The following is a 56,538-nucleotide window of genomic DNA, read 5'->3' as shown; positions in this document are numbered from 1 at the left end:
TTCGCGGCCGGCGTCGAGGCCAAGACCGCGGCCCAGGGCCTGCTCGACCAGAACGCCGACGTGCTGATGCCGGTCGGCGGCCCGATCTACCAGAGCGCCGCTGAGGCGATCCGCGACAAGGGCGGCGACATCGCGATGATCGGCGTCGACGCCGACGTCTACCTGTCCGACCCCTCGGTCAAGGACCTGCTGCTCACCTCGGTGCAGAAGGGCATCGACAAGGGCGTGGAGGACGTGGTCAAGGCCGCGGCCGACAAGAAGTTCGACAACACCCCCTACGTCGGCACGCTGAAGAACGGCGGCGTCGGCCTGGCCCCCTTCCACGACTTCTCGTCGAAGGTCGACTCGGGTCTGCAGGGTGAGCTCGACTCCATCAAGGAGAAGATCATCTCCGGTGACATCAAGGTCACCTCGAAGGCCTCGCCGAAGTAATCCGGCGAGAACTGACCCGGATCGGGGAGGTCGGACATGTCCGGCCTCCCCGATCCTGTTTCCCCGTGTCCGCCCGGCGACATAGATTGACGACATGAAGCTCGAACTCCAGGGCATCACCAAGCGCTTCGGCTCCCTGGTCGCGAACGACCACATCGACCTCGTGGTCGAGCCCGGTGAGATCCACTGCCTCCTCGGCGAGAACGGCGCCGGCAAGTCGACGCTGATGAACGTGCTCTACGGCCTCTACCAGGCCGACGAGGGCAGCATCCTGCTCGACGACGCCGTGCAGCACTTCTCCGGGCCCGGCGATGCGATGGCCGCCGGCATCGGCATGGTGCACCAGCACTTCATGCTCATCCCCGTCTTCACCGTCGCCGAGAACGTCATGCTCGGCCACGAGCAGACCAGGGCGGGCGGACTGCTCGACCTGGCCGCGGCCCGCGCGAAGGTGCGCGAGATCTCGGCCCGCTTCGGCTTCGACGTCGACCCCGACGCGCGCATCGAGGACCTGCCGGTCGGCGTGCAGCAGCGCGTCGAGATCATCAAAGCCCTGTCGCGCGACGCGAAGGTGCTCGTGTTCGACGAGCCCACCGCCGTGCTCACCCCGCAGGAGACCGACGAGCTGATGGCGATCATGCGCCAGCTCAAGCAGTCGGGCACCGCGATCGTCTTCATCACCCACAAGCTGCGCGAGGTGCGCGAGGTCGCCGACCGCATCACCGTCGTGCGGCTCGGCAAAGTCGTCGGCGAGGCGTCGCCCACCGCATCCAACTCCGAGCTCGCCGCGATGATGGTCGGCCGCTCGGTGTCGCTCACCGTCGAGAAGACCCCGGCGGACCCCGGCGAGGCCGCGCTCGTCGTGCGCGATCTCTCGGTCATCGACCCGCAGAACCAGTACGTCGTCTCGCACGTCGACTTCGAGGTGCGCCGCGGCGAGATCCTCGCGATCGCCGGCGTGCAGGGCAACGGCCAGACCGAGCTCACCGAGGCGCTGCTCGGACTCCAGCCGCGCACCGAGGGATCCGTCACCCTCGACGGCGTCGAGATCGCCGGACTCGCCCCGCGCCGCATCCTGGATGCCGGCGTCGGCTTCGTGCCCGAAGACCGCGGCGAAGACGGACTGGTCGGCGAGTTCACGATCAGCGAGAACCTCATGCTCGACCGCTCGAACGGCGCGCCCTTCGTGCGCGGCGGCGCCGTGCAGAAGGCCGTGCTCGATGCCTTCGCCGAGGAGAAGGTGCGCGAGTTCGACATCCGCGCCCAGGGCATCGGCACCGCCGTCGGCCGTCTCTCCGGCGGCAACCAGCAGAAGGTCGTGCTCGCCCGCGAGCTCAGCCGCGAGCTGCGGCTGTTCGTCGCCGCGCAGCCCACCCGCGGCGTCGACGTCGGCTCGATCGAGTTCATCCACAAGCGCATCGTCGCCACCCGCGACCAGGGCGTGCCGATCATCGTCGTCTCGACCGAGCTCGATGAGGTCGTCGCCCTCGCCGACCGCATCGCCGTCATGTACCGCGGCGGCATCGTCGGCATCGTGCCCGCCGACACCCCGCGCGACGTGCTCGGCCTCATGATGGCCGGCGAGAGCCCCGAGTCCGCCGGCGCCGCCGTCGCGCCCGCCGTCACCACCACCGGAGCCGCCCAGTGAGCGAGAAAATCCCCGGAGAGGACCAGCTGCCGACCCCCGGCCAGGTCCTGCCCCTGGCCCCCGAGCCGCAGAGCGCGCAGGGCGTCGAGCCCGGCCAGGCCTCGGGAACGAAGCCGGCCGACGAGGTCCCGCCGCCGCCCGCGGCGAACCGGGTGATGCGCGAGATCCTCTCCAGCAACTGGCTGATGACCCTGCTCGCGATCGTGCTCGCGCTCGTCGTGGCGAGCATCCTCATCGTCGTCACCGACGAGAACGTGCAGAAGGCCGCCGGCTACTTCTTCGCCCGCCCCGCCGACACCTTCCAGGCGATCGGCCGGTCCATCGGCGGCGCGTACTACAGCCTGTTCCAGGGCGCGGTGTACAACTTCGCCCGGCCCGGCTTCGTCAACGGCATCAAGCCGCTGACCGAGACCCTCGCCTTCGCCGCTCCGCTCATCGCGGCCGGACTCGGCGTCGCGGTCGCGTTCCGCGTCGGCCTGTTCAACATCGGCGGACGCGGCCAGATCCTCATCGCGGCGGCCGTCGCCGGCTGGATCTCCTGGTCGTTCCCGCTGCCGCCGTTCATCCACATGCTCGTCGCCGTCGTCGGCGCGCTCATCGGTGGCGCGGTGTGGGGCGGCCTGGTCGGCTTCATCAAGGCCCGCACCGGCGCGCACGAGGTGATCCTCACGATCATGCTCAACTACGTCGCGCTGTACCTGATCCAGTTCCTGCTCAAGACGCCGGGCGCCCTCCAGGCGCCGGGCACCAGCAACCCCAAGACGCCGCCGACCGACCCGAGCGCGGTCATGCCGACCCTGAGCGACCTGCTCACGCTGCTCAACGGCGGAACCCAGGTCGGGTCGTTCCGGCTCAACGTGGGATTCATCCTCGTCATCCTCGCGACGATGTTCGTGGCCTGGCTGCTGAACCGCTCGAGCACCGGATTCCGCTTCCGCGCCGTGGGCGAGAACCCGCACGCCGCGCGCGTCGCCGGCATCGACGTCAAGTGGGTCTTCGTGCTCGCGATGATCATCTCGGGTGCGCTCGTCGGCCTCGCCGGCTCGATCCAGGTGCTCGGCACCAACACCTCCGGCTTCGGCGACGGCATCGACGCCGGCATCGGCTTCGACGCGATCACCGTCGCGCTGCTCGGCCGCTCCCGGCCCTGGGGCGTGTTCTTCAGCGGCATCCTGTTCGGCGCGCTCAAGGCCGGCGGCTACTCGATCCAGGCCGGCGAGGGCATCCCGATCGACATCGTCGTCGTGGTGCAGTCGGTCATCGTGCTCTTCATCGCCGCGCCGCCGCTCGTGCGCGCGGTGTTCCGACTCCCGGCGCCCGGCTCGAAGCCGAAGGCCCGACGACCGCGCCTCACGGCGGAGGTGACCCGATGAGCGCCGAGACCGCCGCCCCCGTCGTGCCGGCAGCCCACGCGCCGATCGTGCTCGAGAAGGCGATCGTCCGCAGTCCGAAGGCTCCGGTAATCCTCGGCGTCTTCGCACTGCTCGCGCTGCTCGCCGCCTTCGCTTTCCCGCGCACCGGGACGACCCGCTTCGGCCTGTCGACCTCGCGCGACTCCATCCAGCTCGACCCGATCCCGGTGTCGACCCAGCCCGTCGTCGCCGTGATCGCGGTGCTGCTCGCGCTGCTCGCGATCCTCGCCGCCGTCATCGTGGCGCGCGGGCGCACCGGCAAGCTGCCGCTCTGGCTCACGATCGTGTTCGCGGTGCTGTTCGTCGTCGCGTTCCTCACCTGGGCCGTGGCCGACGGGCTGCTGCCCTTCACCGGTCTGCTGGTCGGCGCGCTCGGGGTCAGCACCCCGCTGATCTTCGGCGCGCTCGGCGGCGTGCTCTCCGAGCGTGTCGGCGTGGTCAACGTCGCGATCGAGGGTCAGCTGCTGTTCGGCGCCTTCTCGGCCGCGCTCGTGGGCGTCGCCACCGGCAGCGCCGCGGCGGCCCTGATCGCGGCGGCCGTCGCCGGCATGCTCGTGTCCTTCGTGCTCGCGGCGTTCTCGATCAAGTACCTGGTCGACCAGGTGATCGTCGGCGTCGTGCTCAACGTGCTCGTCACCGGCCTCACCACCTTCCTCGCCGGCGTGATCGACGTCGACAAGATCCCCGCCTCGGCGCGCTTCGCGACCGTGCCGATCCCGCTGCTCAGCGAGATCCCGGTCGTCGGACCGCTGCTGTTCCGCCACTCGCTCATCGTGTACTTCATGTACATCGCCGTCTTCGCGGTGTGGTTCGGGCTCAACAAGACCCGCTGGGGCCTGCGCCTGCGCGCGGTCGGCGAGCACCCGAAAGCCGCCGACACGGTCGGCATCAACGTGGGCCGCACCCGATTCTGGAACGTGTCGCTCGCGGGCGCGATCGCCGGCATCGGCGGCGCCTACCTCGCCCTCGACGCGATCGGCCTGTTCTCGAAGGAGATGACGAACGGCGCCGGATTCATCGCCCTCGCCGCAGTCATCTTCGGCCGCTGGGATCCGGTGCGCGCCGTGCTCGCCGCCCTGCTCTTCGGGTTCGCGACGAGCCTGCAGAACTCGCTCAGCGCGGCCGGCGTGACGGCGGTGCCGAAGGAGTTCCTGCTGATGCTCCCGTACCTGATCACCGTGCTCGCGGTCGCGGGGCTCGTCGGCCAGGTGCGCGGCCCGGCCGCCGCCGGCAAGCCGTACATCAAGAGCTGAGGGGCGAGCGGATGACCGACCAGACCGCGACCGAGGCAGCCGCTCGCGGCGCCGACATCGACTGGGCCGGGCTGCACGAGCTGGCCGTCGAGGCCGCGACGCACGCCTACGTTCCCTACTCGAAGTTCCCCGTCGGCGTCGCCGCCGTCGTCGACGACGGCCGGATCATCTCGGGCGCGAACGTCGAGAACGCCTCCTACGGCCTCACGCTCTGCGCCGAGTGCTCGCTCGTCTCCGCGCTGCACATGACCGGCGGCGGCAAGCTGACCGCCTTCGTCTGCGTCGACGGCAACGGCGACGCGCTCATGCCGTGCGGACGCTGTCGCCAGCTGCTGTTCGAGCACTCGGCCGAGGGGATGCTGCTCGCCACGGTGTCGGGCATCCGCACGATCGACGAGGTCATCCCCGACGCTTTCGGCCCGCGCACGCTCGCGGTGTACCGGGGCGAGGAACAGGCCTGAGCGATCCGGTGCGGGCGCCGCGCCCGACCCCCGGGGCTCGCGCCTGGGCGCTCTGACAACGCTGTCGCAGAGTCCTCTGGGCGGGGCCCGGGCGGTGGAGGCGCGAGCGTAGCGTCGCGCGCATGAGCTCCACCGCACCGTCCCGTCGTCCGTCCCCGTTCCGCCGCCACTCGCTGGTCGTCTCCGCGCTCGCGGTCGCCGGAGCCGCGGTCGTGGGGCTGAGCGGCTGCAGCGCGCCAGGAGGCGACTCCGCGTCAGGAGGCTCGAGCGGCGGCGCCTCCACGTCGCCGAGCGTGACGTCGAAGCCGACGATCAGCGTCTCGCCGCCGGCGCCCTCGCCCGATCCGCAGGACCCGGACGCACCCGGCAGGCAGTGCCCCGACGAGGCCCTGAAGGTCGCCGTGACCGAGGATCCGGGTGGCTCGGGCGCCGGCAGCACCGGCTACGACATCGTCTTCACGAACACCGGCGGCGGATCCTGCGAGCTGCGCGGCTACCCGGGCGTCTCCGTCGTCGGCCACGGCGACGGAACCCAGCTCGGCGTGCCGGCCGAGCGGCCGTCCGCCGGTCCCGCGATCCAGACCGTCAGCATCCAGCCGGGCGGTGCCGCGACGGCCGTCGTGCGCGTCGCGAACCTGCAGGGCGGCGGTGGGGCGACCGGATGCGCGACCGCGACGGGCGACGGCTGGCGGGTCTACCCGCCGCACTCCTTCGCGGCCGTCTTCGTGCCCGACGCGGGCGTTCTCGCCTGCACCGACAGCACGGTGTGGATGGACTTCGCCTCGCCCGTCGCGAATGACTGAACCGCGCCTCCATCCGCCCGTCGCACGCCGTAATCTGGTCGGGTGGTAGAGCGCTTCGATGTCGTCGATCTCATCCGGACCAAGCGGGACAAGGGGGCGCTGACGACCGACCAGATCGACTGGCTGGTCGACGCGTACACCCGCGGCTACGTCGCCGACGAGCAGATGTCGGCCATGACCATGGCGATCTTCCTCAACGGCATGCAGCGCGACGAGATTCGCGATCTCACCCTCGCGATGATCGCGAGCGGCGAGCGCCTCGACTTCTCCGGTCTGTCGAAGGCGACGACCGACAAGCACTCGACCGGCGGCGTCGGCGACAAGATCACGCTTCCGCTGGCCCCGCTCGTCGCCTCCTTCGGCGTCGCCGTGCCGCAGCTCTCGGGTCGCGGCCTCGGCCACACCGGCGGAACCCTCGACAAGCTCGAGTCGATCCCCGGCTGGCGCGCGGCGTTGACGAACGACGAGTTCATGAGTCAGCTCGACTCGGTCGGCGCGGTCATCTGCGCGGCCGGATCGGGCCTCGCTCCGGCCGACGGCAAGCTCTACGCCCTGCGCGACATCACCGGCACGGTCGAATGCATCCCGCTCATCGCGTCGAGCATCATGTCGAAGAAGATCGCCGAGGGCACCGCCTCGCTCGTGCTCGACGTGAAGTTCGGCTCGGGCGCGTTCATGCAGGACCCGGCGCGCGCCCGCGAGCTGGCCGAGACGATGGTGCGCCTGGGCACGGATGCGGGCGTCGCGACGCGCGCGCTGCTCACCGACATGGATGTGCCGCTCGGCCTCGCTATCGGCAACGCGAACGAGGTGCGCGAGTCGGTCGAGGTGCTCGCCGGCGGCGGGCCCGCCGACGTGGTCGAGCTGACGGTCGCGCTCGCCCGCGAGATGCTCGACCTCGCCGGGCTCCCCGACGCGGACCCGGCCCAGGCGCTGAAGGACGGCCGCGCGATGGACAGCTGGAACGCGATGATCCGCGCGCAGGGCGGCGACCCCGAGGCGACGCTGCCGACCCCGAGCGAGACCCACACGGTCGTCGCCGACCGCGACGGCGTGATCGACCGCCTCGAGGCGCTGCCCTTCGGCATCGCGGCCTGGCGTCTCGGCGCCGGTCGGGCGCGCAAGCAGGACCCGGTCATCCACTCGGCCGGCATCGATCTGCACGTGAAGCCGGGCACCGCGGTGAAGGCGGGCGACCCGCTCTTCACCCTCGGCGCCGAGGACCCGGCCCGCTTCGAGCGCGCGCTCGAGTCGATCGAGGGCGCCTGGTCGATCGCCGACACGGCGCCTGCCGCGCGTCCGCTCATCGTCGACCGCATCGTCTGAGCGGTCGCTCAGAGCAGCGGCCCCGGCAGCGCGGGCGCGTTCCGGGGCGTCCGCGGGCGACCGGCGCGAGGGCGCTGCCGCGTCAGGCGGGATCCGGAGCCGACGGCTTCTCGGCCCGCCCAAGAACCGCTGCGGCGTCCGCGCTCGCGGCGGGCGCCGCGTCCCGATGCCCGAGCGAGGTCTGGAACCGCAGGAGGTAGCCGTCAGGGTCCTCGACGAGGAACTGGCGCACGCCGACCTCGCGGCGATCGTCGACGCGGTACCACTTCGTTTCCGGTTCCAGGAAGAGCGGATGCTCGGCCGCCCGCAGCGCCGACAGGATCGGATCGAGATCGGTGACGCCGATCTGGAAGTTGACGCCTCGGCCGAACGGCCGCTCCAGCGCTCCCGTCATCCAGTCGCGCCCGACGCCGCGCTGATCGAGCATGACGTGCGCCGATCCCCGCGACAGATAGGCGAATCCCTCGTCGGGGCGCTCGTATTCGATCCGGAACCCGCAGAGCCCCACCCAGAACGCGAGACTCGCGGGCGTGCTCTCGACGATCAGCTCCGGCACGAGATCGGGCGGCACCGCGGCCGCCTACGGCAGCCGACTGAGCGCGGCGACCACGAGATCCCAGAAGCGCTCGTTCTCGACGCCGAGCGCGACCGAGGTGGGCGTCGACTCGGGGGCGGGCTCGCGCAGATCGGCGACGGTCATCCCCTTCGTCAGCGTGCCGGTCAGCTCGACCGCGAGCGGGGCCTTCACCGCGCGCACGAGCGTCGGGTCGATGACCATCGCGACCGTGACCGGGTCGTGCACGGGCGGATGCGCGAAGCCGTGCCCGGCGTAGGCGGCGCCGTAGAAGTCGAGCAGGCCGCCGACGAAGGCGGACGAGCGGGTGCCGACGGCGTCGAGCTTCGCGCGGATCTCGGGCGTCACGACCGCCTGGTGGGTCGCATCCAGCCCCACCATCGTGATCGGCCAGCCCGCGCCGATCACGATCTGCGCTGCTTCGGGGTCGATCGCGATGTTGAACTCGCTGAACGGGCCGTGGTTGCCGACGTGCACACCGCCGCCCATGAAGATCACCTCGCGCACGCGCTCGACGATGCGCTGCTCGAGTCGCACGGCGAGGGCGACGTTGGTGAGGGCGCCCGTTGGCACGAGCGTGATCTCGCCCGGCTCGGAGCCCATGATCGTGTCGATGATGAGCTGCACGCCGTGGCGCGAGTCGAGCGCGCGCGTCGGCTCGGGCAGCTGCGGTCCGTCGAGGCCCGACTCGCCGTGGTACTCGGGCGCGTACTCGACCTCGTGCAGCAGCGGCCGGTGGGCGCCGCGCGCGATCGGCACCGTCGGGTCGAGACCGGCGAGCTCGGCGATCGCGAGCGCGTTGCGGGTGACCTTCTCGATGCTCTGGTTGCCGCTGACGGTCGTGATCGCGGCGATCTCGACGCCGGGGTCCCCGGCGGCGAGCAGGATCGCGATCGCGTCGTCATGGCCGGGGTCGCAGTCGAGCAGGATGCGTCGGGTCACGGGTCCATCATCCCGCGCCGTCGGTCGCGCATCGCGCACGGATCGCTCGGCTTCGGGGACGGTCGCGCGGCGACTGCGGGCGCGGCTGCCGGAATGGCATCCCCGCGGGAAGCTGTCGGGTGCGGGCGGGTAGATTCGATGCCATGACCGACGCGCGCGACGCAGCCACTCCGAGCACCGCAGTCGAGGGCGTCGCCCTCGCCGACCTGCCCAAGGTCTCTCTGCACGACCACCTCGACGGCGGACTGCGCCCCGGCACGATCATCGAACTGGCCGCCGCGGCCGGCGTCGACGTGCCCGAGAGCGACCCCGAGGCGCTCGGCGGCTGGTTCCGCGCCCAGTCCGACTCGGGCAGCCTGGTCGAGTACCTGAAGACCTTCGACCTCACGATCGCCGTCATGCAGACCGAGGAGGGCCTGCGTCGCGTCGCGCGCGAGTTCGTCGAAGACCTGCACGCCGACGGCGTGCTCTACGGCGAGCTGCGCTGGGCGCCCGAGCAGCACGTGCAGAAGGGCCTCTCGACGGATGCCGCGGTCGAGGCCGTGCAGGCCGGCATCGACGAGGCCGTCGCGAACGTCGAGGCGCAGGGCGGCTGGATCCGCGCCGGACAGCTGGTGAGCGCGATGCGCCACCTCGACAACGGCGTCGAGATCGCCGAGCTGGCGCTGCGCCACCGCGATGTCGGGGTGCACGGCTTCGACATCGCCGGCCCCGAGGACGGCTTCCCGCCGAGTCGGATGAAGGACGCCTTCGACCTGCTGCTCGCGGAGGGTCTCCCGATCACCGTGCACGCCGGCGAAGCCGCCGGGCTCGCCTCCATCCGCAGCGCCCTGATCGACGGGCACGCGCTGCGCCTCGGTCACGGTGTGCGCATCCGCGAGGACATCGAGATCGTCAGCGACGACGGCGAGGCCGTGGGCGTGCGCCTCGGCCGCCTCGCCCAGTGGGTGCGCGACCGCCGCATGCCGCTCGAGGTCAGCCCGAGCTCGAACCTGCAGACCGGCGCCTTCGCGGCCTGGGGCTCCGACTTCGACGACCACCCCTTCGACACCCTCTACCAGCTCGGCTTCGCGGTCACGGTGAACACCGACAACCGCCTCATGAGCGGAACCTCGCTCACCCGCGAGCTGGGCCTTCTCTCGGACGCCTTCGGCTACGACCTCGACGACCTGCTCACCTTCCAGCTCAACGCGGCCGAGGGCGCCTTCCTGCCCCTCGAGGACCGCGTCGAGCTGCAGGCCCGCATCGAAGAGGGATTCGGTCTCGACTGAGATGGCGCTGCCCCCTCTCGGCGACGAGGTGATCGTGATCCGCGGCGAGGCCGCCGACTGGCGTGCCGCCGTGCGGCTGGCCGGCGACGCCCTCGTGCGCGGCGGCGCCACCCGGCCGCCCTACAGCGACGCGATGGTGCGGATGATCGACGAGCACGGCCCCTACGCCGTCATCTCGCCCGGACTCGCGCTCGCGCACGCGCGTCCCGGGCCCGACGTGCTCGCCGATGGGCTCTCGGTCGTCACCCTCGCCGAGCCGGTGCTGTTCGGGCATCCGCAGAACGACCCCGTGCGCGTCGTGCTCGGTCTCGCCGTCGCGACGCCAGCGCGGCACCTGACCGCGATCGCCGACCTGGCGAACGTGTTCAACGACTCGGACACGACCGAGCGCCTCGCCGCCGCCGACGACGCGGATGCAGTGCGCGCGATCCTCGCCGGCTGACCCACCCCGCCGACGCGTGGGATCATCGTGCGCATGAAGATCGTGGCGATCTGCGGCGCCGGAATCGGCACCAGCGGCATCCTCAAGGTGAACGCCGAGCGCGTGCTGCAGCGACTCGGCATCACGGCGGCCGTCGTCGCGACCGACCTCGACTCGCTGCAGGCGGAGGCGGATGACGCGCAGGTCATCCTGACCAGCCCCGAGTTCGTGGCGCAGATCGGAAAGACCTTCGCCGACGTGATCGTGATCGACAACTACTTCGACACCGCCGAGCTGACGTCGAAGCTCGAGTCCGCCCTCGGCTGACCTGGTCGCGCAGGATCGCGCGGCGATCCTGACTCCGCCGCACGATATCTCGCGGCGTCACCCAGATCGTGCGGCGCCGAGCGCGACGACGTCAGCTCAGCAGCTCGCGCATCCCCGCGTCGAGTCGCGCGACGAGGTCGCGCGCGGCCGCGAGGCGCTCGGCCCCCGTGCCGTTCGTCGACGCCGCGTCGATGTACACCTTGAGCTTCGGCTCGGTGCCGCTCGGACGCACGATCACACGGCCGTCGCCCTCGAGCCGGTAGCGCAGGATGTCGCCCTTCGGGTAGTCGCCGACCCCCTCGAGGAAGTCCTCGACCGAGACCACGGCGACACCGCCGACCGACGTCGGCGGGGCGGCGCGCAGCGCTGCGGCCATGCGCGGGATGTCGCCCAGCTCGGCGACGCGGATCGAGATCTGCCCCGAGGCGTAGCCGCCGACGCGCTCGGCGAGCTCGTCGAGCGCGTCCGCGATCGTGCGGCCCTCCGCGTCGAGCGCGGCGGCGCGGTCGAGCAGCGCGACCGCCGCCGAGATGCCGTCCTTGTCGCGGATCGTGTCCGGGTTCACGAGGTAGCCGAGGGCCTCCTCGAAGCCGAAGACGAGGCCGGGCGCCCGCGAGATCCACTTGAACCCGGTGAGCGTCTCGGCGTGCTCGAGGCCTGCGGCGCGGGCGATCGCGCCGAGACCGGGCGAGGAGACGAGCGAGCAGGCGAGCGTGCCCGTCGGGCGCGCGACCGCATCCGGGCCGGACACGTCCGCATCCGCCGATGACGCCGCCGCGGCGACCGCCTGTCGCGCCGCGCGGTCGCCGAGCAGCAGCCCGACCTCGTTGCCGCTGAGCCGACGCCAGCCTTCTGTCGTCGACGGATCGGGGATGCCGACAGCGAGCCGGTCGGCGTCGGGGTCGTTCGCGATGACCAGCTTCACGCCGCTGCGGGCCGCGAGCGCGAACGACAGATCCATCGCGCCCTCCTCCTCCGGGTTCGGGAAGGGGACGGTCGGGAAGTCGGGGTCGGGGTCGCGCTGCTCGGCGACGACGACGGGCTCGCCGAAGCCGGCCGCCGCGAACACGCGCGCGGCGGTCTCGTAGCCGACGCCGTGCATGGCGGTGTACACGAAGGGGATGGGCCGGGCCGCGTCGCTCGCGACGGCCGCCGTGGTCGTCACGTACTCCTCGACGACGGACTCGTCGACGAGCCGCCAGTCGTCGGAGCGCGGCAGGTCGGAGATCGACCCGGCGGCGACGCGCAGGATCTCCGCCTGGATCTCCCCGTCGGAGGGCGAGACGATCTGCGACCCGGCGTCGGCGCCGCCGAGGTAGACCTTGTAGCCGTTGTCGCGAGCCGGGTTGTGGCTCGCGGTGACCATGACCCCGGCGCTCGCGTCGAGGTGGCGCACGGCGAAGGCCAGCACGGGAGTGGGCAGCCGGCGCGGCATGAGGTGCGCGTCGACGCCGGCGCCCTGCATGAGCTCGACCGTGTCGCGGGCGAAGACCTCGCTGTTGTGACGGCCGTCGAAGCCGACCACGATCGTCGGATGCGGCTCACGGGCGAGCAGGAAGGCCGCCAGCCCGGCGGCGGCCTGCGCCACGAGCACCCGGTTCATGCGCTGAGGCCCGGCGCCGAGCTCGCCGCGCAGGCCCGCGGTGCCGAACTCGAGGCGGCCGTCGAAGCGCGCGGCCAGCTCGCGGGCGGCGCGCTCGGCGTGCCCGGCCGCGTCGCCGGCAGCCGCCGCACCGGCGCCCCCCGCCGCATCCACCAGCTTCTGCAGCTCGGCGCGGGTGGTCTCGTCGGGGTCCTGGGCGATCCAGGCGCGGGCGGCCTCGAGGGTGGCGTGCGGGCTCATGGCGCCGTCTCCCGTCGCGCTCGCGCTCACAGCTTCGCCACGACGCGGGCGAGCAGGTCGCTGATGACCGGCTCGGCGTCCTTGCCGGCCTGCAGCACCTCGGCGTGGCTCAGCGGGTCGGGCGAGATGCCGGCGGCGAGGTTCGTGATGAGCGAGAAGCCGAGCACCTCCATGCCGGCCTGACGTGCCGCGATCGCTTCGAGCGCCGTCGACATGCCGACGATGTGACCGCCGATCGTCTTCGCGTACTGCACCTCGGCCGGGGTCTCGTAGTGCGGCCCGCGGAACTGCACGTAGACGCCGTCGTCGAGGGTGGGATCGACCTCGCGGGCCACCGCGCGCAGGCGGGCGGAGTAGAGGTCGGTGAGATCGATGAAGGTCGCGCCCTCGAGCGGCGACGCGGCCGTCAGGTTGAGGTGGTCGCTGATCAGCACCGGGGTTCCCGGCGTCCAGTGGTCCTTGATGCCGCCGGCGCCGTTGGTCAGCACCATGGTCTTCGCGCCGGCCGCCGCGGCGGTGCGCACCGAGTGCACCACCCGGCGCACGCCGTGGCCCTCGTAGAAGTGCGTGCGGGCGCCGATGACGAGCGCGTGACGGCCGTCGGCGAGGCGGATGCTGCGCAGGTTGCCGACGTGGCCGGTGAGCGCGGGAGCGCTGAAGCCGGCGATCTCGGTGGCCGGGATCGTGGCGACCGTCTCGCCGAGCAGATCGGCGGCCTTGGCCCATCCGCTGCCCAGCGTCAGGGCGATGTCGTGCACGGCGACGCCGGTCGCGGCGGCCAGCTGCTCGGCTGCGTGAGCGGCGATCTGGAAGGGATCGGCCGCGGGGTCGTCGAGGGGGTTCTGCTGCGTCGTCGCCATGAGCCGAGCCTAAGCCTCGACGGCGGTGGAACCCGCTCCGAACGTGCACGCGCCATCCACCTCGGCGACGTCGGCGGCAGCCCTCGGAACCTGGAAGAATCGGGGCATGCCCTACCAGTTCGACCGGAAGCAGCGCATCGCCGTCCTCGGAGGCGGTCCCGGTGGCTACGAGGCGGCCCTCGCGGGCGCGCAGCTCGGCGCCGAGGTGACCCTCGTCGAGCGCGTCGGCGTCGGCGGATCGGCCGTGCTCACCGACGTGGTGCCCTCGAAGACCCTCATCGCGACCGCCGAGGCGGGAACGCAGGTGGGCGGCGCCGCCGATCTGGGCGTGCAGTTCTTCGCCCGCGGCGACAACGGCCGCGCCGTCAAGCCCGAGATCACGGTCAACCTGGGCGCCGTCAACCAGCGCCTGCTCATGCTCGCCCGGCAGCAGTCGGAGGACATGAAGTCGCAGCTGATCAAGGCGGGCGTCAACATCGTCACCGGCGACGGCCGCCTCGACGGCCCGAACCGCATCGTCGTCTCGACCGGCAAGGGCTCGAAGCGCACCGACTTCGACGAGATCGACGCCGAGACGCTCGTCGTCTCGGTCGGCGCGAGCCCGCGCGTTCTGCCGACGGCCAAGCCGGATGGCGAGCGCATCCTCACCTGGACGCAGCTGTACCAGCTGCAGGACGTGCCCGAGCACATGATCGTCGTCGGATCCGGCGTCACCGGCGCCGAGTTCGCCAGCGCCTACCGCGCGCTCGGCGCCGACGTCACGCTCATCTCGAGCCGTGACCAGGTGCTGCCGGGCGAGGATGCGGACGCCGCGCGCGTCATCGAGGACGTCTTCCGCCGCAACGGCATGCAGGTGCTCTCGAAGAGCCGCGCCGACAGCGTCACCCGCGACGGCGACGAGGTCGTCGTCACGCTCTCCGACGGCCGCGAGGTGCGCGGATCGCACTGCCTCATCGCGGTCGGCTCGATCCCGAACACGAAGGGCATCGGCCTCGAGGAGGCGGGTGTGCAGCTCGCCGACAGCGGCCACATCCGCGTCAACCGCGTCGCCCGCACGTCGATGCCCTCGATCTACGCGGCCGGCGACTGCAGCGACTTCCTGCCGCTGGCCTCCGTCGCCTCCATGCAGGGCCGCACCGCGGTCTACCACGCGATGGGGGATGCGGTGAACCCGACCGAGCTGCGCAACGTCACCTCGAACATCTTCACCCAGCCCGAGATCGCCACGGTCGGCTGGTCGCAGAAGCAGATCGAAGACGGCATCGCCCAGGGCGACATCTACAAGCTGCCGCTCGCCTCGAACCCGCGCGCGAAGATGATGGGCATCAAGGACGGCTTCGTGAAGCTGTTCGCCCGCACCGGCTCGGGCACCGTGATCGGCGGCGTCGTGGTCGCCCCGAAGGCCTCGGAGCTCGTGCTGCCGATCGCCCTCGCGGTCGAGCACCGCCTCACGGTCGACCAGCTGGCCCGCGCCTTCAGCGTCTACCCCTCGCTCTCGGGCAGCATCACCGACGCCGCCCGCGCGATGCACATCGTCAGCTGACCTGCGGCCCGCCCTGCCAGGGCGTGCGCTGGTCTGCGTTCGTCGCCGGCCCGCATTGTCCCCTCCGGCCCGCAGCGTCCCGATCGAGTCCGCGCATCCGCAGTGATGCAGGATCGCGCGGCGATCCTGGCTTCGCCGCACGATATTCGCACTCCTCCCCAAGATCGCGCGGCGGCGAGTTCCCCACGGAAGCGGCTCGGGGCATCCGCCGAGGCCGGACGACATCCAGCATGTGCACATGCACGGAACTCGACCTCTCGACTGGCTCGACTCGCTGGCGCTCGCATCCGAGGCTCGCGCTATCGGGGCTGAAGCACGGTTCTACCAGGCTGTGAACTCGGGCAGGCTGACGCGCTGCGCGACCGGGGTCTACCTGCCGACGGCCGTGTGGGCGCAGCTCTCGCCCGAAGAGCGCTTCGTCGCGCGTGTCGAGGCGGCGTCCCGTCGGCACGGGCTCGACGAGCCGTTCAGCGGGACCACCGCCGCAGTGCTCTGGGAGCTGCCGTTCACAACGCCGCTCCCCGACAGGCCCGAGATCGTCATGACCGACCGCTCGGGTGGGCGCAGCCGACCGGAACTCGTGCGCCGGCTGGGAGCACGCACCGTCGACGACGTCGAGATCGACGGCTACCGGGTGACCAGTCTGGTGCGCACGCTCGTGGATGTCAGCCGTCGCGCGCCGCTGGAGCTCTCGGTCCCGATGCTCGACCACGCGCAGCGCCCGTCGAATGCCAAGGATTCAGGGGTGCGGGCGCGTCGGGTGGATCACGACGGACTCCTCGCAGAGCTCGAGCGCTCGGCGAGTCGCATCGGGCTCGGTCGGGCGTCGTCAGCGATCGCGTTGGCCGATGGACGAAGCGGATCACCGGGAGAGGGGCTGAGTCGCGTCACGATGCATCGTCTGGGGATCCCGGCGCCGGTGCTGCAGCAGCCGTTCCATGACGGGAGCCGTCTCGTCGGCATCACCGACTTCTGGTGGCCCGAGCTCCGGCTCATCGGCGAGTTCGACGGATACGGCAAGTACATGCGCGAGGAGTTCTTGAACGGACGAACCCCGGCTGAAGCGGTCATCGATGAAAAGCGCCGCGAGGACGACCTGCGGGCGCTCGGCACGACCGTCATGAGGTGGGGATGGGCGGAGGCGCGTTCTCCGCGGAAGCTCGAGCGGTTGCTCGCACGATTCGGGCTGGGCAGCTGAGCGCTCGGACGCCGAGACCGCCGCACGATCTTGGTTTCGCCGCCCGATATCGTGCGGCGAAACCAGGATCGCCGCGCGATCCTGCGCAGGAGCGACGCCGATCAGCGGCGGCGCAGCCGCACGGTGACCTCGTCGCCGAGCCGGATGCCGAGGGCCGCGAGTCGGCGGCGCACCTCGGCGCGCAGGGGGAGCACGTGCGCGCCGTCGCCGAAGGGGAGCACCGAGGTCGAGACCGCGACGCCGTCGACCGAGCCGGCGACCTTGACCGGCATCCGGCTGCCCAGCAGCTCGTAGCTGCCCGGCCAGACCACGACCGTCCAGGCGCCCTCGTTGTCGCTGTCGGTGCGCAGGGGCGCCGCGAAGGCGAACTCCGCGGGCAGCTCCTCGGATGCGTCGTCGCCCTCGCTCATGCGGCACATCATCCACCCGCCGAGGGTTCCGGGCCAGAGCCGGATCCCGACCCGGTTCCCGACCCCGACGCGCGGTTCGTCGGTCCGGCCCCGGGCGCGACCGGCGTCTGCGCACCTCGTTGACCGGAGACGCACATCCTGATGACCGAGGATGCTCGGGATGACCGCCGCCGCCCCGACGACGACCAGCCCCTTCTCGCGAGCGATCGCCGAGGTCACCGCTCATCGCGGCGGCATCCCGGATGATCCGATCGCGGCGTCCGGCGACCACGCCGACGTCCAAAACCTGGACGGGCTCGTCGGGATCGCCGCCCGCGTGATCGACGCGCTGGGGGAGTGGGGCGTCGGCCTGCTGACCTTCGCCGAGACGGTGTTCCCGCCGATCCCGAGCGAGGTCGTGCTGCCGCTCGCCGGCTTCCTCGCCTCGCTCGGCTCGATGAACCTCGTGCTCGTCATGGCGACGGCGACGCTCGGCGCCTACCTCGGGGCGCTCGTGCTGTACGCGCTGGGGGCCAGGCTCGGCGTCGAGCGGGCGATCCGCCTGCTGGCGAAGCTGCCGCTCGTCGATCGCGACGACTTCGAGCGGTCGTCGGACTGGTTCGCCCGCCACGGCGGGCGCTCGGTGCTCTTCGGCCGGCTGATCCCCGGCGTCCGCTCGCTCGTGTCGATCCCCGCAGGAGCCCAGCGGATGCCCCTCTGGCGCTTCTCGCTGTTCACGATCGTCGGCAGTGCGGCCTGGAACGCGCTGCTGGTCGGGCTCGGCGCCGCTCTCGGCTCGCAGTACGAGCTGATCGACGAGTGGTCGGGCGTGCTCGACGGGGTCGTCATCGCCGCGGTCGTCGGCGTGGTCGCGTGGCTGGTCGTGCGCCGCATCCGGCGTGCCCGCTCGGGAGGCGATCGCACGGCATCCGGTCGAGAACACCGCCCGGACACGGAAGCGCCCGACGCCGGCTGAGCCGGCGCCGGGCGAGCAGCGCGAGAGACGACCCGGAGGTCAGTCGGCGATCGTCAGCAGCTGGTGGCCCGCCGAGACGGTCGTGCCGACCTCGGCCGTGATGGCGCCGATCGTGCCGTCCTTGTGGGCCGAGATGGGCTGCTCCATCTTCATCGCCTCGAGCACGAGCACGAGGTCGCCCTTGACGACCTTGTCGCCCTCGGCGACCGCGACCTTGACGATCGTCGCCTGCATGGGCGACTTCACCGCGTCGCCGGTCGCGCCGACGGCGCCCGAGCTGCCGCCGCTGCGGCGCTTCGGCGCGGGTGCGCTCGACACCGAGCCGCCGCCGCCCGCGGGCAGCAGGCGGGTGGGCAGCGAGACGGCGATGCGCTTGCCGTCGACCTCGACGACGACCTCGTGACGCTTGTCCTCGGCCGGAGCGTCGGCGAGCATGCCGCCCCACGGCTCGAGGTCGTTGACGAACTCGGTCTCGATCCAGCGCGTGTAGACGCCGAAGGTGCCGTCCTCGGCCGTGAAGGCGGGATCGCGCACGACCTTGCGGTGGAAGGGCAGCACGGTCGGCAGGCCGGCGACCTCGAACTCGTCGAGGGCGCGGCGGGCGCGCTCCAGCGCATCCTCGCGGTCGGAGCCGGTGACGATGAGCTTCGCCAGCAGCGAGTCGAAGGAGCCCGAGATGACGTCGCCGGTCGTGACGCCGGAGTCGACGCGCACGCCGGGGCCGCCGGGGAAGCGCAGCACCTGCACGGGGCCGGGCGTCGGCAGGAAGTTGCGGCCGGGGTCTTCGCCGTTGATGCGGAACTCGATCGAGTGGCCGTGGGTCTCGGGGTCGCCGTAGCCGATCTCCTCGCCCTCGGCGAGGCGGAACTGCTCGCGCACGAGGTCGAGGCCGCTGACCTCCTCCGAGACGGGGTGCTCGACCTGGAGGCGGGTGTTGACCTCGAGGAACGACACCGTGCCGTCCTTGCCGATGAGGAACTCGCAGGTGCCGGCGCCGAGGTAGCCGACCTCCTTGAGGATGGCCTTCGACGAGCTGTAGAGCAGCTCCTTCTGCTCGTCGGTGATGAAGGGCGCGGGCGCCTCCTCGACGAGCTTCTGGTGACGGCGCTGCAGCGAGCAGTCGCGGGTCGAGACGACGACGACGTTGCCGTGCGCATCCGCCAGGCACTGGGTCTCGACGTGGCGCGGCTCGTCGAGGTACTTCTCGACGAAGCACTCGCCGCGGCCGAAGGCGGCGATCGCCTCGCGGGTGGCCGACTCGAAGAGCTCAGGCACCTCCTCGCGGGTGCGGGCGACCTTGAGGCCGCGACCGCCGCCGCCGAACGCGGCCTTGATGGCGACCGGCAGGCCGACCTGGTCGACGAAGGCGAGCACCTCGTCCGCGTCGGCGACCGGGTTCAGGGTTCCGGGGGCGAGCGGGGCGCCGACCTTCTCGGCGACGTGCCGGGCCGAGACCTTGTCGCCGAGGCGCTCGATGGCCTCAGGGCTCGGGCCGATCCAGGTGATGCCGGCGGCGATGACGGCGCGGGCGAAGTCGGCGTTCTCGGCGAGGAAGCCGTAGCCGGGGTGGATCGCGTCGGCGCCGGAGCGGCGGGCGACCGAGAGGATCTTGTCGATCACGAGGTAGGTCTCGGCGCTCGTGGTGCCGCCGAGGGCGTAGGCCTCGTCGGCGAGCTTGACGTGACGGGCGTCGCGATCCTGGTCGGCGTAGACGGCGACGGACCCGAGTCCGGCGTCCCGCGCGGCCCGGATGACCCGGACTGCGATCTCTCCACGGTTAGCGACGAGGACCTTCGTGATGGGCGCCATGACTAACGAGCCTATTCACACCTTCGGGGGTCGCGGTTGTCGCACCGCCACAAAACCCGATCCCGGCCCTGTGAGGAGTCGGACAAGGGCGAGGCTCAGGCCCGGTTCCAGAGCTCCGGCCAGGCCACGCCGAGACGACTGGCGAGGCGACGCAGCAGGGGGATGCTGAGCCCGATCACGGTCGACGGGTCGCCGACGACGCGGTCGATGAACGCGGCGCCCCGGCCGTCGATCGTGAAGGCGCCCGCGACCTTCAGCGGCTCGCCGGTCGCGACGTAGGCGTCGATCTCGGCCTCACTCAGGTCGCCCGAGAAGTGCACCTCGGCCTGCGAGGCCTCGCCCACCGCATCCACGACCCGTCCGTCGCGCAGCGCGATGAGCCAGTGCCCGGAGTGCAGCACGCCGACTCCGCCGACGCCATTGTGCCCGCGGTAGGCGAGCCAGCGCTCGCGCGCGCGCTCGGGCAGGTGCGGCTTGCCGTAGATCGTGCCGCCGAAGGCGAAGGCCGAGTCGCCGCCGAAGATCAGGGCGTCGCCGGAGCCGTCGGCGCCAGCCGGGCGGGCCGCGCCGTCGGGGCCGGCCGGGTAGCCGGAGCCGTCCGCAGCGCCCCGGGCGACACCGCCGTCGTCGGCACCGCCCCCGCGCATCGCGCCCAGCGCATCCTCGACCTCGCGCACGACCGCCTCGGCCTTGAGCCGGGCGAGCAGCTGCACCATGTCGGCCGGCGCGAGCGGGCCGTCGCGCTGCTCGCGCTCGGCGACGGCGGCCTCCTCGTCGACTCCGGGCGCGATCGCGATGGGCTCGATCCCGGCGGCATTCAGCGTGGCGAGCCGGGCCGGGGAGGTCGAGGCGAGGAACAGGCGCATCCAGCGCTCCTATGCTCGTCGTGATGAATGACAAGGCCAGCACGTCGAAGCAGGATCAGATCGGCCGTGAGGTCGAGCTCGAGGCTACCAACATGGCTCACGGCGGCATCGCCGTCGCCCGGCTCGAAGGACGCGTCGTGTTCGTGCCCGACACGATCCCCGGCGAGCGCGTGCTCGCCCGCATCACCGAGCAGAAGAAGAGCTTCCTGCGCGCCGAGACGCTCAGCGTCATCGAGGCGAGCGAGCACCGGCAGCCGCACGTGTGGGAGGCCGCCTCGCTCGAGCGCACGCCCGCCAAGCGCGCCGGCGGCGCCGACTACGGCCACATCACCCCGCAGCACCAGCGCGCGCTCAAGGCCTTCGTGATCGCCGACTCGCTCAAGCGCATGGCCGGCATCGAGCGCGAGGTCGAGGTCGAGAAGGTCGCCGGGCCGGACGACGGCACGGGGTGGCGCACCCGCGTGCGCCTGCACGTCGGCGAGCGCGGCAACCTCGGGCCGATGGCCTCCCGCTCGAACAAGGTCGTCTACGTGCCCGACCTGCCGCTGGCCACGCCGGGGGTTCAGGAGACGGCGCCGCTGCGCGAGGAGTTCTCGCCCTCGGTCGGCACCGTCGACGTGATCGAGCCGAGCGGCGCGGGCGGCGCGCGGCTGATCATCGGCGAGCAGTCGCCCTCGACGATCACCGAGATCGTGGGCGACCGCGAGTTCGTGCTCGACGACAACGGCTTCTGGCAGGTGCATCGCAGCGCCGCGACCGTGCTGACCGAGGCGGTGCAGAGCGCGATCGACGCCGAGCGCTTCGATGCCAAGGCCGCGAATCTCGACCTGTACGGCGGCGTCGGCCTGCTCGCCGCGGCCGTCGGCGACCGCTTCGGCTCCGGCGTGCGCATCACGAGCGTCGAGTCCGACGAGCGCGCGACCGAGCACGCGAGCGAGAACCTCGCCGACTGGCTCGGGGCGAGCGCCGTGACGGGCAAGGTGGAGCACTGGGTGCGCTCGCTAGCCGACTGGTCGCCGAACGAGAAGGCCCGTCTGGCTGCCGCCACCGTCATCCTCGACCCGCCGCGGGCCGGAGCCGGCAAGCAGGTCGTGGATGCGCTAGCCGCCGTCGGCCCCGCGCAGCTGGTGTACGTGGCCTGCGACCCGGTCGCCTTCGCCCGCGACACGGCGCTGCTCGCCGAGCACGGCTACCAGCTCGGCAGCCTGCGTGCCTTCGACCTGTTCCCGAACACGCACCACGTCGAGACGGTCGGCACCTTCCGCCGCGCGTGAACTGAGCGCAGATCGCCTCTGCGTCACGCGGTGACGTCAACCCGGTCGCGGCGAGCCCCCGGGGCTACCATGAGCGGCGGGGCGCACCGGCCCCGACGACCGGGGGTGGAATGAGCGCGCAGATCGTGGATGCAGGCATCTCAAGCGAGCAGGGCACCCGGGCGGTGCGTGTCGCCGTCGTCGACGACCACGAATCGGTGCGGCTCGGCCTCAAGGCGGCGTTCTCGGATCAGGGCTACGACTTCGTGCTCGCCGCGTCGAACGTCGACGAGCTCATCGGCGGGCTGAGCGGCCGCGAGGTCGATGTGACGGTGCTCGACCTGTCGCTCGGCGACGGCTCGAGCGTGACCGAGAACGTCAAGCGCGTGCAGGCAGCCGGCTCGGCCGTGCTCGTGCACTCGATCGCCGACCGCGTCGCCCTCGTGCGCGAGGCGCTCGCCGCCGGAGCCGCGGGCGTCATCCCGAAGGCCTCCGCCACCAGCACCGTCATCGAGGCCGCTGCGACGGTCGCCCGCGGCGATGTGCTCAACAACCTGGAGTGGGCGACGGCGATCGACGCCGACCGCGACTTCGCCAAGGCGCAGCTCGGCCGCCGGGAGCGTGAGATCCTGCACCTCTACGCCTCGGGCCTGCCGCTCAAGCTCGCCGCCGAGAAGCTCGGCATCGGCTACTCGACGGCGCGCGAGTACCTCGACCGCATCCGCTCGAAGTACGTCGAGGTCGGCCGCCCGGCCCCGACGAAGGTCGACCTGCTGCGTCGCGCGGTGGAGGACGGCATCCTGCCGGGCCTCGACGACTCCGTCGACGGGCGATGAGCTCAGCGCACGGCCGGTTCAGCCGGGCGATGAGCTCGCGCCGCGGGAGCGCCCCGCGGTGAGCACCGCCGCGCGCGTGGGCTCGGCGCCGCCGCCGCGGTCCGTCACGAATCCGCTGAGCCTGACCCGGCTCGACACGGCGCTCGCCCGCACCGGCGCGGGGTTCGGCGTCGCGTTCCTGGTGCAGTCGATCCCGGTCGCGATGGCGCAGCTGGGCAACCTCAACGTCTGGTGGTCTGGCGTGCTCATGAGCGCGCTCGTGCTGACCCTGGCTGGTGCGGTCGTCGCCTCGATCGTGCGCCGCTGGGTTCGCGTCATGCACGTCGCCTTCGCGATCGTGTACACGGTGGCGCTGATCAGCTGGCCCTTCGCGGTGCTCGATGTCGATCGCGCACCGGAGACGAGCTTCTTCCTCTACTTCCTGCTGACGATCGCGACAGCGATGGCGACGATCGGGCTGGATGCGCGCTGGGCGACCCTGTTCGTGATCGTGCTGCCGATCATCTACGCGATCGTGCGCATCACCCCGGCCGGCGGTGGTGTCTCGCTCGCACAGGCCGTGCTCGACTCGGTCTATTCGGTGATCCTCGGCGGCGTCATCACGATCATCATGATCGTGCTGCGGCGGGCCGCCCGGGCCGTCGACACCGCCCAGCAGATGGCGCTGCGGCGCTACGGCCACGCGGTGCGTCAGCACGCGATCGAGGCCGAGCGCGTGCAGGTGGATGCGATCGTGCACGACAGCGTGCTGACGACGCTGCTGTCGGCGGCGCGCGCCTACACGCCGGAGGCGAAGGAGCTCGCCGCGACGATGGCCTCGAACGCGATCGGGCATCTGCGCGATGCGGCGGCCGTCGCCCCCGACTCGGACGCCGAGGTGCGGGTCGCGGTCGTCGCGACCCGGGTGGCGGATGCGGCGAGCACGATGTCGCAGCCGTTCAAGGTCACGGTGGCTGAGGCCGGTCGCGCGGTCGTGCCGATCACGGTCGCCGAGGCGGTCTACTCGGCGGCGGTGCAGGCGATGGTCAACAGCCTGCAGCACGCCGGCGACGGCGTGAAGCGCTGGGTGACGGTCGAGGCGGAGGGCGACGGGATCCGCATCGAGATCGGCGACACGGGCCGCGGCTTCGATCCGCGGGTGGTTCCGACCGAGCGCCTGGGCGTGCGGGTGTCGATCCTCGAGCGGGTGACGAGCGCCGGCGGCGTCGCCGAGCTCGATTCCGCGCCCGGTGAGGGCACGCGGGTGCGGCTGCGCTGGCCTGTCGCGGCGAGCCCGGCGGCGGCGTCGGACGCCTCGCCGATCGCGGGGGAGGCCGCGTCGTGAAGATCGTCGCCCCCAAGTTCGTGATCATCGCCCTCGCGGCGCTGTTCTCCAGCTACCACGTGGTGCTGGCCGCGTATTCGCTCTCGTTCCCCTATGCGAGCGACGCCGCACCGGTGATCGTCGCGATCGTGCTCTACGCGGCCGCGACCCTCGTGTCGCTGCTGCCCACCGGATCCCAGCGGATGCCGGTCTGGGTCTCGGTCTTCGTGCTGGCCGTCGCGGTCTCGCTGCCGCTCATCGTGACGAGCGTGCTGCAGAACGATCGTGAGGGCGGCAACGGCTACGGCACCTGGTACGTCGCCGCCGTCGGCACGCTGCTCACGATCGCCGCGACCCGGTACCGGGCGGGGTTCGCCTGGGCGGGCATCGCCTTCCTCGTGGTGCAGTCGCTGCTGTGGGCGGGACCGGGATCGCTCGGCCCGATCGGCGTGATCGGCTCGGCCGCCTGGGTCGGCGTCGCGCACATCATCACGAACACCCTCACGAAGGCCGCCCGCGACTCGCAGCAGTTCGCGATGGCGGAGCGCGAGGCCACGGAGTGGCAGGCCGCACAGGACGCGCACCTCAGCGAGCGGCAGTTCCGGCTGGGGCAGACGGGTGTGATGGCGCTGCCGATGCTGCAGACGATCCGCCGGGTCGGCGGCGATCTCAGTGAGGATGAGCGGCTCGAGTGCCTGCACCTCGAGGGCGCGATCCGCGATGAGATCCGCGGGCGCAAGCTGCTCGACGACCGGGTGCGCGAGCAGGTCATGCTGGCCCGTCGCCGCGGCACGGTCGTGACGCTGCTCGATGAGGGCGGCATCGACGAGCTGGACGACGACGAGCTGGTGCGCGTGCACGGCGCCCTCGCCGAGGCGCTGCGCGGCACGCGGGCCGAGAAGGTCATCGTGCGCACCGTGCCCGAGGGCTCGGATGTCGCGGTCACGGTGGTGGGTCTCGACGGCACCGGCGACGGTGCGGCGGCGCTGCTCGGGCGCGATGAGGAGGAAGAGGTCTCCCTCTGGCTGGAGATCCCGCGCATCGAGGTCGAGCGCGCCGACCTCTGATCGCACGGGAGGCGGACGGCGTCGCCGGTCGATCCCGCCGACCGGCGACCCGATAGGATCTGCGGGACATGACCACGACCCTCGCCGCTCCCGCGGACGGCAGCACCTTCGCGATGCTGCGTGAGCTCTGCGCGGCGCAGGCGCGAAGCCGTCCGGTGCGTTCGGTCGCCGTGGTCGGCAACCAGCCGCTCGAACCCTCCGGCGAACGGGCCGAAGCCATCGATTCCTGCGATCTCGTCTTCCGGGTCAACGGATTCCGCCTCGATGATCCCGACGTGCCCTGCGTCGGCACGCGCACTGACGTGGTCGTGTTCAATCGCGGGGTGCGCGCGACCCCCTGGTTCCTCTCGGGCTATCGGTCCCGCCTCTACCTGATGGTCGAGCCGGGACGGCTTCACTGGGAGACCGGCGACATCCCTCCCTGGTGGCCGGGTGACCTGGGGTTCATCTCGATGCCCAACGCCGAGCTGACCATCCCGATCTCCGCCGAGATCGGCGTGGACGCGACCCGCGATCCGCACTGGCCGACCACCGGCACGATGGCCGCGTGGACGGCACGACGGCTGTTCCCCGAGATCCCCACCCTGCTCGCCGGCTTCTCGTTCCTCGACGACCCCGATCAGGATTCGTGGAATCATGCTTACGGCGACCCGTCGCCGGTCGGCGTCGAGCATGCCATCCGCGACGAGGGCGCGATGATGCGGGCCTGGGTCGACGACGGCGTCGCCCGGCGAGCGTGACCGCATCCAACCCGATCAGAGGAGCCGATTCGTGGAGCTGACCCGCGTGCCCGTCTTGGGTGCTTTCGTGCGCCGACTTCACGCGACGATCGATCACCGCGTCGAGCAGTCGCGCACGGCCCGACACCTGGAATGGATCGAGGCGGAGCGCCTGCGTCACCTCGACATGCGCATGGACAGCCTCGACCAGGCCATCCAGCGACTCGCGCCGCAGGTCGCCGCCCTCGAGGTGCGATTCGAAGACCGTCGACTCGACGAGCTGGCCAATCGGATGGCATCGCCCACTGCCGCCGAGGTGGCGACCATCATGGAGCTCATCGGCGAGGAGCAGCGACGCGTCACCGTCCGCCTCGCCGCACTCAGCCACTTCGAGGAGCGCCTGCGCCGCCTCGAGATCGCCAACTGACGCGTCTCACGACGCCGGAGGGAGACACGTGTCACTGCTCACCGGAAGCTCGGTGCTCATCACCGGCGGAACCGGCTCGCTCGGCAAGGCGCTCATCGCCGAGCTGCTCGCGAACCACGACCCGCGGCGCCTGGTGATCTTCAGCCGCGACGAGCTCAAGCAGTTCGAGCTGCGCAAGGCGGTCGGGGACGACCCCCGGCTGCGTTGGTTCCTCGGCGACATCCGCAGCAGGGAGCGTCTGACGCGCGCGTTCACGGGGGTCGACTACGTCATCCACGCCGCCGCACTGAAGCAGGTCGACACCGCCGAGTACAACCCCTTCGAGTTCGTCGAGACGAATGTGCGTGGATCGCAGAACGTCATCGACGCGGCCATCGATGCCGGTGTCAAGCGTGTCGTCGCGCTCTCGACCGACAAGGCGTCGAGCCCCATCAACCTCTACGGCGCCACGAAGCTCACCGGCGACCGGATGTTCATCAGCGGAAACCACTACGCCGGCTCGGCCGAGACGCGCTTCTCGGTCGTGCGCTACGGCAATGTCATGGGGTCGCGCGGCAGCATCGTGCCGGTGTGGAAGGCGATGGCAGAGCGAGGCGAGTCGCTGCCGATCACCGACAACCGCATGACGCGCTTCTGGATCACATTGCCGCAGGCCGTGCAGTTCGTGCTCAGCGCCTTCGAGATCATGCAGGGAGGCGAGCTGTACGTGCCCCGTATCCCGTCGCTCAAGATCACCGACCTGGCCGAGGCCATCGCGCCGGGCGCCCGCACGCACGAGGTCGGCATCCGGCCCGGTGAGAAGCTGCACGAGGAGATGATCTCCTTCGACGACGCCCGCCGCACTCTGCTGCTGCCCGACCGCTACGTGGTGACTCCGCACATCTCGGGATGGGGATGGGAGGCTCCGTCCGACGGGTCGCCGGTCGCCGAGGGCTTCGCCTACCACTCGAACACGAACGAACAGTGGCTCGACGTCGAGGCGATCCGGGCTCTGCTGAACAGCGGGGTGTGATGTGCTGCCCTACGGGCGCCAGTCGATCGACGACTCCGACATCGCTGCTGTCTCCGCAGCGCTGACGAGCGATTGGCTCACGACCGGGCCTCGCGTCGACGAGTTCGAGCGGACGCTCGCGGACTTCGTCGGATCGGGAGTCGAGGCGGTCAGCGTGACCAGCGGAACTGCAGCCCTGCACGTCGCGTACGCGGCCGCCGGCGTCGGCCGCGGGGATCGCGTCGTCACCTCGCCGCTCACCTTCGTGGCGACAGCAGCGGCAGCGACGCTGCTCGGCGCCGAGATCGACTTCGCCGACGTCGACATCGACACCGGACTGATCGATCCTGACTCCGTCGCCGGTCTGGTCGGTGATCGCACCCGCGTCATCGCCGGTGTCGACTACGCCGGCGTGCCGATCGATGTGCCGGCGCTGCGTCGAGCGGCGGGTGACGTGGGCGCGCTGATCGTCGAAGACGCCGCCCACTCGATCGGAGCGCGCCGCGGCGGCCGAGCCGTCGGCGTCGCCGCTGACCTCACGACCTTCTCGTTCTTCCCTACGAAGAACCTGACGACCGCGGAGGGCGGGGCGGTGATCGGCAGCGACGCCACATTGGTCGCCGCCGCACGCGCGTTCAAGAACCACGGCCTGGTGCGTGACCGTGCCCGCCAGCGCACCCCCGACGAGGGGCCCTGGCACCAGGAGGTGCATTCCTTCGGGCTCAACTACCGGCTTCCCGACGTGCTCGCGGCGCTCGGAATCAGTCAGCTCGCGCGTCTGCGCGAGTTCGCCGCACGACGCGATCAGATCGTGGCGCGGTACGACGCGGCCTTCGCGGATGCCGATGATCTGACGACGCCCGTCGTGCCCGCCGACGCTGAGCCGGTATGGCATCTGTATCCGCTCCGCGTGCCGGCCGAGCGTCGGCGGGCCATCTTCGAGACGCTGCGCGCCGATGGGATCGGAGTGCAGGTCAACTACATCCCGGCCTACTGGCATCCGGTGTTCGAAGATCTCGGCTATCGGCGGGGGCAGTGCCCGAATGCTGAGGACTACTACCGACGCGAGATCTCGTTGCCGCTCTTCCCGGGACTCGGCGACGGCGACGTCGAGCGGGTCATCGATTCGGTGCTGCGGGCGGTCGCATGACCGTCGCCGCCGTCATCCAGGCACGGGCGGGTTCGACGAGACTGCCGGCGAAGGTGCTGCGCCGACTGGGATCGCGCTCCGTGCTGGAGTGGGTGGTGGATGCGGCCCGAGCCGCCCCCGGCATCGACGCGATCGTCATCGCCACGAGCACCGAGCCCGCGGATGACGCGATCGCCGCGGAGGCGGAGCGCCTCGGTGTCGGCGTCGTACGGGGCAGCGAAGACGACGTCCTCTCCCGCTACCGCCTCGCGATCGAGACGACTCGTCCCGAAGCCGTCGTGCGCCTGACCGGCGACTGCCCCTTGCTGGATCCGAGCCTCATCGCGCAGGTCGTCGCGATCTGGCGCGCCGATCCGCGGCTGCAGTACGTCGCCACGACGTTGCAGCGCACGCTGCCGCGCGGTCTCGACGTCGAGTTGGCGAGGGCCGACGCGCTCCTCGCCGCCGACGGCGAGGCGACCGCCCATCACCGGGCTCACGTCACGAGCTGGCTCTACCGCGACGAGAGCGCCGTGCCCCGTGCCGGACTCGTGGTGGCCCCCCGCGCGGACGACCTGCGGGTCACGCTCGACGAACCTGATGATGCGCGGCTGATCGAGGCGATCGTGGCCGAGCTGGGGAACGACGCCTCGGAGTGGCGTCGCGTCGTGGATCTGCTGCGGTCTCGCCCCGACCTCGTCGAGATCAACGCCCACGTCGAGCAGAAGGCGCTCGACGCGGGATGAGGGTGCTGCTGCGCGCCGATGGCACGGCTCGAGGCGGCGTCGGGCATATCTCACGCGTCGCCGCGGTCGCCGAAGCAGCGATCGAGCTCGGCTGGACCGTGGGCTTCAGCGGCCGCCTCGACACGCCGCTCGCCCGAGAGCTGCTCTCGGCGCCCGAGATCGAGCGGATGGAGTCGGCGGACTCCGGCGCAGCCCTGGCGGCGGCAGCGACGGAGTTCGGCGCGACCGTCGTCCACGTCGACGATTACGTGCTCGGGCGCGACCTGCGCGGCGAGCTGACCCGTCGAGGCGTCCTTCTGAGCTCGATCGAAGATGGCCCATTCGGCCGGCGCCCCGCCGACCTCGTCGTCGAGCCGTCGCCGCCGGCGTTCGCCGATCACCGTCCGGACGATGGATCCTTCCGGATCGTGGGGGGCGCTGAGTTCGTCCCGTTGCGTCGAGAAGTGCTGACCGGACGGGTGGTGGAACCAGGCGAGGAGGCGCCGATCGTCGTGAGCATGGGCGGCACCGATGCCTTCGGCGTCTCCGGAGCGTGCCTCGAGCTGATAGCGCGGGTCGACGTCCGCCGCCCGGTGCTGATGGTCGCGAGCGATCCCCCGTCCCTGCCACGCGGCCTCGAGGTGCGCGTGGTCGCGCCGAGTCCTGCGCTCGCCCGGATCTTCTCCGGAGCGGCACTGGTCGTGACCGGCTCGGGTACGACGATGTGGGAGCTCGCGGCCAACCGTATCCCCGCCGCCGCCGTGCTTCTCACCGAGAATCAGCGGCTCAATTACGAGTGGGCTACGACGCACGGGGTGGCGGCGGGGCTGGGGGCCATCCCCGACCTCGGCACGCCCGCAGCCGAGCGGCGGCTGGCGGAGGCGCTGGCGGCGGCTGACCGGCAGGCGGTCAGTGGGATCTCCGCGGGCCATCTTCCGGACCCGATCGTCGGACTCGACGGTGCCCGACACATCGTGGAGACCTGGTCTGAGATCGCCGACGCGCCCGACCGCATCTCGGTGAGACCCGCCGTGGCGGGCGACGCGGGACGACTGCTCGACTGGCGGAACGACCCCGTCAGCCGGGCGATGTCGCGAACGGCAGGGGAGCTCGCCTGGAATGACCATCGCGCCTGGGTTCATCGCGCGCTCCGTGATCCCGACCGGTCGCTGCTGATCGCCGAGCTCGGGCGGCAGGCGATCGGCACGCTGCGATTCGATCGCCTCGACGACATCCGCTACGAGGTGTCGATCGCGCTGGCTCCCTCGGCCCGCGGCCGCGGCTTTGCGTCGGCGGCGCTCGAGGCCGCGATCGCCACTCTGCCGTCGGGTTCGGAGATCATCGCGGAGGTCGATCAGCGCAATGCCGCCTCGCGAGCGCTCTTCGCCAAGGCTCGATTCGTCGATGCCGGAGAAGCCTCGACTCCGGGATTCATCCGGCTCCGACGCTCACGTTGATCACGTCACTCGTGCCGACCGGAGCGTGCGCCACCGCGGAGGCGGTCAGAGCAGATCCCACGAGAGAGGCGTGCCCGCGGCCGCGTCGGCGGTGAAGCGACGTCCGATCACCCGAGAGAGCTCTCGCGGCTCCAGGCCGCCGGCGGGACGGATCGAGCGCACGACCTCAGCGGTGACGGTGTCTCCGGCCTGCACGTCGGAGACGACGTACAGGGACCGGCGCAGGGCGCGGCTCTGCTGCTCGCCGCTCGTGATGCGCGGCGTCGCCTGCCCCAGCGCCTCCCACCCGGCCCGGGTCTCGCGCACCAGCGAGGCCAGTTCGTCCGGTTCGAGCGAGAATCCGGAGTCGACACCGCCGTCGGCACGGGCGAGGGTGACGTGCTTCTCGATGACGGTGGCGCCGAGGGCCACCGCCGCGACCGGGACACCGATGCCCGGCGTGTGGTCGGAGAGGCCGATCTGCACATCGAAGGCGTCACGCAGGGTCGGGATCGCGCGGAGGTTCGATTCGGCGGGGGAGGCCGGATAGGACGAACTGCAGTGCAGGAGCACGATCTGCTCGTTGCCTTCCGCACGGATGGTCTCGATCGCCAGAGCAGTCTCTTCGAGGGTCGCTGCACCGTTCGACAGCACCACCGGCTTGCCGGTGCGCGCGACGGTGCGCAGCAACGCGAGATCGCCGATCTCGAGCGACGCGATCTTGTAGATGTCGGATCCGAGGCTCTCGAGAAGGTCGACGGCGGTCGCGTCGAAGGGGCTCGAGAACGGCACCATGCCGTGTTCGCGAGCTCGCGCGAACAGCTGCTCGTGCCAGCTCCAGGGCGTGTGAGCTTCCCGGTACAGATCGTAGAGTCGGCGCGCGCCCCACAGTGCGTGGTCAGAGCCCACGAGGAACTCCGGCCGGTCGGAATCGATCGTGATGGTGTCGGCCGTGTACGTCTGGAACTTGACCAGCGGCGCTCCAGCCTCGGCGGCGGCGTCGACGATCGCCAGTGCCCTGCCGAGGTCGCCATTGTGGTTGCCCGATACCTCCGCGATGACGAGCGGAGGATGCTCGGAGGAGACCGAGACGTCGGAGGTCAGGCGGATCGGCGCGGAAGACATCCCTCTATTGTGGCCGAGCTCGCGGACTTGCGCCTGGTCGCCGCGCTCGGCACGCACGCACGTCCGACAAGGAAGAAGGGCCGGAACTCCCCGCTCCGGCCCTTCTGACGTTTCGAGTCAGGGCGACAACCCGAATATCGCCCTGACTCGCCCCCACATCACCGACGTGCTTACCCTTGTCAGCCGGTGTGTGTCGCGATCACGATGAGGATCGCTGTAGGACGAGGATGCCTGATCTGTACCCCGGGAAAAAGTCATCATTTCGGGGGACTCGCGGGGGACATTCCCTGAAAATCCGGGCCATAACGGGGATTCGCGGCGCAGAACGGGCATTCTGCGGAGGATCGTCCGGGGTACAGAACGTGAGGCCGGGTCGAAAGCTCTGTCCACCCCCGCGGATTCAACGGATTCCGCACCTCATCGCTTCGGATCCCGAGCGCTGAGGATGAGTCAGGGGTTAAGCCCCCGCCCCGACCCGACGCCGATCATGCGGAATCCGAAACCCGAACCCAGTACTCGGCACCGGGAACCGGTACCCGGTACGGGCTCGGACCCCGACGGCGAGCCGGCTCAGCGCCCGAAGGTGCGCCAGGCGCCGATCGTCACGCCGCGCCGCGGAGCGCGCTGGCTGCGACGCCAGGCGCCGGGGCGCGCATCCGGCTGCTCGCGGTTCTCGGCCGCGAGGACGTCGAGCGAGGTGGTGAGCACGGCGACGACCGCGGCGAGCTCCTCGTCGCTCGGAGCGCCGGCGACGATGCGGATGTCGGCAGCGGAGCCGGCGGCTCCGCCCGCTGCGTCCTGGCCGCTCACAGCGGGATGTTCCCGTGCTTCTTCGGGGGCAGCTCGGCGCGCTTGCCGCGCAGCGCCCGCAGCGCCTTGATGATCGCGACGCGGGTCGCGGCCGGCTCGATCACGCCATCCAGCTCGCCGCGCTCGGCCGCGAGGAACGGCGAGGCGACGTTGTAGGTGTACTCGTTGGCGAGGCGCGTGCGCACCGCGTTGACGTCCTCACCGCGCTCCTCGGCGGCCTTGATCTCGCCGCGGTAGAGGATGTTGACCGCGCCCTGGCCGCCCATCACGGCGATCTCGGCGGTCGGCCAGGCGAAGTTGATGTCGGCGCCGAGCTGCTTCGAGCCCATGACGATGTAGGCGCCGCCGTAGGCCTTGCGCGTGATCACCGTCACGAGCGGCACGGTCGCCTCGGCGTAGGCGTAGAGCAGCTTCGCTCCGCGGCGGATGACGCCGGTCCACTCCTGGTCGGTTCCGGGCAGGTAGCCCGGCACATCCACCAGCGTCAGGACCGGGATGCCGAAGGCGTCGCAGAAGCGCACGAAGCGGGCGGCCTTCTCGCCGGCCTCGATGTTGAGGGTGCCGGCCATCTGGTTCGGCTGGTTGGCGATGATGCCGACGCTGCGGCCCTCGATGCGGGCGAAGCCGATGAGGATGTTCGGCGCGAACAGCGGCTGCACCTCGAGGAAGTCGCTGTTGTCGACGAGCTGCTCGATGATCGTGTGCACGTCATAGGGCTGGTTCGGCGAGTCGGGGATGATCGTGTTGAGGCTCTTGTCGGCGTCGGTGACCTCGAGCTCGACCTCGTTCTCGTAGACGACCGACTCCGACATGTTGTTGTCGGGCAGGAAGCTGATCAGGCTGCGCGCGTAGTCGAGCGCGTCGTCCTCGTCGTCGGCCAGGTAGTGCGCGACGCCCGAGCGGGTGTTGTGGGTGAGCGCGCCGCCGAGGTCCTCCATGGCGACGTCCTCGCCGGTGACGGTCTTGATCACGTCGGGGCCGGTGACGAACATCTGGCTGGTCTTGTCGACCATGATCACGAAGTCGGTCAGCGCGGGGGAGTAGACGGCGCCGCCCGCGGCCGGGCCCATGATGATCGAGATCTGCGGGATGACGCCCGAGGCCTTCGTGTTGAGGCGGAAGATCTCGCCGTACTTGCCGAGGGCGACGACGCCCTCCTGGATGCGGGCGCCGCCCGAGTCGAGCATGCCGATGATCGGCACGCCGGTCTTGAGCGCGAGCTCCATGACCTTGATGATCTTCTCGCCGGCGACCTCGCCGAGCGAGCCGCCGAAGATCGTGAAGTCCTGGGCGTAGATCGCGACCTGGCGGCCGTGGATCGTGCCGGTGCCGGTGACGACCGCGTCGCCGTAGGGGCGGTTGCGCTCCATGCCGAAGGCGTGGGTGCGGTGGCGCACGAACTCGTCGAGCTCGACGAAGCTGCCCTGGTCGAGCAGCTGCTCGATGCGCTCGCGGGCGGTCTTCTTGCCCTTGGCGTGCTGCTTGGCGATCGCGGCCTCGCCGCTCGCGGTGACAGCCTCGTGGTACCGCGCCTTGAGGTCGGCGAGCTTGCCGGCGGTCGTGTACGGATCGGGCGTCGATGCTGCGTCGGTCACGCCTGCCAGCCTAGCGAGGCTCTCGGCGAGGGCTCTGGAGGACTCCCACAGCGGATCGGCGGGCGGGTCGTGGGGAATCCACGAGGGTCGGCGGGCGAGGCTCGTGCATCGGAGCCGCGGGAGCGGCGGACGCCGGGCGCGTCGGGGCGACGTAGGGTGCGGCGTCAGGCGCGGCGGCGGCGTCCGACCCGGCGGGCGAGCGCCCATCCGGTCACCCGCAGCATGGCCTCGGCGACGATCGCGCCGCTCATCTTCGAGGTGCCGGCGATGCGGTCGCGGAAGGTGATCGGCACCTCGACGACGTCGATGCCGGCGTCGAGCACCCGCAGCGCCATGTCGATCTGGAAGCAGTAGCCGCGCGAATGCACGTCGTCGAGGTGGGCGGCGCGGATCGCCTCGAGCCGGTAGGCGCGGAACCCGGCCGTCGCGTCGCGCACGGGGATGCCGAGGGCGAGCCGGGCGTAGGTGTTGCCGGCGCGGCTCAGCCAGCCGCGCCACGGCGCCCAGTCGACGACGCGGCCGCCGGGCACCCAGCGCGAGCCGATCGCGAGGCCGGGACCGCCGTGCTCGGCGACGGCGTCGAGCAGCGCAGCCAGGCTCTCGACGGGGTGCGAGCCGTCGGCATCCATCTCGACCACGACCGGGTACCCGCGGCGGTCGGCCTCGGCGAAGCCCGCGAGGTAGGCGCGGCCGAGGCCGTCGCGGGCGGTGCGGTGCAGCACGGTGACGCGCGGGTCGGCGGCGGCCATCCGGTCGGCGATGTCGCCGGTGCCGTCGGGGCTGTCGTCGTCGACGACGAGCAGGTCGACGTCGGGTGCCGCGGCCAGCACGGCGGCGGCGACCCGCTCGAGGTTCTCCGCCTCGTCGTAGGTCGGCATCACCACGAGGGCGCGCGCGCCGGGCGCCGTCGCAGGGTCGTCCATGTCGCCGACGAGCCTAGATCATGAGGATGGCGCGATCGTCCGCGCGGCGGCCGCAGCTCTGCCGGACGAACGACCGCCATCGGACGCTGGGGAATGCTCCGGCGATGCGCCCCGGCGAGGTCTGACCCGGCGGCTAGCCTGACGGCATGGATCTCCCGCGCAGCGACCGCGTCGCCGGACGGCTGATCGTGCGGGAGTCGAGCCCGTCCACGAACGCCGAGCTGGTGGCGATGGCCGCGCGCGACGTCGACCGCGAGCTGCCGGACGCGACCGTGCTCGTGACGCTCGACCAGACCGCCGGCCGGGGCCGCCTCGACCGGGTCTGGACGGCCCCGCCGGGGACGAGCCTCGCGGTCTCGGTTCTGCTGCGCACCGCCGACCCGGTCGGCCGCCCCGTCGGACCCGAGCGGCTCAGCTGGCTGCCGATCGCCGCCGGCGTCGCGATGACCGAGACGATCGCCGAGCTGCTGCCGCACGCGACCGTCAGCCTGAAGTGGCCCAACGACGTGCTCATCGGCGAGAAGAAGGTGTGCGGCATCCTCACCGAGCTCGTGCCCGCCGCCGGCGCCGTCGTGATCGGCTCGGGCGTCAACCTGACGATGGACGCCGGGCAGCTGCCCGTGCCGACCGCGACCTCGCTCGTGCTCGAGGGCGCGCCCTCGGCGTCGGGGAGAGCCGACGGCGAGCTCGCCGACCGCGTGCTCGCCGACTACCTCGAGCGCCTGCGCTCGCAGGTGACCGCGCTGCTGACGGCCCACGGCGACGCCGACCACAGCGGACTCCGCGCGCTCGCCCGCGAGCTCTGCGGAACCCTCGGCGGCGGCGTGCGCGTCGAGCTGCCCGGCGGCGACGCCCGCCACGGCACCGCCCGCGACCTCGACGAACTCGGCCGGCTCATCGTCGCGACCGAGCACGGCGACCTCGTCGTCGCGGCCGGCGACGTCATCCACCTGCGGCACGGCTGACGGAACCGGCGACGCCCGTGACCGAACCGGCCCCCGACACCGCGGCGAACCGCACGCCCGAGATCGTCGTCGCGCGCCTGCGCCCGAGCGCCCGCCGACTGCTGTGGTCGGCGCTGCTGCTCATCGTGCTCGCCGGCGCGGCCGCCTACGCGCCCTCCCTGCTGCCGGAGCCGTGGATGAGGATCACGGCGCTCGCCGCGGCGGGCGTGCTCGCCATCGTCGGCGTGCTCGTGCCGCTGCTGCGCTGGCTCTCGCGCAGCTACACGATCACGACGCGGCGCATCGTCATCCGCTCGGGATTCCTCGTGCGCACCCGGCAGGAGCTGCTGCACAGCCGCGGCTACGACGTGACGGTGCGGCGCTCCGGCGGTCAGCTGCTCGGCAAGTCGGGCGACATCCTCGTCAACACCGGGCTGGATGCGCCGGTGCGGCTGCGTGACGTGCCGCACGCGGCGCTCGTGCAGGAGGCCCTGCAGGACCTGATGGAGCGCAGCCTCAATCCCGTCGCGGCGCGACGGCAGCAGGAGCGCTCGCTGCGTCAGAGCGGCGAACTCGGCCGGCGCGGCGACGAGCCGGACTGGCATCCGGGGAACTGGCCGCAGCAGGACTGAACGGAGCGGAGGCCGCCGCCGCAGGGGCCGCCGGGTCGGCGGGGTCATCGGCCGGGTCGGCGGCGGATCCGGCGGCCACCGCATCCGCCTCGTGCGCCGCATCCGCCTCGTGCACCGCATCCGCCTCGTGCACCGCGTCTTCGGCCGCCTCGACCGGGCTGTGCGGCGCGAACACCCACACCCGGTACAGCCAGAACCGGAACACGGTGCCGAGCGCCAGGCCGACCACGTTGCCTGCGACGTTGTCGGCGACGACGTTGTCGAAGCCGAGCGCGTAGCGCGACACCCACAGGCAGCCGAGCCCGATCAGCAGACCGCCGACGCTGACGACGCCGAACTGCAGTCCCTCGCGCCACACGCGCCGGCCGCGGTGCTCGCGGAAGGTCCAGAAGCGGTTGCCGATCCAGTTCGCCACGATCGCGACCGTCGTCGAGATCGTCTTCGCGATCAGCGGGCCCTCGTGCAGCTGACCGGGGTGCAGCACGGTCGCGCTCAGCAGGTTGAACAGGCCCACGTCGATCACGAAGCCGACGCCGCCGACGACGCCGAAGCGCAGCAGCTGCGAGATCAGGCGGCGCATCCGGCTCCTCTTCCTCGCGGCTAGGCTCGATGTCGCGGCAGTCTAACCGCCGCCGCTATGGGGCCGAGCGCCCGCATCCACAGGGCCGCACCGGCCCGGAACCCCAGGAGGAATCGTGCGAGTCGGCGTCATCGGCGGAGGTCAGCTGGCGCGGATGATGGTGCCCCCGGCCGTCGGGCTGGGCATCGACATCCGGGTGCTCGCCGAGCAGGAGGGCATGTCGGCGCGCATCGCGGCGACCGCGGTCGGCCACTACACCGACGCGGACGCGGTTCTCGCCTTCGCCCGCGACGTCGACGTGATCACCTTCGACCACGAGCATGTGCCGCAGGACGTGCTCAAGCAGCTCGTCGGCGCCGGCGTGCCGGTGCACCCGGGCCCGCACGCGCTCGCTGTCGCGCAGGACAAGATCGTCATGCGCGAGCGGCTCACGGCTCTCGGCGCGCCCGTCCCCAGCTGGGGCGTCGTGCGCGACCGTGCCGAGCTCGCCGACTTCCTCGAGGCCCACGGCGGCGCCGCCGTCGTGAAGACCCCGCGCGGCGGCTACGACGGCAAGGGCGTGCGCGTCGTGCGCAGCGCCGACGCCGCCGACGACTGGTTCGCCGTGCTCGACGAGGCCGGATCCGGCGACGGGCTGCTCGCCGAGGAGCTCGTCGACTTCAACCGCGAGCTCGCGCAGTCGGTCGCGCGTCGCCCCTCGGGTGACGCCGTCGCCTGGGCGCTCGTCGAGACCGTGCAGAAGGACGGCGTCTGCGCCGAGGTCACCGCGCCCGCGCAGAACGCCGGAACCCTCGTCGCCGAGGCCCGCGCGCTCGCGTTCTCGATCGCCGAGGGACTCGACGTGACTGGTGTGCTCGCCGTCGAGCTGTTCGAGACCCGCGACGGCCGCCTGCTCGTCAACGAGCTCGCCATGCGTCCGCACAACACCGGCCACTGGTCGATCGACGGCTGCGTCACGAGCCAGTTCGAGCAGCACCTGCGTGCCGTGCTCGACCTGCCGCTCGGCGCGACCGACGAGCTCGCACCCGTCAGCGTCATGGTGAACGTGCTCGGCGGCCCCGCATCCGGCTCGATGCTCGACGTCTACCCGGCCGCGCTCGCCGCACATCCGGACGTCAAGTTCCACTACTACGAGAAGGCCTCACGGCCCGGTCGCAAGGTCGGTCACGTCACCACGACGGGCGGGGATGCGGGTGAGACTCTCGCCCGAGCGCGCGCCGCGGCGGAGTTCTTCAGCAGCTGACTCCTACGATGGCTCCCGTGCCATCCACCCCCCTCGTCTCCGTCGTCATGGGATCGGACTCCGACTGGTCCGTGATGCAGGACGCCGCCGCCGCGCTCGGCGAGTTCGGCATCGCCCACGAGGTCGAAGTCGTCTCGGCGCACCGCACGCCCCGCCGTCTCATGGAGTTCGGCTCGGAGGCCGCCGGCCGCGGCATCCGCACGATCATCGCCGGCGCCGGCGGCGCCGCCCACCTGCCCGGCATGATCGCCTCGGTCACGACCCTGCCCGTCATCGGCGTGCCCGTACCGCTCGCCCGCCTCGACGGTCTCGACTCGCTGCTGTCGATCGTGCAGATGCCCGCCGGCATCCCCGTCGCCACCGTCTCGATCGGCGGCGCCCGCAACGCCGGCCTGCTGGCCGCCCGCATGCTCGGAGCGACCGATCCGACGCTCGCCGCACGCCTCGCCGACTACGCCGCCTCGCTCGAGGACATGGTCGCCGAGAAGAACGCGCGACTGCAGGCGAGCCTGACCGACCGTTCGGACTCGTGACCAGCGTCACCCCCGTCCGCTATCCCGACCTCCGGTCGGAGAGTCTGATGACCCGACGGGCCTGGTGGCTCGTCGTGCTCAACGTGCTCATCCCCGGCTCGGCGCAGGTGCTGGCCGGCAACCGCCGTCTCGGCCGCTTCGCGCTCGGCGCCGACCTCGTGTTCTGGGCCGTCGGCATCCTGCTGATCGCCGGACTGCTGGTCGCCCGCAGCACGGTCGTCACGATCGTGACCAACCCGATCGTGCTCTGGATCGTCGTCGTCGTGCTCGTCTTCTATGCGCTGCTCTGGCTGATCTGCACCCTCGACACCCTGCGGCTCGTGCGCTTCGTGCGCGTGCACCGGGTCGCCGGGACGATCGCCGCCCTGTTCTCGGTCGCCGCGCTCGTGATCACCGGCGGAGGGGCGCTCTACGGCGCCTGGAACGCCGGCGTCACGGCGGGGGTCCTCGGCACCGTCTTCGGCGACGGCAACATCGCCGACCCGGTCGACGGGCGCTACAACATCCTGCTGCTCGGCGGCGACGCCGGAGCCGACCGGGTCGGGCTGCGCCCCGACAGCATCTCGCTCGTCAGCATCGACGCCGCGACCGGCCAGACGACGATCATCGGCATCCCGCGCAACCTCGAGAAGGTGCCCTTCCCCGCGAAGTCGCCGATGGCGAAGCAGTTCCCCGACGGCTGGAACTGCGCCGACTGCCTGATCAACGCGCTCTACACCTACGGCGAGGAGCATCCTGACCTCTACCCGAAGGCGAAGAGCGAGGGCTCGAGCCCGGGCATCGAGGCCACGAGCGACGGCGTCGAGGCGGTCACCGGTCTGAAGGTGCAGTACTACGCGCTCATCGACATGAACGGCTTCTCGCAGCTCATCGACGCGCTCGGCGGCATCGACATCGACGTGAAGACCCGCCTGCCGATCGGCGGCGGCCAGGACTCCCAGGGCCGCCCGACCGGCGTGGACAAGTGGATCGAGGTCGGCCAGCAGCACATGGACGGCAACACCGCGCTCTGGTACGCCCGCTCACGCCACGCCGACGACGACTACCACCGCATGGCGCGTCAGCGCGAGGTGCAGACGGCGATGCTGAAGCAGTTCACGCCCGCCAACGTGCTCACCAAGTTCCAGGCCATCGCGACCGCCGGCGGCAACATCGTCGAGACCGACATCCCGCAGCCGATGCTCGGGAAGTTCGTCGACCTGGCCGACCTGTCGCGCAAGCAGAAGATCACCGATCTCGAGCTGGTGCCGCCGCAGGTCGAGACCTGGGATCCCGACTACGACGCGATCCACGACATGGTCGCCGATGTCACGAAGGTCGCGAGCGCGAGCCCGACGCCGAACGGCTGAGCCGCGCGGCGGTGCCGCGGCAGCCGATCAGATGTCGGCGTGCAGCTGCCAGACCTTCTCGGCGGCATCCCGCCAACTGTAGGCGCGCGACCGGTCGGCGCCCGCCGTGCTGAGCCGCTGGGCGACCTCGGCGTCGAGCAGCACGTGCAGCACGCCCTCGCGCAGACGCTCGGCGTAGACGGCGTCGTCGGCGCTGCGCTCGACGAGGTGGGCGGCGTCGGCGGCGACCTCGGCGAGGGCCGGCGCGTCGGAGCTGACCACCGGCGTGCCGAAGGCGAAGGCCTCGAGCGAGGCGAGGCCGAAGCCCTCCTCGCGGCTGGCGTTCACGAACACGCGAGCGCGGCTGTAGACGAGCGCGAGATCGGCGTCGTCGAGGGCGCCGAGCGAGATCACCCGCTCGACGGGGATGCCGGTGTCGGCGACGGCGCGCTCGAGCGTGTCGTCGCCCCAGCTCGGATCGCCCACGATCACGAGCGGCACCTCGACGCCGGCCATCGCCGTCAGCAGCGGCCGCAGCGCCTTGCGCGGGTTCAGCCCGGCGAGGGTGAGCACGAAGTGCTCGGGAAGCTCGAGCCGGGCGAGGCGCTCGTCGGCGTCGGCGGGCACGATCAGCCCGGGCGACACGGCGCCGCCGATGACGCGCACCCGGTCGCCGAAGTCGGCGTGCTCGGCGAGCGCCGCGGCGACGGCGTGGGTCGGGACGACGACGGCGTCGGCGTAGCGCTCGGCGCGCTTGATCATGCTCTGGTGCCACCCTGCCGAGCGGCCGGAGATCGTGTCGGGCGAGGTCCACGGCAGCGCGTCGTGGATCGTGACGATCGTCTGGTCGCCGGTCAGCGCGCGGTCGTGCTTGCGCAGCGGCGCGAGCAGGCTGGGGGCGTGGATCATGCCGCCGTTCGGCGACACCGTGAAGCCGTGCTGCCAGACCGCGGCCATCTCGCGGCGGGCGAGCACGCTCTTGAACAGGCCGGACAGTCCGGGGAGTCGCCGCTCGAGCTCGCGGTACTCGTCATCCGGCGAGGCCGAGACGATCCCCTCGACGACGCAGCTGCTCGGAGCCGTCGCGATGAGGGCCCGCGTGAGGTCTTCGGTGTAGCGCGCGAGGCCGCGCGTCGACGGGTCGAGGATGCCGTCGATCACGACGCGGAGAGTTGTCATTGCTTCTCGAGGCTACCGGGGCCGCTCAGCCCGCCCGCATGGCGGCGACCGCGTCGGCGGATCCACCGTCGAAGACGACTCGTCCCTTGTTGATCAGGATTCCGCGCTCGCACAGCCGGGAGACCGTGTCGAGATCGTGGCTGACCACCACCATCGTCTTGCCCTGGCTCTGCAGCTCTCGCAGTTTGGCGATGCACTTCTTCTGGAACGGCTCATCTCCGACCGAGAGCACCTCATCGACCAGCATGATGTCGAGCGTCGTATGGATGGCGACGGCGAAGGCGAGGCGCACGAACATGCCCGATGAGTAGTGCTTGACCTCGGTGTCGATGAAGTCGCCGATCTCGCTGAACGCGACGATGTCATCGAAACGCTCATCGACCTCCTTGCGGCTCATGCCGAGGATCGCAGCGTTGAGATACACGTTCTCGCGGCCGCTCAGATCAGGGTGGAAACCCGCTCCGACCTCGATCAGGCCTGCGATTCGGCCGCGGGTGAGGATCTGGCCCCGGTCGGGACGGAGGACCCCCGACATGAGCTTGAGCAGCGTCGACTTGCCCGAGCCGTTGAAGCCGAGCAGGGCGACAGACTCGCCCTCGCCGATCTCGAAGTCGATGTCGTGCAGCGCTTCGAACGTGGTCACCAGCGATTTGCGCCGGATCAGGGAGATGAACGTCTCCTTGAGCGAATGGGTGTGGCGGAGCACGAAGCGCTTGTCGACGTTGCGCACGATGATGCGCGCGTCGGTCTCAGAGGTCCTGGGCAAAACGACCCTCCAGCCGGCGGAAGACGAGCTGCCCGAGCAGCAGGACGATGACGGCGATCACGAGAGCGAGCCCGCCTTTGAGGAGCAGGTCGGGCGGCAGATCCGCCGTCTCGCTGGTGGTCGGGAACCAGAGCCCGGCGTGGAAGAGCTCGACGGCCGTCGTCAAGGGATTCACGAGATAGATCTGCAGCAGCCAGTCGGGCAGGACCTTCCGCACCGTGGTCCACGGATACAGCACCGGCGAGGCCCAGGTCGCGACGAGCGCGATGAGCTCGACGAAGTTCTGCGAGTCGCGGAACGACACGTTCGCGGCGCCGAACAGCATGCCGAGTCCGGTCGAGAGCACGATCACGATGAGCATCCCGAGCACGAGCCCGAGGATCTGAGTCGGTTCCGGGTGCCACCCCACGAGGAGGCAGACGATGAGGGTGACGACGAGCTGGGGCAGGAAGTTGACGAATGCGACGATCGTGGAGGAGACCGGGAACATCTCGCGCGGCAGATAGATCTTCTTGATCAGAGCGCCGTTGTCGACGATCGACCGGGTTCCGTTGCCGAAAGCCTCGTTGAAGAGGTTGATGACGATGAGACCGCTGAACAGGTAGATCGGATAGCTCTCCATGTTGCGGTTCTGCTGGAGGAACACGCCGAGAGCAAGGAAGAAGACGAGGAACTGGAAGGTCGGCTTGACATACGACCACAGCCAGCCGAGAACCGATCCCCTGTACCGCACCTGCACTTCCTTGCGCACGAGCAGGCTCAGCAGATAGCGGCGACGTCCGACGTCGAGGAGCCCTGAGCCGTGTCCGGGTTCGACGAACCCGCGGTTCTGGGGAGCAGTGATCACAGGGGCCTCGATCTTCCATCCGGGCGGTGAGCCGCGTCGATTGTACTCACGGCCGGGCTGGTCATCCGCAGGCGACGATCCGGTACAGCGCGGCGTCGCCTTGATGGTCGACGAGCTCGAGCACTCCCGGCGTCGTCACCGCGCGATCGATGCCCGCGTAGAAGGAGGCCTCGGGCGGAGAACCCCAGAGCAGGCCCGGATCGGCGACCACCCATTCGAGATCGAGTCGACGCACCGCGGCGCAGACTGCCGGGTCGGACTGCGCTTCGCCGAGCGAATTCGCCACGATCGTCGCGTCCGGCGACCAGATGCCGGTGAGGTGAGGGAACAGAGTGCGTCGTCCGCCGACCGCCCAGGACAGCGCCGAGCCGTTCCACGGGTTGCCGGCGACGACTGCGTCGCGGGGCACATGGTTCGGCAGTCGTTCGAGCAGGCGGTACTCATCCCGATCGATCAGAGCACCGTTCTTCTGATGGTCGGGCAGGTCGAACACCACGCCGATCGAGGAGGCGACTGCCGGCAGCTGGCCTCCCGCCGCAGTGATCAGGACGACGAGCGCCGAGCCGGCCACGAGGACGAGACGACGGCGCGCGCGGTCGCCGGCGGGGACGCGGCGCAGCACCGCGTCGATGATCGCGGTCGCGGCGACCGTGGCCAGCAGCACGGCGGTGAGCACCACGAGCGGGAACAGCCTGAACTTGTCCTTGTACCACAGCCCGGTGGCGATCTTCGCGAGGTCGGAATTGCTGCCCGCCGCCAGAGAGAAGAGGACGACGGCCAGCGCCCAGGACCCGACGAGCCACCGCAGCCGAGCGGAACGCGCGCACAGCACGGCGCCGACGATCGCGAGGAGCGCGAGACCGATCGCCGGAGCCAGCACTCGGGTGTCGAGGTTCGGGTCGAGCGGAGCGAGCCCGATCGCCTCGAGCGCTGTCGCGCCGAGCCCGCTGCGTGCCGTCGCCGGACCTCCGTTGAGGTGATCCGAGATCGGGCGCTGCGCGACATCGAAAGCGCGGTAGACATACACAGCGCCCGCTGTGACCGCAGCGATCAGGACCGCCGTCGATGCTGCCGCGACCAGGAGGATCCGCCTGCGCTGAGCCCGGTGACGCCACAGCCGTCGAGCCGCCCCGGCGACCGTCGCGACGACGAGAGGGAGCAGCAGCGCGATGAGACTGAAGAGCGAGCGGGGATGCGAGAACCCCGACGCAGCCAGCCAGAGCGCCGCCGACGTCACCATCACGGGATCACCGGCGAGCCGGCGACGGGTGCGCAGGGTCAGCCATCGCGAGAACCGCACGCTGAGCGCCAGCCCCGCAGGCAGGAGCGCGTACGCCATTCCGGTGGGGTAAAGGGTCCCCCAGGCGAGGAGCAGCAGCGGGAACCCGCCCGCTCCGATCGCGAGCAGCGGGGCGACGACCGCGGCTCGGCGACGAGAGGCGCCCGGCAGGATCTCGGCGGCGAGCAGCGCCAGTCCCGGCATCCACAGCGTCGCCGTGCTCGTCACCCAGGCGGCGTTCGCGGCCACGGGAACACTCGAACCGGTGAGCTGGACGATAGAGGCCGCGAGCGCGTGCCACGCGGCCGGGTAGAACTCGTTTCCCTCGCCCGGATGGGTGATTCGGTAGAGATGGAACGACGACGCGTCGCCGGTGTCGACGATCCACGCGACCGCGTTGAGGTGGAACAGGCCGTCGTAGCTCTGACTCACATGATCGGCGCCCCCGATCGCGATGGCGCCGATCACGGACACGGTCGCCGACGCGATCACGACCGCAGCGATCGCCGGCAGATCTCGTCGCAGCGCAGCTCCGGCCGAGGGGCGCCGACCGCGCGGAATCGCGCCCGCCCCGACGGGGAGCCGGCGACGTGCCGCGGCCACGACGAGGGCGGCGGCGACGGCGGCGAGCGCGGGATGCCACCAGGCGAATCGGAGATCGAGCACGCCGTCGACGACGCCGAAGATCGACATCACCGCGATCGAGAACGGCGCCGCGAATGCGACGGCGCGGATGCCGCGCAGCCCTATCGCGGCGGCGAGCGCGCCGCCGGGGATCACGAGCAGCGCGAGTCCGGCGATCAGCGCGACGGCTGCGCTCATGCGCTGTACCTCGTCGGCGTGGTCATGCGGCGCGAGCGGCGCGGAGCGATCATGACGACCATTCTCCCGCGGGTCGCCTCCGTGCCCGCCACGTGACGTGCGGGCCGGGTCCGGCGCGCACCGATAGGCTCGGGATCCGTGTCGGAGAAGAGCGAGCGTGTCGTGGCCGTCGTGGTCGCCTACAACCGCGCGGCGCTGCTCGTCGAGGCTCTCGAGGGGCTGCTGGGGCAGACTCGCCCTCTCGATTCGATCGTCGTGGTCGACAACGCCTCGGATGACGACACGGCCGCGGTCGTGGGCCGAGTCGCTCCGGATGCCGAGCTCGTGCGCCTGACGCGCAACACCGGCGGCGCCGGAGGGTTCGCCGTCGGCACCGCGGTCGCGGTCCTCCGCGAGCACGCCGATCTCGTCTGGCTGATGGACGATGACACCGTTCCCACTCCGACGGCGCTCGCCGAGCTGCTGGATGCCCGTGACCGTCATCCCGACCCGCTGGCGGTGCTCGCCTCCCGTGTCGTCTGGACGGATGGACGGGACCACCCCATGAACGTCCCGCGCGCGCGTCCCCTCGGCGGACGTCGGCGACGAGCAGCCGAGGCGGTCGGCCTCATGGCGGTGCGCTCCGCGAGTTTCGTGTCGTTCATGGTCGATGCGCGGGTCGTGCGTCGTCTCGGCCTGCCGATCGCCGAGTACTTCATCTGGAATGACGACTTCGAGTACTCGACACGACTGCTGCGACGCGGCGACGGCGTGTACGTGCCTCGCAGCGTCGTGGTGCACAAGACGAAGGTGCTCGGCTCCACCGACGCCGACCCTGGCGCGCGCTTCTACTACGAGGTGCGCAACAAGATCTGGATGTTCCGCCACGCCCGCACCTTCGGACCGCTGGAGACGCTGCTCTACGGCGGCTCGACGCTGCGCCGCTGGGTGCGGACCCTGCGCCGTTCATCGGACCGCAGCGTGCTGCGCGACGGCTTTCGACGCGGCTGGCGCGATGGCTTCGCTCGGTCGCCGAGACTCAACGCGGAGGCGTTGGCCGACCAGGCTGCGATCGCGCCCGAGATCGTGGATCCCACCTGGCGGAGCTGATGGACGATCTGCCTGCGTTCTCGCTCCTGCTTCCGATCTACCGCGGCGACAGCGCCGAGCACTTCCGTCGGGCTTTTCTGAGCTCGGTGGAGGGCCAGCGGCTCCGGCCTGCGGAGGTCGTCATCGTGCGCGACGGTCCCATACCGGCGGCGCTGGAACGTGAGCTCCGCGTGCGCATCGAGGCGTCGCCGGTCCCGGTCGTCGTGGTCGAGCTGCCCGAGAACGTCGGACTCGCCCGGGCGCTCACAGCGGGACTCTCGGCCGCGAAGCACGAGGTGATCGCGCGGATGGACGCCGATGACATCGCACAACCCGAGCGGTTCGCGGTGCAGCTGCCGCTGATCGCGTCGGGACTCGATCTCGTCGGGTCGGCGATCGACGAGTTCGTCGAGGACGGCGACGTGACCCGCGTGATCGGGCGCCGTACGCCGCCGCTCCGGCACGACGAGATCTCCCGTCGTGCTCGATTGCAGTCGCCGTTCAATCACCCGTCCGTGGTGTTCCGGCGCGGTGCCGTCGATGCCGCCGGGGGCTATCGCGACCTCCCGCTCATGGAGGACTACTGGCTTTTCGCGCGGATGATCCAGGCCGGCGCGCGCACCGGCAACACCGCAGAGGCTCTCGTCCTCTATCGGGTCGACGCGGGCGCGTACGGTCGGAGGGGCGGGCTCCGGCTGCTCCGCAGCGAATTGCGTCTTCAGTGCGATCTGCGTCGTACCGGCTTCACATCCCGGCGGCAGCTGGTCCGCAACGTGCTCGTCCGGGCGGGATATCGGCTCGTGCCGCAGCTCGTCCGTCGGGCCGCGTATCGCCGTGTGCTCGTGGACCGCAGCGTCGATCACGTGGTGGAGACGCCGGACGGGCGCACATGACCGATCGGCTAGTCTTGACGGGTTTTCCGCCTGCCGAACGTTAGGAACACTCCTCGGTGAACAGCGACCTCGTCATCGTCGGATCGGGCTTCTTCGGCCTCACCATCGCGAACCGCGCCGCCACTGAGCTCGGGCTCAAGGTGGTCATCATCGACCGCCGCAGTCACATCGGCGGCAACGCCTTCAGCGAGGCGGACCCCGAGACCGGCATCGAGGTGCACCGCTACGGCGCCCATCTGTTCCACACCTCGAATGAGCGGGTGTGGGAGTACGTGAACCGCTTCACCGCGTTCACCCCCTACGTCCACCGCGTGTACTCGAACTACGGCGGCGAGGTGTTCCCGCTGCCGATCAACCTGGGCACGGTCAACCAGTTCTTCCGCGCCGCCCACACGCCCGACGAGGCGAAGGCGCTGATCGCGTCGCAGGCGGCGGAGATCTCCAAGGACGCGGTCTCGAATCTCGAGGAGAAGGCGATCTCGCTCATCGGGCGCCCGCTCTACGAGGCCTTCATCCGCGACTACACCGCGAAGCAGTGGCAGACCGATCCGAAGGAGCTGCCGGCCGAGATCATCAGCCGACTCCCGGTCCGCTACAACTACGACAACCGCTACTTCAACGATGCGCACGAGGGCCTCCCCGTCGACGGCTACACGGCCTGGCTCGAGCGGATGGCCGATCACCCGAACATCGAGGTGCGCCTCGACACCGACTTCTTCGACGCCGGTCAGCCGGTCTCGAAGTCGTCCGTCGTCGGGCAGGTCCCGGTCGTCTACACCGGCGCCGTCGACCGCTACTTCGACTACTCCGCCGGCGAGCTCTCCTGGCGCACGCTCGACTTCGAGACCGAGGTCAAGCCGGTCGGCGACTTCCAGGGCACCCCGGTCATGAACTACGCGGATGCGACCGTGCCCTACACGCGCATCCACGAGTTCCGTCATTTCCACCCGGAGCGCGACTGGTATCCGAGCGACAAGACCGTGATCATGCGTGAGTTCTCGCGCTTCGCGAATCGCGAGGACGAGCCGTACTACCCGGTTAACACCCCGACGGATCGCGAGGGGCTGCTCGCCTACCGTGAGCTTCAGGATGGCGAGGACCGCGTCTTCTTCGGCGGACGCCTCGGCACCTACCAGTACCTCGACATGCACATGGCCATCGGCTCCGCGTTGTCGATGTTCGACAACAAGCTGGCCGGATTGTTCGGAGGCGCCGCTCGATGACTCCGGCAACGGAGTTCCTCGATTCCGCCGCACTGTTCCGCGTCGTCCGGAGCGACGACTTCACGGGGCTGACCCTGCGGCAGCGCCGCCTGCTGGTCGCTGCGGCGAACTATCACGCGCTCGATTCGGCCGATGCAGAGGTGCGACTGAGGATCCTGATCGCCGGACCGGGACGCGCCGCGGTGCTGACTCACCCCTTCGGCGATGCGCCGCCGAGTGCGTCCGACGCGACCGAAGCGGGCCGGATCGAGGTCACCGTCGCCGACGCGCCCACGCGTCAGGTCGAGCGTCACGTCATCATCACCCCCGACGACGTGACGCCGCAGCCGCCGCAGCTCGGACTCCGCGCGAGGTACTGGAGAGCACGTCAGCAAGCTGAGCGCCGCTTCCCGCTCGCGTACGACAGATTGCGTCAGACTCTGCTCTCGCGCCGCGAACGTCATCTGTCGACCACGGTCATCGAGCGCGCAAGCGGTTCGGAGATCATCGAGGAGCTCGCCGGAGTCGGGCCGGCGGCATCGTCGGACCCCGTCGTGATCGTCGGGATGCACTGGCTCGAGCTCGGCGGTGCCGAGTCCTGGGCGATCGAGACGGTGCGGGCGGTCGTCGAGGCCGGCATCCTGCCCGTGGTGTTCACCGACCGCTACTCCGAACATCCGTTCATCACCGCCGACCTGTTCCGCGACGTCGTCGTGATGCCCTTCGCAGGAGAGGTACCTGCCGCCGGAATCGGTGACGAGCCGCTGCGGCAGATCGTGGAGCGCTACGACGTGCGGGGCGTGCTCGTGCATCACTGCGGCTGGCTGTATGACCGACTCGCGTGGATCCGCGAGAACCGCCCCGGCGTTCCCGTCGTCGACTCACTCCATATCGTCGAGTACGCGGGTGGGGGCTATCCGGCGACCGCGGTGCACGTCGATCCCTTCGTCACGACTCACCATGTGATCTCGCCCGAGCTCGAGCGGTGGATGACCGTCAATCAGCAGGTTCCGCGCGAGAAGGTCGTCATGGCGCCGCTGGTCGGTCTGACGGTCGCAGACGGCCCCGGGCCGACGTTCAGCCCTCGCCCGGATCGACCTTTCACGATCGCCTTCGTCGGTCGATTCGTCAGGCAGAAGAGGCCCTACCTGTTCGTCCGACTGGTCGCTCGTCTCGTTCGCGCGGGAGTTCCTGTGCGCGCGATCCTGCACGGCAGCGGTGAGCTCGAGGAGGTCACGCGTGAGCGGGTGCGCACCGCAGGGCTCGACGGAGTCGTCGAGTTCCGAGGGCACGATCACCCGGTCAGCGGAACGCTGGCCGACGCCGACCTGCTCGTCGTCGCAAGTCAGAACGAGGGACTCACCCTCACCACGATCGAAGCGGTGTCCGCGGGGGTGCCGACTCTCTCCACGGATGTGGGCTCGCAGCGCACCGTGATCGCACCGAGCCTGCTGGTCTCGCGCGACCCGACCGATTTCCTCGCCGAGGCGACGTCCGCGATCCGCGATCTCGCGGGCGCGGAAGCAGAGCGGGAACGGGCCTGGCGCGACGAGCTCGCGCTTCTCGAAGCATTGTCGAAGCACCAGGCCGCCAGCGCCTGGATCAGGGAGGAAGTCCGCGGATGGCTCGCGTAGCAGCGGTGGTAGTCACTTTCAATCGGCGGGCCAAGCTCGAGACGGTACTCGACTCGCTCGCCGCGCAGTCGACTCCGCCCGAGTGGATCGTCGTCGTCGACAACGCCTCCACCGATGGCACGGGCGAGTACCTCGCCGGGGAGAAGGACCGCCGGGGTCTCGAACTCGTGTCACTCGACACGAACACCGGCGGGGCCGGCGGCTTCTCGACCGGCATGAAGCACGCCTACGACCTGGGTGCCGAGTTCGTCTGGATCATGGACGACGACTGCTATCCGGGCCCTGACGCGCTCGAGAAGCTCGTCAGCGGATTCGATTCCGCGGTCGGTGAGCTCGGCGGCGACGTTCCGTTCTCGTGCTCCGTCGTGAAGTTCATCGACGGCTCGCTCTGCGAGATGAACAATCCGACGCCGACGTGGGACTGGGGTCGCCTGCTCGTCAAGGGCCAGCAGAACGTGATGGTGCGCACGTGCTCGTTCGTCTCCGTGCTCATCCCCCGTTGGGCGATCGAGAAGCACGGCCTTCCCTACCGTGACTACTTCATCTGGTTCGACGACCACGAGTACACGCTTCGCCTGTCGGCGGTGTGCCCCGGTGTCCAGGTTCTGGACAGCGTCGTCGTTCATGACATGGGCGACAACAAGGGCGTCAACTTCGGCGGGATCACGGAGGCGAACGCGTGGAAGTTCGCCTATGGAGTGAGGAACGAGGCGTCCTACCGGCTGCATCACGAGGGTTTCGCGTCGTACCTCATCTTCGCTGCGCGCGTCACGCTGCTGATGCGCCGCGGGCGGGTGGCGTCGAAGCTGCGTTGGCGCATGACCAAGAAGCTCCTGCGCGGGATCACCTTCAACCCGAAGATCGAGCGCGTCGCCTGACTCGTCGGGCCGGGGCGATGGCCGTCAGTCGGCGCGGGGCGCGTCCTCGCGGCCGGTGCCCTTCGGCGCCGACAGGCGGTGACGCCAGGAGCGCTTGCGCGCGGCGGCGAGGGCGCAGGTGACGAAGAGCAGCAGTCCGCCCTCGAACAGCAGGTAGCTCTCGGCGAGGCTCGTCGCCGCGAGCAGCACGAGCGCGAGCGCCGGCCAGGCGTAGGTCGTGTTCGGGTTCTCGGTGCCGACCAGCCACGCGCGCGTGAGCGCGAGCGCGAACGCGGCGCCGAGCAGGATCACGCCGATGATCCCGAGCTGGAAGTACACGTCGAGCGCGCCGTTCAGGGCCGAGTCGTACCGTTTGCCGCCGTCGTCGGTGAGCACGCTGTAGGGGAAGACCTCGGGCCGCCAGACGCCCACCCAGCCCCAGCCCTCGAGCTGGTGCAGCTGCGACAGCTGCAGGATGCGGCTCCACTGCCCTGAGCGCGAGTCGAAGTCGCTCGCGGCATTGAGCAGCTGGATGATCCGCCCCCGCAGCAGCCAGGCCGCGATCGCGCCCATCAGCACCACCGCGGCGACGACGAACTGCGCGATCGGGCGACGCCGAGCCGGCACCCGCCGCAGGGCGTACACGGCGACCGCGGCGACGCCGACGACGACGAGCACGACGAAGGTGACGGGGGAGCGGGCGAACAGCAGCGTGATCGCGGCCAGGGCCAGCGAGAACAGGGCCCGCGGCCGCTCGACCGAGCGGGTGCGCCACTCGGTCAGGAAGGTGATCACGGCGAGGCAGGCGAGGTAGCCGAGGTAGTTGCGGGTGCCGGCGATGCCTTGGATGGGGCCGCCGTTCGCGATCGACCCGGTGATGCCGAACACCTTGAGCGGCACGTCGAGGATGATGCCGCTCAGCACCTCGAGCACGAGCGAGGTGAGCAGGATCGCCCGCAGCGCATCGCCGAAGGCGCGGATCACCTGGATCAGGTCGCGGGCGAGGGCGAGCCAGGTGCCGAGCAGGCCGAACAGCAGCGCGTAGACGACCGAGCCTGCCGTGATCCAGGTGTACTGGCTGAGGAAGACGCTCACGATCATCCAGCCGAAGAACGCCAGCAGGCTGATCGGCAGCACGCCGCGCCACTCGATGCGCTCGCGCTGGCTCCACAGCGAGATGCCGGCGAGCAGCAGCGTCGCGCCGAGCACGGCGAGCAGGCCGCCCCATCCCATCAGCGACCGCAGGAACGACGAGGAGAGCGACGTCGTCGCGATGATCACGGCGAGCGCCTGGCTCGTGCGCGGATGCGCGATCAGCTCGACGACGACACGTCGTCGGGGAGCCGGGGTCGCGCCGCGTCCGCTCACTGTCCCCGCTCTCCGCGTCGCAGCCAGCGGAACGTCCGGAGGTCGCGCGACCGGGTGGTGATCGCGATGATCACGAGCAGCAGCAGCTCGCCCTCGATGAGGATGCGGCTCTCGGCGAGGCTCTGCACCAGCAGCACGACGGCGATGAGCAGCGGGGCGATCGTCAGCGCCGCGACCGGGCGGGTGCCGTCGGTCACGGCCGAGTCGGCGGCGGCGCCGCGGTCGACCGCGGCGAGCCAGCTGCGCACCAGCAGCCCGAACACGAACAGGGCGAACACGACGAGACCCATGATGCCGACCTGCAGCCACAGGTCGAGCCAGGCGTCGTGCGCCTGGCTGTAGCGCACGCCCTTGATCACGAAGGCCTCGGAGTCGAAGGGATGCACGCCCGGCATCCAGTAGGTCGCCCAGCCCCAGCCGCCGGCGGGGCGCTGCTCGGCGAGGTCGACGACCGCCGACCAGATGCGACCGCGGTTGGTGAGGTCGGGGCTCTTCTGCAGCAGCGCGAGCAGCGGAGCGCGGAACACGATCGCGCCGACGACCCCGAGGGCGACGACCGCGGCCGAGACGCCGTAGGCCACGGTGCGCGCTCTCCCGCTGAGCCGGCGGATCACGAGCACGATCACGAGCACCACGGCCGCCGCGAGACCGGCGACGATCACGGTCGACGACCGGGTGAGCGCCAGCACGAGCACCGCGACGGCGATCCAGACGATCCCGGTGACCCGGCTGACCATCCCGGCGGCGAGCTGCACGCCGAAGGCGATCAGGGCGAGCAGCGCCGCGATCGCCAGCAGGTTGCTGTTGCCCTGGATGCCCTGGATGCGGCCGCCGTGGAACAGCAGGTCGCGCGACCAGTAGCAGGCCCGCGGGATGTCGCCCGACAGGTTGCAGAGCGAGAAGAACGGCAGCACCTTCTGCCGCACGAACACGGCGACGACGAGCTCGAACAGCAGCGACAGGCCGAGGATCCAGCGCCCGGCGTCGGCGAGCGCCCGCACGATGCCGTAGCCGTCGAGCGCGGTCGCGATGAACAGTCCGACGGCGACGGTCGCGATCGTGACGATCGTGGCGAGTCCGGTGAGCGCGGGATACGCCGACCAGGCCGTGGAGGCGGCGCACACCCCGAGGAACAGCACCAGCGCGACGGGCACCGCGTCGAGGCGGGTGCGGCGCCGCACCAGCTCGATCACGCAGAGCAGCACGATCAGACCGACGACGACGCCCCAGCCGACCCAGCCGACCGCATAGCGGAACACGTCGCCGGCGAGGCCCGTGAAGAAGGCGGACGCGGCGAGGGCGCGGTGGTAGCGGCTCGACAGCGTCATGCGGGCAAGCGTATCGGCGCGACCTCCGCGGCTCCGGCGTGCGCGCCGGAGCCGCGGAGCGGGCGGGGCCGCCGGATCAGACGAAGGCGCTCTGCCCGGTGATCGCCTTGCCGACGATGAGGGTGTTCATCTCACGGGTGCCCTCGTAGCTGTAGAGCGCCTCGGCGTCGGCGAAGTGACGGGCGACGTCGTAGTCGAGCACGATGCCGTTGCCGCCCATGGCCTCGCGCGCCCACGCGACCGTCTCGCGCATCCGGGCCGTCGCGTAGGCCTTCGCGAGCGCGGCGTGCTCGTCGCGCTGGGTGCCGTGGTCGAGCATCTGCGAGACGCGGGTGACCATGGCGATGGAGGCGGTGATGTTGCCGATGCTCTTCGCCAGCAGGTCCTGCACGAGCTGGTGCGCGGCGATCGGCTTGCCGAACTGCTGGCGCTCGGTCGCGTAGCGCAGGGCCGCCTCGTAGGCGCCGATGGAGTTGCCCACGGCGGCCCAGGCGACCTCGGCGCGGGTGAGACGCAGCACGGCGGCGGTGTCGCGGAAGGTGTTCGCGTTCTGCAGGCGCAGGCGCTCCGGCACGCGCACGCCCTCGAGCACGATGTCGGCGTTCTGCACGATGCGCAGGCTCTGCTTGTTCTCGATCTTGGTGGCGGTGAAGCCGGGGGTGTCGTTCGGCACGATGAAGCCGGTGACCTGGCCGTCGTCGGCCTTGCGCGCCCAGATGACGGTCACGTCGCTGAAGGTCGCGTTGCCGATCCAGCGCTTCGCGCCGTCGAGGATCCAGTCGTCGCCGTCGCGGCGGGCGACCGTGCGCAGGCCCTGGGCGCTGTCGCTGCCCGAGAGCGGCTCGGTCAGGCCGAAGGCGCCGATCAGCTCGCCCGAGGCGAGCTGCGGCAGCCACTCGGCGCGCTGCTCCGGCGAGCCGGCGACGCCGATCGCCCCCATCGCGAGGCCGTTCTGCACGCCGACGTAGGTCGCGACGCTGGCGTCGACCCTGGCGAGCTCGAGCGCGACCCAGCCGCGGTAGACGGCCGAGTTCTCGAAGGTCTTCGTCTCGTCCCACTGCATCCCGAACACCGGCTGGCGGTGCAGGCCGGGCAGGATCTCGCGCGGGAACTCCGCCTTCTCCCACGCGCCGTTGACGACCGGCTTGACCTCGGCAGCGAGGTAGGACCGCAGGCCCGCGAGCGCGGTCTTCTCGTGCTCGGGCAGCAGGTCTTCGAAACCGTAGAAGTCGCTGCGCAGGGTGCTGAACGCGGTGGCGTCGCTCGCGGCGGCGGCGGGCTCGGAGGTGAGGGTCATCGGTGTCTCCATCGGTCCGATTCGGCGGGTGGCGTCGGCAGGCTAGTCCGGCTCGCTGGGGATGCCCGAACGGCTTGGTAGTTTGATGCATCGGCGGCCCAGACCACCCTGGCCGTCTTGTAGGTCGCCACAGCCGTCGCCCGTCGGCCGTGGTGGACATCCGCCAGGAGACTCCCCGCATGCTCGTGCCCATCACCAACACGCCCCGCGACTACGCCTGGGGCTCGACGACGGCGATCGCCGAGCTGCTCGGCACGGCGCCGAGCGGGGCTCCGGAGGCGGAGCTGTGGCTGGGCGCGCACCCCGGTTCGCCGGCGCGCGTCGCCGACGGCTCGGGAACGCTGCTCGACGTGGTCGACGGCCGGCTGCCGTTCCTGCTCAAGGTGCTGGCCGCGGCGTCGCCGCTGTCGCTGCAGGCGCATCCGACTCCGCAGCAGGCCGAGGCCGGCTTCGCGCGCGAGGAGGCGGAGGGCGTCGCGATCGACGACCCGACGCGCAACTACAAGGACTCCTTCCACAAGCCCGAGCTCATCTACGCGCTCAGCGAGAGCTTCCGGGCGCTGTGCGGCTTCCGCGCGACGGCCGAGACACGGGCGGTGCTGGCGGATGCCGCGGGCGACCCGGCCATCGCCGACCTGATCGAGCGCCTCGGCGACGACGCGCAGCTGCGCCCCGTCTTCGAATGGCTGATCACCCGCGGCGAGGGCGTGGATGCGCTCATCGCCGCCGTCGTGTCGGCGTCGGCGGCCGAGTCGGCGCGCGGCCTCAGCTGGGACACGGTGCGCCTGCTCGCCGACGCCTACCCCGGCGATCCCGGCATCGTGATCTCGCTGCTCATCAACACGGTCGAGCTGACGCCCGGCGAGGTGCTCTACCTGCCGGCCGGCAACATCCACGCCTACCTCGGCGGCCTCGGCATCGAGCTCATGGCCTCGAGCGACAACGTGCTGCGCGGCGGGCTCACCCCGAAGCACGTGGATGTGCCCGAGCTGCTCGGCGTGCTCGACTTCCGGCCGCTGCCGGTGCCCTACCTCGCGCCGGAGACGCCGCGACCGGGGGTGCGGGTGTTCCGCCCCGACGTGCCCGACTTCGTGCTCACCGTCGTCGACGAGGCGGCGCTCGCCGAGGGCGTCGACCTCGCGCTCGACGGCCGCCCCGCGATCGCGCTGTGGGCGCAGGGGAGCGGTGCGGTGAACGGAGCGGATGTCGCGCACGGCGGCGCCGTCTACTTCGCCGAGGAGCCCGTCGCGACGCTGCGCGGCAGCGGGCTGGTGTTTATCGCGAGCGTCGGCTGAGGGTCGCCCTCGCCGCCCTCCTCAGCGCGGACCCTCGGTCGTATTCCGCACCCGGCATGGAAAGCGAGGAATGTTGTGGTTTCGTGATCGCGACAGGTGTCGGATGGGCGTCGTCGTCGCTACATTCCGAGACATGACCTCCGCATCCCGGGTGACTCTGTGACCGACGATCCGTACCGCGGCACCGCGCCGTCGCCTGGTCCGCGCCGCCGTCGCTGGATGCTTCCGACCGCGATCGCAGGAGGCGTCGCCGTCGTCGTCGCCGCGGCCGTCGCGATCGCGTTCGCCGTGAGGCCCGGCGCCGACGTCGCCGCTCCGAGCGCATCGCCGAAGCCGACGGTCGCGCCGTCGACGAGTTCCAGCCCGACGCCGCCCGCCGCGCCCACGCCGCGTATCCGGATCGATTGCGAGAAGATCCTCGACCACGCATCCCTCGAGGCCTATCTCGGCGGGGCGCCGAAGCTCGAGCGGGATGCCCCCGACTCGCTGCTCCGGGTCCGCTGGCTTCAGTCCGGCGGGCTCGGGTGTCGCTGGTCCAGCGGAGCGGCGTCGTTGCGGGTCACCGCGATCCCCCTCGACGCGATCCCGGCCGCGACGCAGTATCTGCGAGACGACTACGACGATCCGTCATCGCCCGTCTCCGCCCCGGATGCACCCCGCGTCGACTGCGACGACTTCGGTGGCGGCTGCCAGGCGAGAGCCGCGTCCGATCGGGTCGCGATCGTGGTGCGCGACGTCGACGGCTCTGCG

General features: G+C 71.0%; 54 protein-coding genes (2 of these 54 cut by a window edge). 35 read left to right on the top strand and 19 right to left on the bottom strand.

Features of this window, described 5'->3' with window-relative positions; translation table 11 throughout:
• The 7 genes from FJ657_RS00770 to FJ657_RS00740 all read left to right on the top strand — a co-directional run.
• Positions 1-432, top strand: partial view of a BMP family lipoprotein gene (locus FJ657_RS00770; protein WP_141161800.1) — the end only. Its footprint begins 699 nt before the window's first position; 432 of the gene's 1,131 nt are visible here — the last part of the coding sequence; its start codon lies off the left edge, out of view; the stop codon is at positions 430-432.
• 94 nt (positions 433-526) lie between these two features.
• Positions 527-2,080 carry an ABC transporter ATP-binding protein gene (locus tag FJ657_RS00765; RefSeq protein ID WP_141161799.1) on the top strand — a complete coding sequence of 518 codons (1,554 nt, stop codon included), beginning with the start codon at positions 527-529 and terminating at the stop codon, positions 2,078-2,080.
• Complete coding sequence (locus FJ657_RS00760; RefSeq protein ID WP_255447056.1) at positions 2,077-3,453, top strand: ABC transporter permease; 1,377 nt, start codon at positions 2,077-2,079, stop codon at positions 3,451-3,453. Before FJ657_RS00765 ends, FJ657_RS00760 begins: the two co-directional genes overlap by 4 nt.
• Positions 3,450-4,745 carry an ABC transporter permease gene (locus FJ657_RS00755; RefSeq protein WP_141161798.1) on the top strand — a complete coding sequence of 432 codons (1,296 nt, stop codon included), beginning with the start codon at positions 3,450-3,452 and terminating at the stop codon, positions 4,743-4,745. The genes FJ657_RS00760 and FJ657_RS00755 overlap by 4 nt, the downstream gene beginning before the upstream one ends.
• 11 nt (positions 4,746-4,756) lie before the next feature.
• The gene (locus FJ657_RS00750) at positions 4,757-5,206 is read left to right on the top strand and encodes a cytidine deaminase (protein WP_141161797.1); all 450 of its coding nucleotides are present in this window, start codon (positions 4,757-4,759) and stop codon (positions 5,204-5,206) included.
• Positions 5,207-5,328: 122 nt separating this feature from the next.
• Positions 5,329-6,009 (top strand): DUF4232 domain-containing protein, encoded by a 681-nt coding sequence (locus FJ657_RS00745; RefSeq protein ID WP_141161796.1) that lies wholly within the window; start codon positions 5,329-5,331, stop codon positions 6,007-6,009.
• A 42-nt stretch (positions 6,010-6,051) separates the two neighbouring features.
• Positions 6,052-7,335 (top strand): thymidine phosphorylase, encoded by a 1,284-nt coding sequence (locus FJ657_RS00740; RefSeq protein ID WP_141161795.1) that lies wholly within the window; start codon positions 6,052-6,054, stop codon positions 7,333-7,335.
• A gap of 82 nt (positions 7,336-7,417) precedes the next feature.
• On the opposite strand, the gene FJ657_RS00735 is transcribed toward FJ657_RS00740, so the two are convergent.
• The gene (locus FJ657_RS00735) at positions 7,418-7,906 is read right to left on the bottom strand and encodes a bleomycin resistance protein (RefSeq protein WP_141161794.1); all 489 of its coding nucleotides are present in this window, start codon (positions 7,904-7,906) and stop codon (positions 7,418-7,420) included.
• 9 nt (positions 7,907-7,915) lie between these two features.
• Positions 7,916-8,851, bottom strand: coding sequence for a nucleoside hydrolase (locus FJ657_RS00730; protein WP_141161793.1), 936 nt, complete (start codon positions 8,849-8,851; stop codon positions 7,916-7,918).
• A 143-nt stretch (positions 8,852-8,994) separates the two neighbouring features.
• On the opposite strand from FJ657_RS00730, the gene FJ657_RS00725 reads away from it, so the two are divergent.
• From FJ657_RS00725 to FJ657_RS00715, 3 genes are read left to right on the top strand one after another with little or no spacing between them, the layout of a single operon-like run.
• Positions 8,995-10,122, top strand: a complete 1,128-nt coding sequence (locus FJ657_RS00725; protein WP_141161792.1) for an adenosine deaminase — start codon at positions 8,995-8,997, stop codon at positions 10,120-10,122.
• A gap of 1 nt (position 10,123) precedes the next feature.
• Entirely contained in the window at positions 10,124-10,564 is a 441-nt protein-coding gene (locus tag FJ657_RS00720; protein WP_141161791.1) for a PTS sugar transporter subunit IIA, read from the top strand.
• 33 nt (positions 10,565-10,597) lie between these two features.
• Positions 10,598-10,870 (top strand): PTS sugar transporter subunit IIB, encoded by a 273-nt coding sequence (locus FJ657_RS00715; protein WP_141161790.1) that lies wholly within the window; start codon positions 10,598-10,600, stop codon positions 10,868-10,870.
• Between the two features lie 91 nt (positions 10,871-10,961).
• Here FJ657_RS00715 and FJ657_RS00710 read toward each other — a convergent pair whose 3' ends face one another.
• Both FJ657_RS00710 and FJ657_RS00705 read right to left on the bottom strand, forming a co-directional pair.
• Positions 10,962-12,713, bottom strand: coding sequence for a phospho-sugar mutase (locus FJ657_RS00710; protein WP_141161789.1), 1,752 nt, complete (start codon positions 12,711-12,713; stop codon positions 10,962-10,964).
• A 26-nt stretch (positions 12,714-12,739) separates the two neighbouring features.
• Positions 12,740-13,573, bottom strand: a complete 834-nt coding sequence (locus tag FJ657_RS00705) for a purine-nucleoside phosphorylase (protein ID WP_141161788.1) — start codon at positions 13,571-13,573, stop codon at positions 12,740-12,742.
• 106 nt (positions 13,574-13,679) lie between these two features.
• Here FJ657_RS00705 and FJ657_RS00700 point away from each other — a divergent pair, with 106 nt between their 5' ends.
• Entirely contained in the window at positions 13,680-15,116 is a 1,437-nt protein-coding gene (locus FJ657_RS00700) for an NAD(P)H-quinone dehydrogenase (protein ID WP_141161787.1), read from the top strand.
• Positions 15,117-15,354: 238 nt separating this feature from the next.
• Positions 15,355-16,314 (top strand): hypothetical protein, encoded by a 960-nt coding sequence (locus tag FJ657_RS00695; protein WP_141161786.1) that lies wholly within the window; start codon positions 15,355-15,357, stop codon positions 16,312-16,314.
• Between the two features lie 101 nt (positions 16,315-16,415).
• Here the strand turns inward: FJ657_RS00695 and FJ657_RS00690 are convergent, their stop codons facing one another.
• A complete protein-coding gene (locus FJ657_RS00690; RefSeq protein ID WP_141161785.1) occupies positions 16,416-16,724 on the bottom strand; it encodes a DUF1905 domain-containing protein in 309 nt (102 codons plus the stop codon).
• Between the two features lie 160 nt (positions 16,725-16,884).
• On the opposite strand from FJ657_RS00690, the gene FJ657_RS00685 reads away from it, so the two are divergent.
• Positions 16,885-17,679: a DedA family protein gene (locus FJ657_RS00685; RefSeq protein ID WP_141161784.1), complete on the top strand. Its 795-nt coding sequence runs from the start codon at positions 16,885-16,887 to the stop codon at positions 17,677-17,679.
• A gap of 39 nt (positions 17,680-17,718) precedes the next feature.
• Here FJ657_RS00685 and FJ657_RS00680 read toward each other — a convergent pair whose 3' ends face one another.
• Both FJ657_RS00680 and FJ657_RS00675 read right to left on the bottom strand, forming a co-directional pair.
• The gene (locus FJ657_RS00680; RefSeq protein ID WP_141161783.1) at positions 17,719-19,488 is read right to left on the bottom strand and encodes an acetyl/propionyl/methylcrotonyl-CoA carboxylase subunit alpha; all 1,770 of its coding nucleotides are present in this window, start codon (positions 19,486-19,488) and stop codon (positions 17,719-17,721) included.
• Positions 19,489-19,583: 95 nt separating this feature from the next.
• Positions 19,584-20,354: a Maf family protein gene (locus FJ657_RS00675; RefSeq protein ID WP_141161782.1), complete on the bottom strand. Its 771-nt coding sequence runs from the start codon at positions 20,352-20,354 to the stop codon at positions 19,584-19,586.
• A 23-nt stretch (positions 20,355-20,377) separates the two neighbouring features.
• On the opposite strand from FJ657_RS00675, the gene FJ657_RS00670 reads away from it, so the two are divergent.
• From FJ657_RS00670 to FJ657_RS00625, 10 genes are all read left to right on the top strand, one after another.
• Positions 20,378-21,628 (top strand): class I SAM-dependent RNA methyltransferase, encoded by a 1,251-nt coding sequence (locus FJ657_RS00670; protein WP_141161781.1) that lies wholly within the window; start codon positions 20,378-20,380, stop codon positions 21,626-21,628.
• A gap of 110 nt (positions 21,629-21,738) precedes the next feature.
• Positions 21,739-22,443: a response regulator transcription factor gene (locus tag FJ657_RS00665; protein ID WP_141161780.1), complete on the top strand. Its 705-nt coding sequence runs from the start codon at positions 21,739-21,741 to the stop codon at positions 22,441-22,443.
• Positions 22,444-22,501: 58 nt separating this feature from the next.
• Complete coding sequence (locus tag FJ657_RS00660) at positions 22,502-23,767, top strand: sensor histidine kinase (protein WP_141161779.1); 1,266 nt, start codon at positions 22,502-22,504, stop codon at positions 23,765-23,767.
• Complete coding sequence (locus tag FJ657_RS00655) at positions 23,764-24,813, top strand: DUF8320 family protein (RefSeq protein WP_181408814.1); 1,050 nt, start codon at positions 23,764-23,766, stop codon at positions 24,811-24,813. The genes FJ657_RS00660 and FJ657_RS00655 overlap by 4 nt, the downstream gene beginning before the upstream one ends.
• Before the next feature lie 68 nt (positions 24,814-24,881).
• Positions 24,882-25,553 carry a glycosyltransferase family 29 protein gene (locus tag FJ657_RS00650; RefSeq protein ID WP_219995835.1) on the top strand — a complete coding sequence of 224 codons (672 nt, stop codon included), beginning with the start codon at positions 24,882-24,884 and terminating at the stop codon, positions 25,551-25,553.
• Between the two features lie 31 nt (positions 25,554-25,584).
• Positions 25,585-25,959, top strand: coding sequence for a hypothetical protein (locus tag FJ657_RS00645; RefSeq protein WP_141161778.1), 375 nt, complete (start codon positions 25,585-25,587; stop codon positions 25,957-25,959).
• Between the two features lie 28 nt (positions 25,960-25,987).
• The gene (pseB, locus tag FJ657_RS00640; protein WP_141161777.1) at positions 25,988-26,971 is read left to right on the top strand and encodes a UDP-N-acetylglucosamine 4,6-dehydratase (inverting); all 984 of its coding nucleotides are present in this window, start codon (positions 25,988-25,990) and stop codon (positions 26,969-26,971) included.
• Between the two features lies 1 nt (position 26,972).
• Entirely contained in the window at positions 26,973-28,100 is a 1,128-nt protein-coding gene (locus tag FJ657_RS00635) for an aminotransferase class V-fold PLP-dependent enzyme (protein ID WP_141161776.1), read from the top strand.
• Positions 28,097-28,825, top strand: a complete 729-nt coding sequence (locus FJ657_RS00630) for a cytidylyltransferase domain-containing protein (protein WP_141161775.1) — start codon at positions 28,097-28,099, stop codon at positions 28,823-28,825. The genes FJ657_RS00635 and FJ657_RS00630 overlap by 4 nt, the downstream gene beginning before the upstream one ends.
• Positions 28,822-30,261 (top strand): bifunctional UDP-2,4-diacetamido-2,4,6-trideoxy-beta-L-altropyranose hydrolase/GNAT family N-acetyltransferase, encoded by a 1,440-nt coding sequence (locus FJ657_RS00625; protein ID WP_141161774.1) that lies wholly within the window; start codon positions 28,822-28,824, stop codon positions 30,259-30,261. Before FJ657_RS00630 ends, FJ657_RS00625 begins: the two co-directional genes overlap by 4 nt.
• 45 nt (positions 30,262-30,306) lie before the next feature.
• Here FJ657_RS00625 and pseI read toward each other — a convergent pair whose 3' ends face one another.
• The 4 genes from pseI to FJ657_RS00605 all read right to left on the bottom strand — a co-directional run bounded on the left by pseI (position 30,307) and on the right by FJ657_RS00605 (position 34,693).
• On the bottom strand, positions 30,307-31,365 hold the full coding sequence (gene pseI / locus FJ657_RS00620) for a pseudaminic acid synthase (protein WP_141161773.1): 1,059 nt from the start codon (positions 31,363-31,365) through the stop codon (positions 30,307-30,309).
• Between the two features lie 570 nt (positions 31,366-31,935).
• Positions 31,936-32,175 carry an acyl-CoA carboxylase subunit epsilon gene (locus FJ657_RS00615; protein ID WP_255447055.1) on the bottom strand — a complete coding sequence of 80 codons (240 nt, stop codon included), beginning with the start codon at positions 32,173-32,175 and terminating at the stop codon, positions 31,936-31,938.
• Positions 32,172-33,779: an acyl-CoA carboxylase subunit beta gene (locus FJ657_RS00610; protein ID WP_218853648.1), complete on the bottom strand. Its 1,608-nt coding sequence runs from the start codon at positions 33,777-33,779 to the stop codon at positions 32,172-32,174. Before FJ657_RS00610 ends, FJ657_RS00615 begins: the two co-directional genes overlap by 4 nt.
• Positions 33,780-33,934: 155 nt before the next feature.
• On the bottom strand, positions 33,935-34,693 hold the full coding sequence (locus tag FJ657_RS00605; RefSeq protein ID WP_141161771.1) for a polyprenol monophosphomannose synthase: 759 nt from the start codon (positions 34,691-34,693) through the stop codon (positions 33,935-33,937).
• Between the two features lie 146 nt (positions 34,694-34,839).
• Here FJ657_RS00605 and FJ657_RS00600 point away from each other — a divergent pair, with 146 nt between their 5' ends.
• Positions 34,840-35,658 carry a biotin--[acetyl-CoA-carboxylase] ligase gene (locus tag FJ657_RS00600; protein ID WP_141161770.1) on the top strand — a complete coding sequence of 273 codons (819 nt, stop codon included), beginning with the start codon at positions 34,840-34,842 and terminating at the stop codon, positions 35,656-35,658.
• Positions 35,659-35,675: 17 nt separating this feature from the next.
• A complete protein-coding gene (locus FJ657_RS00595) occupies positions 35,676-36,269 on the top strand; it encodes a PH domain-containing protein (protein WP_255447054.1) in 594 nt (197 codons plus the stop codon).
• Here the strand turns inward: FJ657_RS00595 and FJ657_RS00590 are convergent.
• Entirely contained in the window at positions 36,154-36,849 is a 696-nt protein-coding gene (locus FJ657_RS00590) for a GtrA family protein (RefSeq protein WP_141161769.1), read from the bottom strand. The two genes, FJ657_RS00595 and FJ657_RS00590, sit on opposite strands and share 116 nt — an antisense overlap.
• Before the next feature lie 154 nt (positions 36,850-37,003).
• On the opposite strand from FJ657_RS00590, the gene FJ657_RS00585 reads away from it, so the two are divergent.
• Genes FJ657_RS00585 through FJ657_RS00575 form a run of 3 tightly spaced genes read left to right on the top strand, consistent with a single transcriptional unit; the run spans position 37,004 to position 39,974 of the window.
• Entirely contained in the window at positions 37,004-38,092 is a 1,089-nt protein-coding gene (locus tag FJ657_RS00585) for a 5-(carboxyamino)imidazole ribonucleotide synthase (protein WP_141162645.1), read from the top strand.
• Positions 38,093-38,100: 8 nt separating this feature from the next.
• Positions 38,101-38,625 (top strand): 5-(carboxyamino)imidazole ribonucleotide mutase, encoded by a 525-nt coding sequence (purE, locus tag FJ657_RS00580; RefSeq protein ID WP_141161768.1) that lies wholly within the window; start codon positions 38,101-38,103, stop codon positions 38,623-38,625.
• Positions 38,626-38,672: 47 nt separating this feature from the next.
• Positions 38,673-39,974 (top strand): LCP family protein, encoded by a 1,302-nt coding sequence (locus tag FJ657_RS00575; RefSeq protein ID WP_255447052.1) that lies wholly within the window; start codon positions 38,673-38,675, stop codon positions 39,972-39,974.
• Positions 39,975-40,001: 27 nt separating this feature from the next.
• Here FJ657_RS00575 and FJ657_RS00570 read toward each other — a convergent pair whose 3' ends face one another.
• The 4 genes from FJ657_RS00570 to FJ657_RS00555 form a co-directional block, all read right to left on the bottom strand.
• On the bottom strand, positions 40,002-41,132 hold the full coding sequence (locus FJ657_RS00570; protein WP_141161766.1) for a glycosyltransferase family 4 protein: 1,131 nt from the start codon (positions 41,130-41,132) through the stop codon (positions 40,002-40,004).
• Between the two features lie 25 nt (positions 41,133-41,157).
• Positions 41,158-41,898 carry an ABC transporter ATP-binding protein gene (locus FJ657_RS00565; RefSeq protein WP_141161765.1) on the bottom strand — a complete coding sequence of 247 codons (741 nt, stop codon included), beginning with the start codon at positions 41,896-41,898 and terminating at the stop codon, positions 41,158-41,160.
• Positions 41,882-42,742, bottom strand: coding sequence for an ABC transporter permease (locus tag FJ657_RS00560; protein WP_141162644.1), 861 nt, complete (start codon positions 42,740-42,742; stop codon positions 41,882-41,884). The genes FJ657_RS00565 and FJ657_RS00560 overlap by 17 nt, the downstream gene beginning before the upstream one ends.
• A gap of 64 nt (positions 42,743-42,806) precedes the next feature.
• A complete protein-coding gene (locus FJ657_RS00555; protein ID WP_141161764.1) occupies positions 42,807-44,846 on the bottom strand; it encodes a DUF6541 family protein in 2,040 nt (679 codons plus the stop codon).
• A 138-nt stretch (positions 44,847-44,984) separates the two neighbouring features.
• Here FJ657_RS00555 and FJ657_RS00550 point away from each other — a divergent pair, with 138 nt between their 5' ends.
• Genes FJ657_RS00550 through FJ657_RS00530 form a run of 5 tightly spaced genes read left to right on the top strand, consistent with a single transcriptional unit; the run spans position 44,985 to position 50,521 of the window.
• A complete protein-coding gene (locus tag FJ657_RS00550; protein WP_141161763.1) occupies positions 44,985-45,935 on the top strand; it encodes a glycosyltransferase family 2 protein in 951 nt (316 codons plus the stop codon).
• Complete coding sequence (locus FJ657_RS00545) at positions 45,935-46,807, top strand: glycosyltransferase (RefSeq protein ID WP_141161762.1); 873 nt, start codon at positions 45,935-45,937, stop codon at positions 46,805-46,807. The genes FJ657_RS00550 and FJ657_RS00545 overlap by 1 nt, the downstream gene beginning before the upstream one ends.
• A 56-nt stretch (positions 46,808-46,863) precedes the next feature.
• Positions 46,864-48,030, top strand: coding sequence for a UDP-galactopyranose mutase (glf, locus tag FJ657_RS00540; protein WP_141161761.1), 1,167 nt, complete (start codon positions 46,864-46,866; stop codon positions 48,028-48,030).
• Positions 48,027-49,643: a glycosyltransferase gene (locus FJ657_RS00535; RefSeq protein ID WP_141161760.1), complete on the top strand. Its 1,617-nt coding sequence runs from the start codon at positions 48,027-48,029 to the stop codon at positions 49,641-49,643. The genes glf and FJ657_RS00535 overlap by 4 nt, the downstream gene beginning before the upstream one ends.
• A 5-nt stretch (positions 49,644-49,648) precedes the next feature.
• Positions 49,649-50,521 (top strand): glycosyltransferase family 2 protein, encoded by an 873-nt coding sequence (locus tag FJ657_RS00530; protein ID WP_255447051.1) that lies wholly within the window; start codon positions 49,649-49,651, stop codon positions 50,519-50,521.
• A 24-nt stretch (positions 50,522-50,545) separates the two neighbouring features.
• Here the strand turns inward: FJ657_RS00530 and FJ657_RS00525 are convergent, their stop codons facing one another.
• The 3 genes from FJ657_RS00525 to FJ657_RS00515 all read right to left on the bottom strand — a co-directional run bounded on the left by FJ657_RS00525 (position 50,546) and on the right by FJ657_RS00515 (position 54,493).
• Positions 50,546-51,868, bottom strand: coding sequence for an O-antigen ligase family protein (locus FJ657_RS00525; RefSeq protein WP_141161758.1), 1,323 nt, complete (start codon positions 51,866-51,868; stop codon positions 50,546-50,548).
• On the bottom strand, positions 51,865-53,196 hold the full coding sequence (locus tag FJ657_RS00520) for an O-antigen ligase family protein (protein WP_181408813.1): 1,332 nt from the start codon (positions 53,194-53,196) through the stop codon (positions 51,865-51,867). The genes FJ657_RS00525 and FJ657_RS00520 overlap by 4 nt, the downstream gene beginning before the upstream one ends.
• A gap of 76 nt (positions 53,197-53,272) precedes the next feature.
• A complete protein-coding gene (locus FJ657_RS00515) occupies positions 53,273-54,493 on the bottom strand; it encodes an acyl-CoA dehydrogenase family protein (protein WP_141161757.1) in 1,221 nt (406 codons plus the stop codon).
• Between the two features lie 179 nt (positions 54,494-54,672).
• Between FJ657_RS00515 and manA the strand changes: the two genes are divergently transcribed.
• Both manA and FJ657_RS00505 read left to right on the top strand, forming a co-directional pair.
• On the top strand, positions 54,673-55,788 hold the full coding sequence (gene manA, locus FJ657_RS00510; protein ID WP_141161756.1) for a mannose-6-phosphate isomerase, class I: 1,116 nt from the start codon (positions 54,673-54,675) through the stop codon (positions 55,786-55,788).
• 159 nt (positions 55,789-55,947) lie between these two features.
• Positions 55,948-56,538: the 5' portion of a hypothetical protein gene (locus FJ657_RS00505; RefSeq protein WP_141161755.1), read on the top strand. 561 nt of this gene lie beyond the right edge of the window; the window shows 591 of its 1,152 coding nt (coding positions 1-591); the start codon lies at positions 55,948-55,950; the stop codon falls past the right edge of the window.

It is taken from the genome of Schumannella soli (genome assembly GCF_006517435.1).
Lineage (GTDB): Bacteria > Actinomycetota > Actinomycetes > Actinomycetales > Microbacteriaceae > Schumannella > Schumannella soli.
Note: the sequence above shows the minus strand (reverse complement) of the source record. Positions and strands in the feature narration are given on the sequence as shown.

What these genes read in the sequence shown, in the direction of transcription:
- FJ657_RS00765 (WP_141161799.1), top strand. Translation starts at nt 527, where the DNA reads ATGAAGCTCGAACTCCAGGGCATCACCAAGCGCTTCGGCTCCCTGGTC.
- FJ657_RS00755 (WP_141161798.1), top strand. Translation starts at nt 3,450, where the DNA reads ATGAGCGCCGAGACCGCCGCCCCCGTCGTGCCGGCAGCCCACGCGCCG.
- FJ657_RS00750 (WP_141161797.1), top strand. Translation starts at nt 4,757, where the DNA reads ATGACCGACCAGACCGCGACCGAGGCAGCCGCTCGCGGCGCCGACATC.
- FJ657_RS00745 (WP_141161796.1), top strand. Translation starts at nt 5,329, where the DNA reads ATGAGCTCCACCGCACCGTCCCGTCGTCCGTCCCCGTTCCGCCGCCAC.
- FJ657_RS00725 (WP_141161792.1), top strand. Translation starts at nt 8,995, where the DNA reads ATGACCGACGCGCGCGACGCAGCCACTCCGAGCACCGCAGTCGAGGGC.
- FJ657_RS00720 (WP_141161791.1), top strand. Translation starts at nt 10,124, where the DNA reads ATGGCGCTGCCCCCTCTCGGCGACGAGGTGATCGTGATCCGCGGCGAG.
- FJ657_RS00715 (WP_141161790.1), top strand. Translation starts at nt 10,598, where the DNA reads ATGAAGATCGTGGCGATCTGCGGCGCCGGAATCGGCACCAGCGGCATC.
- FJ657_RS00710 (WP_141161789.1), bottom strand. Translation starts at nt 12,713, where the DNA reads ATGAGCCCGCACGCCACCCTCGAGGCCGCCCGCGCCTGGATCGCCCAG.
- FJ657_RS00705 (WP_141161788.1), bottom strand. Translation starts at nt 13,573, where the DNA reads ATGGCGACGACGCAGCAGAACCCCCTCGACGACCCCGCGGCCGATCCC.
- FJ657_RS00700 (WP_141161787.1), top strand. Translation starts at nt 13,680, where the DNA reads ATGCCCTACCAGTTCGACCGGAAGCAGCGCATCGCCGTCCTCGGAGGC.
- FJ657_RS00695 (WP_141161786.1), top strand. Translation starts at nt 15,355, where the DNA reads ATGCACGGAACTCGACCTCTCGACTGGCTCGACTCGCTGGCGCTCGCA.
- FJ657_RS00690 (WP_141161785.1), bottom strand. Translation starts at nt 16,724, where the DNA reads ATGAGCGAGGGCGACGACGCATCCGAGGAGCTGCCCGCGGAGTTCGCC.
- FJ657_RS00685 (WP_141161784.1), top strand. Translation starts at nt 16,885, where the DNA reads ATGACCGCCGCCGCCCCGACGACGACCAGCCCCTTCTCGCGAGCGATC.
- FJ657_RS00680 (WP_141161783.1), bottom strand. Translation starts at nt 19,488, where the DNA reads ATGGCGCCCATCACGAAGGTCCTCGTCGCTAACCGTGGAGAGATCGCA.
- FJ657_RS00675 (WP_141161782.1), bottom strand. Translation starts at nt 20,354, where the DNA reads ATGCGCCTGTTCCTCGCCTCGACCTCCCCGGCCCGGCTCGCCACGCTG.
- FJ657_RS00670 (WP_141161781.1), top strand. Translation starts at nt 20,378, where the DNA reads ATGAATGACAAGGCCAGCACGTCGAAGCAGGATCAGATCGGCCGTGAG.
- FJ657_RS00665 (WP_141161780.1), top strand. Translation starts at nt 21,739, where the DNA reads ATGAGCGCGCAGATCGTGGATGCAGGCATCTCAAGCGAGCAGGGCACC.
- FJ657_RS00650 (WP_219995835.1), top strand. Translation starts at nt 24,882, where the DNA reads ATGACCACGACCCTCGCCGCTCCCGCGGACGGCAGCACCTTCGCGATG.
- FJ657_RS00630 (WP_141161775.1), top strand. Translation starts at nt 28,097, where the DNA reads ATGACCGTCGCCGCCGTCATCCAGGCACGGGCGGGTTCGACGAGACTG.
- FJ657_RS00625 (WP_141161774.1), top strand. Translation starts at nt 28,822, where the DNA reads ATGAGGGTGCTGCTGCGCGCCGATGGCACGGCTCGAGGCGGCGTCGGG.
- pseI (WP_141161773.1), bottom strand. Translation starts at nt 31,365, where the DNA reads ATGTCTTCCGCGCCGATCCGCCTGACCTCCGACGTCTCGGTCTCCTCC.
- FJ657_RS00605 (WP_141161771.1), bottom strand. Translation starts at nt 34,693, where the DNA reads ATGGACGACCCTGCGACGGCGCCCGGCGCGCGCGCCCTCGTGGTGATG.
- FJ657_RS00600 (WP_141161770.1), top strand. Translation starts at nt 34,840, where the DNA reads ATGGATCTCCCGCGCAGCGACCGCGTCGCCGGACGGCTGATCGTGCGG.
- FJ657_RS00590 (WP_141161769.1), bottom strand. Translation starts at nt 36,849, where the DNA reads ATGCGCCGCCTGATCTCGCAGCTGCTGCGCTTCGGCGTCGTCGGCGGC.
- FJ657_RS00585 (WP_141162645.1), top strand. Translation starts at nt 37,004, where the DNA reads ATGATGGTGCCCCCGGCCGTCGGGCTGGGCATCGACATCCGGGTGCTC.
- purE (WP_141161768.1), top strand. Translation starts at nt 38,101, where the DNA reads ATGGCTCCCGTGCCATCCACCCCCCTCGTCTCCGTCGTCATGGGATCG.
- FJ657_RS00575 (WP_255447052.1), top strand. Translation starts at nt 38,673, where the DNA reads ATGACCCGACGGGCCTGGTGGCTCGTCGTGCTCAACGTGCTCATCCCC.
- FJ657_RS00570 (WP_141161766.1), bottom strand. Translation starts at nt 41,132, where the DNA reads ATGACAACTCTCCGCGTCGTGATCGACGGCATCCTCGACCCGTCGACG.
- FJ657_RS00555 (WP_141161764.1), bottom strand. Translation starts at nt 44,846, where the DNA reads ATGAGCGCAGCCGTCGCGCTGATCGCCGGACTCGCGCTGCTCGTGATC.
- FJ657_RS00545 (WP_141161762.1), top strand. Translation starts at nt 45,935, where the DNA reads ATGGACGATCTGCCTGCGTTCTCGCTCCTGCTTCCGATCTACCGCGGC.
- FJ657_RS00535 (WP_141161760.1), top strand. Translation starts at nt 48,027, where the DNA reads ATGACTCCGGCAACGGAGTTCCTCGATTCCGCCGCACTGTTCCGCGTC.
- FJ657_RS00520 (WP_181408813.1), bottom strand. Translation starts at nt 53,196, where the DNA reads ATGACGCTGTCGAGCCGCTACCACCGCGCCCTCGCCGCGTCCGCCTTC.
- FJ657_RS00515 (WP_141161757.1), bottom strand. Translation starts at nt 54,493, where the DNA reads ATGACCCTCACCTCCGAGCCCGCCGCCGCCGCGAGCGACGCCACCGCG.
- manA (WP_141161756.1), top strand. Translation starts at nt 54,673, where the DNA reads ATGCTCGTGCCCATCACCAACACGCCCCGCGACTACGCCTGGGGCTCG.